Origin of the sequence: Streptococcus sp. sy004, assembly GCF_007859205.1 — a bacterium.
In the GTDB taxonomy this organism is placed as follows: Bacteria; Bacillota; Bacilli; order Lactobacillales; family Streptococcaceae; genus Streptococcus.
The window spans coordinates 1-57,671 of record NZ_VOHP01000005.1 but is presented as its reverse complement, the minus strand read 5'-3'; the positions used below and the strand labels follow the sequence as shown (position 1 = coordinate 57,671).

52 protein-coding genes, 1 tRNA gene, 1 rRNA gene, 1 other RNA gene and 2 pseudogenes (1 of these 57 running past the window's edge) are annotated in these 57,671 nt (G+C 40.0%); 9 read left to right on the top strand and 48 right to left on the bottom strand.

Features of this window, described 5'->3' with window-relative positions:
- The 8 genes from pknB to FRX54_RS05250 all read right to left on the bottom strand — a co-directional run.
- A protein-coding gene (gene pknB, locus FRX54_RS05285; RefSeq protein ID WP_146461790.1) for a Stk1 family PASTA domain-containing Ser/Thr kinase crosses the window boundary here: on the bottom strand, positions 1 to 385 show its start. It extends 1,565 nt beyond the left edge of the window; only the first 385 of its 1,950 coding nucleotides appear in the window; the start codon lies at positions 383 to 385; the stop codon falls past the left edge of the window.
- Positions 385 to 1,122, bottom strand: a complete 738-nt coding sequence (locus FRX54_RS05280) for a Stp1/IreP family PP2C-type Ser/Thr phosphatase (RefSeq protein WP_146461788.1) — start codon at positions 1,120 to 1,122, stop codon at positions 385 to 387. Before FRX54_RS05280 ends, pknB begins: the two co-directional genes overlap by 1 nt.
- 35 nt (positions 1,123 to 1,157) lie before the next feature.
- Positions 1,158 to 2,480: a 16S rRNA (cytosine(967)-C(5))-methyltransferase RsmB gene (gene rsmB / locus FRX54_RS05275; protein ID WP_146461786.1), complete on the bottom strand. Its 1,323-nt coding sequence runs from the start codon at positions 2,478 to 2,480 to the stop codon at positions 1,158 to 1,160.
- Positions 2,470 to 3,405, bottom strand: a complete 936-nt coding sequence (gene fmt / locus FRX54_RS05270; protein WP_146461784.1) for a methionyl-tRNA formyltransferase — start codon at positions 3,403 to 3,405, stop codon at positions 2,470 to 2,472. Before fmt ends, rsmB begins: the two co-directional genes overlap by 11 nt.
- Before the next feature lie 84 nt (positions 3,406 to 3,489).
- On the bottom strand, positions 3,490 to 5,874 hold the full coding sequence (locus FRX54_RS05265) for a primosomal protein N' (protein WP_146461782.1): 2,385 nt from the start codon (positions 5,872 to 5,874) through the stop codon (positions 3,490 to 3,492).
- Positions 5,875 to 5,913: 39 nt separating this feature from the next.
- Entirely contained in the window at positions 5,914 to 6,234 is a 321-nt protein-coding gene (rpoZ, locus tag FRX54_RS05260) for a DNA-directed RNA polymerase subunit omega (RefSeq protein ID WP_146461781.1), read from the bottom strand.
- A 20-nt stretch (positions 6,235 to 6,254) separates the two neighbouring features.
- On the bottom strand, positions 6,255 to 6,881 hold the full coding sequence (gmk, locus tag FRX54_RS05255; RefSeq protein ID WP_146461779.1) for a guanylate kinase: 627 nt from the start codon (positions 6,879 to 6,881) through the stop codon (positions 6,255 to 6,257).
- Between the two features lie 134 nt (positions 6,882 to 7,015).
- Positions 7,016 to 8,623 (bottom strand): ribonuclease Y, encoded by a 1,608-nt coding sequence (locus FRX54_RS05250; protein WP_146461777.1) that lies wholly within the window; start codon positions 8,621 to 8,623, stop codon positions 7,016 to 7,018.
- 134 nt (positions 8,624 to 8,757) lie between these two features.
- Between FRX54_RS05250 and FRX54_RS05245 the strand changes: the two genes are divergently transcribed.
- Entirely contained in the window at positions 8,758 to 9,240 is a 483-nt protein-coding gene (locus FRX54_RS05245) for an S-ribosylhomocysteine lyase (protein WP_146461775.1), read from the top strand.
- 25 nt (positions 9,241 to 9,265) lie between these two features.
- Here FRX54_RS05245 and FRX54_RS05240 read toward each other — a convergent pair whose 3' ends face one another.
- The 6 genes and pseudogenes from FRX54_RS05240 to FRX54_RS05220 form a co-directional block, all read right to left on the bottom strand.
- The gene (locus FRX54_RS05240) at positions 9,266 to 10,807 is read right to left on the bottom strand and encodes a cell division site-positioning protein MapZ family protein (protein ID WP_146461773.1); all 1,542 of its coding nucleotides are present in this window, start codon (positions 10,805 to 10,807) and stop codon (positions 9,266 to 9,268) included.
- Positions 10,808 to 10,820: 13 nt separating this feature from the next.
- Complete coding sequence (locus FRX54_RS05235) at positions 10,821 to 11,981, bottom strand: class I SAM-dependent RNA methyltransferase (protein ID WP_146461771.1); 1,161 nt, start codon at positions 11,979 to 11,981, stop codon at positions 10,821 to 10,823.
- A gap of 59 nt (positions 11,982 to 12,040) precedes the next feature.
- An RNA gene (gene rnpB, locus FRX54_RS05230) (RNase P RNA component class B) lies at positions 12,041 to 12,421 on the bottom strand.
- 11 nt (positions 12,422 to 12,432) lie between these two features.
- Positions 12,433 to 12,513, bottom strand: a pseudogene (locus FRX54_RS06475) (cell division regulator GpsB); the annotation flags it as partial.
- A pseudogene (locus FRX54_RS06470) lies at positions 12,496 to 12,708 on the bottom strand (DivIVA domain-containing protein); the annotation flags it as partial. The pseudogenes FRX54_RS06475 and FRX54_RS06470, both read right to left, overlap by 18 nt.
- A gap of 158 nt (positions 12,709 to 12,866) precedes the next feature.
- Positions 12,867 to 13,391 (bottom strand): DUF1273 domain-containing protein, encoded by a 525-nt coding sequence (locus tag FRX54_RS05220; RefSeq protein WP_146461767.1) that lies wholly within the window; start codon positions 13,389 to 13,391, stop codon positions 12,867 to 12,869.
- 74 nt (positions 13,392 to 13,465) lie between these two features.
- Between FRX54_RS05220 and recU the strand changes: the two genes are divergently transcribed.
- A complete protein-coding gene (recU, locus tag FRX54_RS05215) occupies positions 13,466 to 14,053 on the top strand; it encodes a Holliday junction resolvase RecU (RefSeq protein ID WP_146461765.1) in 588 nt (195 codons plus the stop codon).
- Positions 14,054 to 14,056: 3 nt separating this feature from the next.
- Positions 14,057 to 16,348, top strand: coding sequence for a penicillin-binding protein PBP1A (gene pbp1a / locus FRX54_RS05210; protein ID WP_146461763.1), 2,292 nt, complete (start codon positions 14,057 to 14,059; stop codon positions 16,346 to 16,348).
- Positions 16,349 to 16,392: 44 nt separating this feature from the next.
- Here the strand turns inward: pbp1a and FRX54_RS05205 are convergent, their stop codons facing one another.
- From FRX54_RS05205 to treP, 13 genes are all read right to left on the bottom strand, one after another.
- Complete coding sequence (locus tag FRX54_RS05205; protein WP_146461761.1) at positions 16,393 to 17,448, bottom strand: zinc-dependent alcohol dehydrogenase family protein; 1,056 nt, start codon at positions 17,446 to 17,448, stop codon at positions 16,393 to 16,395.
- A gap of 126 nt (positions 17,449 to 17,574) precedes the next feature.
- The gene (gene nadE, locus FRX54_RS05200) at positions 17,575 to 18,399 is read right to left on the bottom strand and encodes an ammonia-dependent NAD(+) synthetase (protein ID WP_146461759.1); all 825 of its coding nucleotides are present in this window, start codon (positions 18,397 to 18,399) and stop codon (positions 17,575 to 17,577) included.
- Complete coding sequence (locus FRX54_RS05195; RefSeq protein WP_146461830.1) at positions 18,399 to 19,859, bottom strand: nicotinate phosphoribosyltransferase; 1,461 nt, start codon at positions 19,857 to 19,859, stop codon at positions 18,399 to 18,401. The genes nadE and FRX54_RS05195 overlap by 1 nt, the downstream gene beginning before the upstream one ends.
- Before the next feature lie 60 nt (positions 19,860 to 19,919).
- Positions 19,920 to 20,597, bottom strand: a complete 678-nt coding sequence (locus FRX54_RS05190) for a hypothetical protein (RefSeq protein WP_146461756.1) — start codon at positions 20,595 to 20,597, stop codon at positions 19,920 to 19,922.
- Positions 20,598 to 20,722: 125 nt separating this feature from the next.
- Complete coding sequence (gene trxB / locus FRX54_RS05185) at positions 20,723 to 21,637, bottom strand: thioredoxin-disulfide reductase (protein WP_146461754.1); 915 nt, start codon at positions 21,635 to 21,637, stop codon at positions 20,723 to 20,725.
- Positions 21,638 to 21,662: 25 nt separating this feature from the next.
- Entirely contained in the window at positions 21,663 to 21,887 is a 225-nt protein-coding gene (locus FRX54_RS05180) for a DUF4059 family protein (protein ID WP_146461751.1), read from the bottom strand.
- Between the two features lie 7 nt (positions 21,888 to 21,894).
- Positions 21,895 to 22,638 carry an amino acid ABC transporter ATP-binding protein gene (locus FRX54_RS05175; RefSeq protein ID WP_146461748.1) on the bottom strand — a complete coding sequence of 248 codons (744 nt, stop codon included), beginning with the start codon at positions 22,636 to 22,638 and terminating at the stop codon, positions 21,895 to 21,897.
- Complete coding sequence (locus tag FRX54_RS05170) at positions 22,631 to 23,419, bottom strand: amino acid ABC transporter permease (protein WP_146461746.1); 789 nt, start codon at positions 23,417 to 23,419, stop codon at positions 22,631 to 22,633. Before FRX54_RS05170 ends, FRX54_RS05175 begins: the two co-directional genes overlap by 8 nt.
- Before the next feature lie 9 nt (positions 23,420 to 23,428).
- Positions 23,429 to 24,241 carry a transporter substrate-binding domain-containing protein gene (locus FRX54_RS05165; RefSeq protein WP_146461744.1) on the bottom strand — a complete coding sequence of 271 codons (813 nt, stop codon included), beginning with the start codon at positions 24,239 to 24,241 and terminating at the stop codon, positions 23,429 to 23,431.
- A gap of 112 nt (positions 24,242 to 24,353) precedes the next feature.
- Positions 24,354 to 25,697: a DEAD/DEAH box helicase gene (locus tag FRX54_RS05160; protein WP_146461743.1), complete on the bottom strand. Its 1,344-nt coding sequence runs from the start codon at positions 25,695 to 25,697 to the stop codon at positions 24,354 to 24,356.
- Between the two features lie 528 nt (positions 25,698 to 26,225).
- Positions 26,226 to 28,124 (bottom strand): M13 family metallopeptidase, encoded by a 1,899-nt coding sequence (locus tag FRX54_RS05155; protein WP_146461741.1) that lies wholly within the window; start codon positions 28,122 to 28,124, stop codon positions 26,226 to 26,228.
- A 61-nt stretch (positions 28,125 to 28,185) separates the two neighbouring features.
- Entirely contained in the window at positions 28,186 to 29,808 is a 1,623-nt protein-coding gene (gene treC, locus FRX54_RS05150; RefSeq protein ID WP_146461738.1) for an alpha,alpha-phosphotrehalase, read from the bottom strand.
- A 102-nt stretch (positions 29,809 to 29,910) separates the two neighbouring features.
- Complete coding sequence (treP, locus tag FRX54_RS05145; RefSeq protein WP_146461736.1) at positions 29,911 to 31,872, bottom strand: PTS system trehalose-specific EIIBC component; 1,962 nt, start codon at positions 31,870 to 31,872, stop codon at positions 29,911 to 29,913.
- A 176-nt stretch (positions 31,873 to 32,048) separates the two neighbouring features.
- Between treP and treR the strand changes: the two genes are divergently transcribed.
- Entirely contained in the window at positions 32,049 to 32,759 is a 711-nt protein-coding gene (gene treR / locus FRX54_RS05140) for a trehalose operon repressor (protein ID WP_146461734.1), read from the top strand.
- A gap of 15 nt (positions 32,760 to 32,774) precedes the next feature.
- Here the strand turns inward: treR and dtd are convergent, their stop codons facing one another.
- Both dtd and FRX54_RS05130 read right to left on the bottom strand, forming a co-directional pair.
- Positions 32,775 to 33,218, bottom strand: coding sequence for a D-aminoacyl-tRNA deacylase (gene dtd, locus FRX54_RS05135; RefSeq protein WP_146461732.1), 444 nt, complete (start codon positions 33,216 to 33,218; stop codon positions 32,775 to 32,777).
- 5 nt (positions 33,219 to 33,223) lie between these two features.
- Complete coding sequence (locus FRX54_RS05130) at positions 33,224 to 35,443, bottom strand: bifunctional (p)ppGpp synthetase/guanosine-3',5'-bis(diphosphate) 3'-pyrophosphohydrolase (RefSeq protein ID WP_146461729.1); 2,220 nt, start codon at positions 35,441 to 35,443, stop codon at positions 33,224 to 33,226.
- 184 nt (positions 35,444 to 35,627) lie between these two features.
- On the opposite strand from FRX54_RS05130, the gene FRX54_RS05125 reads away from it, so the two are divergent.
- Both FRX54_RS05125 and FRX54_RS05120 read left to right on the top strand, forming a co-directional pair.
- Positions 35,628 to 38,150: a bifunctional 2',3'-cyclic-nucleotide 2'-phosphodiesterase/3'-nucleotidase gene (locus tag FRX54_RS05125; protein WP_146461727.1), complete on the top strand. Its 2,523-nt coding sequence runs from the start codon at positions 35,628 to 35,630 to the stop codon at positions 38,148 to 38,150.
- A complete protein-coding gene (locus FRX54_RS05120; RefSeq protein WP_146461725.1) occupies positions 38,147 to 39,181 on the top strand; it encodes a M42 family metallopeptidase in 1,035 nt (344 codons plus the stop codon). The genes FRX54_RS05125 and FRX54_RS05120 overlap by 4 nt, the downstream gene beginning before the upstream one ends.
- 74 nt (positions 39,182 to 39,255) lie before the next feature.
- Here FRX54_RS05120 and traF read toward each other — a convergent pair whose 3' ends face one another.
- The 9 genes from traF to FRX54_RS05075 form a co-directional block, all read right to left on the bottom strand.
- Positions 39,256 to 39,600: a conjugal transfer protein TraF gene (gene traF, locus FRX54_RS05115; RefSeq protein ID WP_146461723.1), complete on the bottom strand. Its 345-nt coding sequence runs from the start codon at positions 39,598 to 39,600 to the stop codon at positions 39,256 to 39,258.
- Positions 39,601 to 39,615: 15 nt separating this feature from the next.
- Entirely contained in the window at positions 39,616 to 40,617 is a 1,002-nt protein-coding gene (gene galE / locus FRX54_RS05110) for a UDP-glucose 4-epimerase GalE (protein ID WP_146461721.1), read from the bottom strand.
- Between the two features lie 75 nt (positions 40,618 to 40,692).
- Entirely contained in the window at positions 40,693 to 41,502 is an 810-nt protein-coding gene (locus FRX54_RS05105; protein WP_146461720.1) for a metal ABC transporter permease, read from the bottom strand.
- An 11-nt stretch (positions 41,503 to 41,513) separates the two neighbouring features.
- Positions 41,514 to 42,200, bottom strand: coding sequence for a metal ABC transporter ATP-binding protein (locus FRX54_RS05100; protein WP_146461718.1), 687 nt, complete (start codon positions 42,198 to 42,200; stop codon positions 41,514 to 41,516).
- Positions 42,197 to 42,643: a zinc-dependent MarR family transcriptional regulator gene (locus FRX54_RS05095; RefSeq protein WP_146461716.1), complete on the bottom strand. Its 447-nt coding sequence runs from the start codon at positions 42,641 to 42,643 to the stop codon at positions 42,197 to 42,199. Before FRX54_RS05095 ends, FRX54_RS05100 begins: the two co-directional genes overlap by 4 nt.
- Positions 42,644 to 42,745: 102 nt before the next feature.
- Positions 42,746 to 43,180, bottom strand: a complete 435-nt coding sequence (nusB, locus tag FRX54_RS05090) for a transcription antitermination factor NusB (protein WP_146461715.1) — start codon at positions 43,178 to 43,180, stop codon at positions 42,746 to 42,748.
- Entirely contained in the window at positions 43,173 to 43,562 is a 390-nt protein-coding gene (locus FRX54_RS05085) for an Asp23/Gls24 family envelope stress response protein (protein ID WP_146461713.1), read from the bottom strand. Before FRX54_RS05085 ends, nusB begins: the two co-directional genes overlap by 8 nt.
- Before the next feature lie 55 nt (positions 43,563 to 43,617).
- Complete coding sequence (efp, locus tag FRX54_RS05080) at positions 43,618 to 44,178, bottom strand: elongation factor P (protein WP_146461710.1); 561 nt, start codon at positions 44,176 to 44,178, stop codon at positions 43,618 to 43,620.
- Positions 44,179 to 44,269: 91 nt separating this feature from the next.
- Entirely contained in the window at positions 44,270 to 45,667 is a 1,398-nt protein-coding gene (locus tag FRX54_RS05075; protein ID WP_146461708.1) for a Cof-type HAD-IIB family hydrolase, read from the bottom strand.
- Between the two features lie 84 nt (positions 45,668 to 45,751).
- Here FRX54_RS05075 and FRX54_RS05070 point away from each other — a divergent pair, with 84 nt between their 5' ends.
- On the top strand, positions 45,752 to 46,711 hold the full coding sequence (locus FRX54_RS05070; protein ID WP_146461706.1) for an asparaginase: 960 nt from the start codon (positions 45,752 to 45,754) through the stop codon (positions 46,709 to 46,711).
- A gap of 55 nt (positions 46,712 to 46,766) precedes the next feature.
- On the opposite strand, the gene FRX54_RS05065 is transcribed toward FRX54_RS05070, so the two are convergent.
- The 6 genes from FRX54_RS05065 to secA all read right to left on the bottom strand — a co-directional run bounded on the left by FRX54_RS05065 (position 46,767) and on the right by secA (position 53,674).
- Complete coding sequence (locus FRX54_RS05065; RefSeq protein ID WP_146461704.1) at positions 46,767 to 46,976, bottom strand: helix-turn-helix transcriptional regulator; 210 nt, start codon at positions 46,974 to 46,976, stop codon at positions 46,767 to 46,769.
- Positions 46,977 to 46,984: 8 nt separating this feature from the next.
- Positions 46,985 to 47,446, bottom strand: coding sequence for a hypothetical protein (locus FRX54_RS05060; RefSeq protein ID WP_146461702.1), 462 nt, complete (start codon positions 47,444 to 47,446; stop codon positions 46,985 to 46,987).
- Positions 47,447 to 47,605: 159 nt separating this feature from the next.
- On the bottom strand, positions 47,606 to 49,621 hold the full coding sequence (gene recG / locus FRX54_RS05055; protein WP_146461700.1) for an ATP-dependent DNA helicase RecG: 2,016 nt from the start codon (positions 49,619 to 49,621) through the stop codon (positions 47,606 to 47,608).
- Positions 49,608 to 50,741, bottom strand: coding sequence for an alanine racemase (alr, locus tag FRX54_RS05050; protein ID WP_146461698.1), 1,134 nt, complete (start codon positions 50,739 to 50,741; stop codon positions 49,608 to 49,610). Before alr ends, recG begins: the two co-directional genes overlap by 14 nt.
- Positions 50,728 to 51,093, bottom strand: coding sequence for a holo-ACP synthase (gene acpS / locus FRX54_RS05045; protein WP_146461828.1), 366 nt, complete (start codon positions 51,091 to 51,093; stop codon positions 50,728 to 50,730). Before acpS ends, alr begins: the two co-directional genes overlap by 14 nt.
- Positions 51,094 to 51,145: 52 nt before the next feature.
- Entirely contained in the window at positions 51,146 to 53,674 is a 2,529-nt protein-coding gene (gene secA, locus FRX54_RS05040; RefSeq protein ID WP_146461696.1) for a preprotein translocase subunit SecA, read from the bottom strand.
- A 184-nt stretch (positions 53,675 to 53,858) separates the two neighbouring features.
- On the opposite strand from secA, the gene FRX54_RS05035 reads away from it, so the two are divergent.
- Together FRX54_RS05035 and FRX54_RS05030 are read left to right on the top strand one after the other, a co-directional pair.
- Positions 53,859 to 55,019 (top strand): MFS transporter, encoded by a 1,161-nt coding sequence (locus FRX54_RS05035; RefSeq protein WP_146461694.1) that lies wholly within the window; start codon positions 53,859 to 53,861, stop codon positions 55,017 to 55,019.
- Between the two features lies 1 nt (position 55,020).
- The gene (locus tag FRX54_RS05030) at positions 55,021 to 55,749 is read left to right on the top strand and encodes a pseudouridine synthase (protein WP_146461692.1); all 729 of its coding nucleotides are present in this window, start codon (positions 55,021 to 55,023) and stop codon (positions 55,747 to 55,749) included.
- Positions 55,750 to 55,783: 34 nt separating this feature from the next.
- Here FRX54_RS05030 and manA read toward each other — a convergent pair whose 3' ends face one another.
- The 4 genes from manA to rrf form a co-directional block, all read right to left on the bottom strand.
- Positions 55,784 to 56,731 (bottom strand): mannose-6-phosphate isomerase, class I, encoded by a 948-nt coding sequence (manA, locus tag FRX54_RS05025; RefSeq protein WP_146461690.1) that lies wholly within the window; start codon positions 56,729 to 56,731, stop codon positions 55,784 to 55,786.
- A gap of 116 nt (positions 56,732 to 56,847) precedes the next feature.
- Entirely contained in the window at positions 56,848 to 57,330 is a 483-nt protein-coding gene (locus FRX54_RS05020; protein WP_261379640.1) for a sigma-70 family RNA polymerase sigma factor, read from the bottom strand.
- 131 nt (positions 57,331 to 57,461) lie between these two features.
- Positions 57,462 to 57,535 (bottom strand) — tRNA-Asn (locus FRX54_RS05015).
- 9 nt (positions 57,536 to 57,544) lie between these two features.
- Positions 57,545 to 57,660 (bottom strand): 5S ribosomal RNA (rrf, locus tag FRX54_RS05010).
- Positions 57,661 to 57,671: the final 11 nt, after the last annotated feature.

The following is a 57,671-nucleotide window of genomic DNA, read 5'->3' as shown; positions in this document are numbered from 1 at the left end:
CATGTGCCCTAGTCATCGCTGATAGGACTTCTTTCATTATCCGTACTACTTCTTGATTAGAAAGGGGAGCATACTCGGAAATATATTTTTTCAAGTCTGCACCGTCAACATATTCCATAGCTAGGAACTGCTGACCGTCCTCTTCTCCAATATCTCGAATCGCAACAATATTAGGATGGCTTAACTCTGCCATGGCACGCGCCTCACGTTGAAAGCGTGCAATAGCGACTTGATCGGTTTGATAATTGGTTCTAAGTACCTTAATAGCTACTCTTTCATTATCTAAAATCAAGTCCTTGGCAAGATAAACATCTGCCATACCACCATGTCCGATTGATTTTAGGATACGATAACGACCAGCAAATAATTTGCCAATCTGTATCATTACCCTTCCTCACTTTCTAGGTGCAGCAAGGCTACGGTAATGTTGTCAAGTCCACCTGCTTCATTGGCTAAAGAAACCAGTAATTTTGCCTTGTTTTGTAAATCCATCTCTTGAGCAAGAACATCAACAATATTTTGCTCTGAAATCATGTTGGTTAGGCCATCACTATTGACAACTAAGTAATCACCTGGCTCTAAGGTCTGCATGCCAATTTCTAACTCAACTGGTTTTGATTGACCGATAGATTGAGTGATAATGTTTTTTTGTGGGTGGTTAGCCGCTTCTTCAGGAGTGATTTGACCTGCTTTGACCAATTCATTTACCAAAGAATGGTCGTTGGTCAAAAGAGTATAGTTCTGTTGACGCACCAAGCTAATTCGTGAATCTCCTAGATGGGCATAGACGATAGTCTGATCAACAATGGCAAGGGCTTCAATCGTTGTTCCCATACCTTTATAGTCTTCGTTTTGACCCAAATCATAAATTTTTTGATTTTCTTGTTCGATAACATCACTCAACCAAGCACGAATTTTATCAACTTCTGTCAAGTCTGTATTAACCCATGTTCTACCTAGGTCAGTCACTGTCATCTCACTGGCAATATTTCCAGCACGATGACCACCCATACCATCAGCTAACAGTAAAAGAGTAATGCCTGCTTTATTATCGTATTTATTGACATAATCTTGGTTACTTGACCGTTTCTGGCCAATATCTGTTAAAAGTGCTAATTTCATTTATTTTGTCCTGACCGAGTCAGTCTCCTTTCATTCTATGACTTTCGTCTTAGCTGACCTATAAAAAATCCATCTGTTTGGTATAGTTCAGGTGTGATAACCAAACAACCATCCTGTTCAATATTTGTTTGGGGATGGCTTAATACCACCTGTTCAAAATTAGGATGGCTAGCCAAAAACTGTCTTAAAACGTCTTGGTTTTCTTCCTTAAAAATCGTACAAGTACTATAAGTCAATAAGCCACCTTTTTTTAATACCTGACTAACACTATCTAAAATGGCGAGCTGAATTTCTTGTAAACTTGCAAAATCTTGTAGCGATTTATTATATTTAATATCTGGCTTACGACGCAACAGACCAATCCCTGAACAAGGGGCATCCACTAAAATTTTATCAAAAGTATCTGGCGCAAACACCTGATGCACCTGAGTGGCGTCTAAGCGTTTGGTGACTATCTTATCTGAAAGCCCTAGACGCTTGGCATTGTCTTTTACTAGAGCTAGTTTGTGGTCGTACAAATCCAGTGCTGTCACCTGTCCTGTTGTAAGATAGCTCGCTAAATGTGTGGTCTTACCACCTGGGGCACTGCAAGCATCAAGAACTTTTTCGTGACCTTGTATAGCTAAGGTTGGAGCAACCAATTGACTCGACTCATCTTGAATCGTCAACTCCCCCTTTTGAAACGCTTCTGTCCCTGCAAAATAACTACTGGTTTTGACCAAACCCACATCAGATAAAGAAGAATAGTCTGCACCAAAGGTTTGAGCGAATTGTACTAACTTATCTGAATTGATTACTCGTACACTTGCCTTACTTCTAAGCAATAAACTCTCAAAAATAGCTTCTGCTCTAATTTGACCAAATTGTTCAATTAGCTTAGATACCAACCAAACTGGCAAGGAATAGACAATTGAATAACGTTTATTGACGCGTTTTATCGCCTTGGGATTGGGTAATTCTTCTTGACTCATTCGCCGTAAAACCGCATTGATAAGTTTGTCTGCACCTTGATGGCTTGACTTCGCTTTAGCCAACTCAACAGCTTCATTGACAATAGCATGAGCTGGCAATTTATCTAAATAAATCAACTGATAGCTGCTCAGCAAAAGCAAGTCATAAACCCAATCTTCTAGTTGATTACGGTCTGTCAAATAATGCGACAAATACCATTCTAAAGTGATTTTACGAGCCACTGTCCCATAAACGAGTTCCGTAACTAGACTCTTATCCTGTGAGGATAGCTGGCTATTAGCTAAATGCTTGTTAAGAGCGAGATTCGTGTAAGCATCCTGTCTTAAAATCTCTTGTAAAATAATCAGAGCTAGCCCACGCGCACTGGTTCGCCACTTATTTACCAAAGTAATCTCCTACCTTCAAATCTCGACCAAGCCCATTGAGAAAATCACTAATCAACATCTTAGGCTTGCCTGCTGGTTGAACTGTCACTAAGGAAATTGCCCCTTGACCAGTTGCTACCACTAAACTCTTTTTGGTTTTTTCAATAATTTGCCCAGGCTGACCTTGACCGTCAACTACTGTTACTTGATGAATTTTGAAGCGTTGACCGGCCAAGAAAGTATGGGCGACTGGCCAAGGATTCATCCCTCGTACTTGATTAAACAAGTTCCTTGCGGGCTTATTCCAGTCCAAGATTTCTTCTTCAGGTTTGATATTAGGAGCAAAGGACACTTGACTCTCATCTTGAGGTTCTGGCTTTAAGTCACCAGAAAGGTATGCGGGTAAGGTTTTCAAGAGTAAGTCACGACCAACCACAGCTAGCTTGTCAAAAAGGGTGCCCACATTATCCTCATCTAAGATGGGAATACTAGCTTTAGAAATCATGTCACCTGCATCCATCTTTTTGACCATTTCCATAATGGTGATCCCAACTTCTTTCTCACCATTGATAAGGGCATAATGAATCGGTGCACCACCACGGTACTTGGGTAGCAGCGACGCATGGACATTGACAGAGAAACTCACCGACTGTAACAATTTTTCAGGTAAAAACTGACCAAAAGCAGCCGTTATAATCCCATCTGCTCCCAAATTCATCAAATCAGCCATCTCTTTACTACCCGATAATTTTTCAGGCTGATAGCACGGCAAATCATAACGACGTGCCACTTCTTTAACTGGCGTTTCTTTTAATTCCTTTTTACGCCCGACTAGGCGATCCGGCTGCGTTACAACAGCAAGCACTTGGTAACGGTCATCAGCTAAAAGACCTTCTAAAACCGTGGCCGAAAATGTTGGGGTTCCCATAAAGATTAGTTTGGTCATTCCTACTCCTTATCTTGCTAAATTAGCTATTATAATATCTACTCATTTTAGCATAATTTTTAAAAATTAGCACCTAAAAGATGATTATAGTAACTGTTGGGGTTCACTATCAATCACTAGACGCAACTCGCGATTTTCTGGTAATTGCGTTAAGGCTAAAATATGATTCAGGGCTTCTTCCAACTTAGATTCAAAACGATATTTGATCAAAATTTGATAATGGTAAAGATTGTGGGTTCGAGCCACTGCTTTTGGGGTCGGCCCTAAAAATCGAACCTGATCAGATAGAACATTTTTAAGATAGCTTAGAACCTCGTAAGACTTTTCAATAGCAACTTCTTCTGTTTTATGAGAAATATTTAGCACCACTGTATAGTAATAAGGAGGATAGCCTAGCTGTTTTCTGTTTTGCATCTCATAGGCGTAGAACCCTTCATAATCTTGATTTTTTGCAAATTGAATAGCAAAATTCTTAGGATTATAGGTCTGAATAAGGACCTCTCCTTTTTTCTCTGCCCGACCAGCTCGACCAGCTACTTGGGTCAAGAGTTGAAAGGTGCGCTCAGCCGCTCGAAAATCTGGTAAATGAATCGCCGTATCCGCATTGAGCACACCAACTAGAGTCACATTAGCAAAATCTAACCCCTTGGCAATCATTTGTGTTCCCAAAAGAATATCTGCCTTATGTTCTCCAAATGCCTGTAAAATACGTTGATGATCTCCTTTTTTCTTAGTTGTATCAACATCCATGCGTAAAATCTTGGCTGTCGGCAGCAACTGTTGCAATTCATCGTAGGCTTTTTGAGTGCCGCTGCCGTAATAACGAATATGGCTACTGCCACAATGACGACAGGTTTTAGGAATGCCTTTCTGCCAGCCACAATAATGGCATTTTAAAGATCTCGTGTCCATATGTAAGGTAAGCGATAAATCGCAATTAGAACAATTTTCTACTTGACCACATTCACGACACATGACAAAACTAGAATAGCCTCGACGGTTGAGTAGTAAAACCACCTGTTCATTTTTAGCTAGCCGCTCTTTAATCTTATCTAACAAAAGAGGGGTGACATTAGCCATTTTTTGTTGACCAAGATAGTCACGAAAGTCCACGATTTGAACGGCAGGCAAACTAGACTTAGGATTGGCTCGTTCTTTAAGATAGACCAAATCATAGACATCACGACTGGCTCTAGCTCGACTTTCTAAACTAGGCGTTGCCGAACCCAAAACCAATACAGCTTGATGATATTTGGCTCGCAAAAGAGCCACATCTCTCGCATGATAACGAGGATTGGATTCTTGTTTATAGCTAGCGTCATGTTCTTCATCAATAATAATCGCACCAATATTATCCAAAGGGGCAAAAATGGCTGAACGAGCCCCCACAACCACTTTGGCTTGACCTGTTTTTATCTTTCGCCATTCGTCAAATTTTTCGCCATCTGATAAGGCTGAATGTAAAATAGCGACCTGCTGACCAAATCGTGAAATGAACCGACTGGTCATTTGAGGAGTCAAGGAAATCTCAGGAACCAAAACAATCGCTGTTTTAGATGCTTTTAAGATCTCCGCAATCACCTGCAAATATACTTCTGTTTTACCACTGCCAGTAATGCCTTGTAATAAAACTGGCGTCTGCACGGTTTGACCTATTTTAGCGACAATTCGTTCAAAAGCCTTCTGTTGTTCCACATTCAGTTGAAGGGGACTTGACGATTCAACTTGCTCAAAATAGAATTGACTACGACTAACTTCTTTTTCTGAAATCTCCAAGACACCCTTATCAATAAAATAGCCCACCTGATCTCGAGAAAAATCATGATAAAGAGATTTAAGTAAACCATCTGAATGAGTTGTTAAATAATCACGCAATTCCAAGCGTTTCTTAGCCCGTTTAGAGATTTCCAAATCAAGTAGATGGTCTAATTTAACTCGATAATAACGTTCTATTTTCAAGGTTTTTCTATCTTTTGCCTGATAGGAAGTGATGATTTGACCTTGCTTAACCAATTGATTGACCTTAGTCTGTAAAACAGGATTTACCTTGGACCAGGGTATCTCAGTCTTATCACCAAAAATAGCCTGCCTATCTTCTGGTAGTAACTGGTCTGTCGGTTGCAACAATCGGTCATAATTAGAATTCAAAAGATTGGGCAGCATGGCTTTCAAAATCGAAATTTTATAAGAAAAGACTGAATGACGCAGCTGATTAGCCAAATACAGCTGTTCACTTGTCAATACTGGCCAAAAATCAAGTACAGCCACAATTGCTTTTAAGTCTTGAGATGACTGATTTTCTGTAATATCAACCACAAACCCCTGCAGCAAACGATTGCCTCGACCAAATGGAACATGCACTCGGCTCCCCAACTCAATATTGGACAAAAGCTCATCTGGAATCAAATAAGAATAGGGCCTATCCGTCTGCATCAAGGGAATATCCACAATAACTTGGGCAACTTTCATTTATCCTCCCTATATAATGAAAAATCTAAGATTAAAATCTTAGATTTTTCCACCTTCTTCTTCTTCTTTTTCTTTAGCAATTTGCTCTTTAATCCGTTGCTCTTCAGCTTCACGGAAAAGACGTTCTTGTTCTTTTTTCAAAAGTGCTTGTGCACGTTTTTCTTCTGGATTGGGGTGCACAGTGACCAAACCTGCCTCAATTTCTTCCAAGGCTTGCAAGGTTGACTTAACTGAGGTGAATGTCATTGTTGCCTCAGCTCCAGCTTCTAATTCATGAGCTCGTTTAGCTTGCAACATGACTAATGAATACTTTGACGGCACCTTATCCAATAAGGTATCGATCGACGGTTTTAACATCATAAGATTTACTCTTTCTAACTTTATCTCTTGGCTGCTGTCGCTTTAATGATTTGATCGTAATGACCAATCACACGCTCGACACGAAAATGCTCCGTTTCAATAATACGTTTGACTCTTTCAGCAGCTAGTGACACTTCATCATTAACAACCACATAATCATATTCTCGCATCAAGGCGATTTCTTCCTTAGCTCGCTCGATTCGTTGAGCAATCACTTCTTGACTGTCTGTCCCTCGACCAACCAAACGGTTTTGCAACTCCTCTAAGTCTGGTGGCGTTAGGAAAATAAAGACACCATCTGGAACTTTCTTTTTGACCTGCAAGGCACCTTGTACCTCGATTTCTAAAAAAACATCAATTCCTTTGTCCAAGGTTTCATTAACATAGGTCAATGGCGTTCCATAGTAGTTACCGACATACTCTGCATATTCCAGCATTTGCCCCTGACGAATTAGCTCTTCAAATTCTTCACGACTACGGAAAAAATAATCAACGCCATCAACCTCACCTGGACGTTGCGGACGGGTGGTCATTGATACCGAATACTCAAATTTATGATCTGGGGTTGAAAAAATTTCTTGCCTCACTGTCCCTTTACCGACACCCGAAGGTCCCGAGAAAACAACTAACAGCCCACGTTCAGACATCTTACACTCCTTGTTTGTTCTCACTTAACAGTTTAACAAAATCTAAGTATTTTTTCAAGACAATATCAAGAAAAGTCTAGCTTTCACCAATCAGTTTTTTATTAAAAAAGAAACTGAGAAAATCTCAGCTTCTTTTATTTGGCATAATCTACTGCTCGCAATTCACGAATGACTGTTACCTTGATATTACCTGGGTAATTCAGTTCATTTTCAATCTTCTTACGCACCTGATGGGCTAAGATAGTGACTTGTTTATCCGATACACGTTCTGGTTCAACCATAATTCGAATCTCACGACCTGCCTGGAGGGCATAACTTTGCTTAACTCCCTTGAAGTTAGTCGCAATGTCTTCCAAATCACGCAGACGCTTGATGTAATTTTCAATGGATTCATTACGAGCACCTGGTCGAGCTGAACTTAGGGCATCTGCTGCCGCCACTAAGACCGCAATAACGCTTTCTGCTTCCACATCGCCATGATGACTCGCGATGGTATTGACAACCACAGGATGTTCCTTGTACTTACGTGCAAATTCCGTGCCAATCTCAACATGGCTACCTTCAACTTCCTTGTCAATGGCCTTGCCCATATCATGCAAGAAACCTGCACGACGAGCTAGGGCAACATTTTCACCTAACTCACCTGCTAAAATACCTGCTAGCTTACCAACTTCAACCGAGTGACGAAGAACATTTTGCCCATAACTTGTTCTGAAATGCAAACGACCCATAATCTTAATCAAATCTGGATGAAGATTAAGTGCGCCAATTTCATAAGCTGCTGCTTCACCATACTCACGAATACGTTGATCAAGTTCTAGACGATTTTTCTCCACCAACTCTTCAATACGAGCTGGATGGATACGACCGTCCTTAATCAAAGCTTCTAAAGTTAGCCGAGCAATTTCACGGCGAATCGGATCAAATCCAGATAACATGACCACTTCTGGTGTGTCATCAATGATAATATCAATTCCCGTCAAACTCTCCAAAGTACGAATATTACGGCCTTCTCGACCAATAATACGTCCTTTCATGCTATCATCAGGCAGATGAACCGTCGTAATCGTCTGTTCAGTCACATAATCCCCCGCCAAACGTTGCATGGCTTGAGAGAGTAATTCCTTAGCTGTCTTATCAGCTCGATCCTTAACTTCCTGTTCAGCCGCCTTAATACGACTGGCAATGTCCTGAGTGAGATTATTTTCTGTTTCCGTCAAAATAATCTCTCGTGCTTCAGCGATAGACATGTGGGCCACACGTTGCAATTCTTCTGATTTTTGCGACTCCAGTTGAGCAACTTCTTCTTCACGCTCATCAATATGCCTAGACCTATCAAACAGACTTTGTTCCTTTTGTTCCAAAAGTCTTTCTTTATTGGCCAAGTTTTCATCCTTACGGTCAAGTGAGCTGGCACGTTGTGTCAAACGGTTATCCATCTGCTTCAACTCCTGTCGCTCAGTCTTAAATTCTTGGTCAATGGCTTCACGATAACGTCTAGCCTCTTCTCGTGCTTCGATGAGTAATTCTTTTCGTTGAGCATTACCATCACGCTGGGCAGCTTGTCTAATCTGGTCAGCCTCTGCTTCTGCTAAACCTCTTAGATTCACTGCATCTTGTTCTGCATTCAAAAGAGTCAGTTCTGCAGTTTCTTTGGCCGTTTTCATCTTAGCCGAAATCACTACATAACCAATCAACAAACCAATGAGGGAAGAAACAAGGCCTAAAATTAGTTGTAACATGTTTTTTACCTCAATTTATTTTTTGGCATAAGCCAAATTACATTCTAACACAATTTAACTTTTTTCTCAATCTAAAACTAGATTGACTGACCAACTTTATGGTATGATAAGGTAAAATAAAATAAGGAGTTCTCATGACAAAAGAAGTTATTGTAGAAAGTTTTGAATTAGATCACACGGCTGTTAAAGCCCCTTATGTTCGCTTGATTTCTGAAGAAAGTGGCCCTGTTGGAGATGTCATCACCAACTTTGATATTCGCTTAGTTCAACCCAACCAAGATGCCATGCCAACCAGTGGCCTTCATACCATTGAACATCTGCTTGCTAAGCTGATTCGTCAACGTATTGGTGGCATGATCGACTGTTCACCTTTTGGATGCCGTACTGGATTCCACTTAATTATGTGGGGACGTCATAGTTCAGACACCATCGCCAAAGTCATTAAAGACTCTCTGGAAGAAATTGCTCAAGTGACTAGTTGGGAAGATGTCCCTGGTACAACCATTGAATCTTGTGGTAACTACAAAGACCATAGCCTTTTTTCCGCAAAAGAATGGGCGAAATTGATTCTTGAACAAGGCATCTCGACTGATCCATTTAAACGTCAAGTCATTTAAAAAAAGAAGCCAATAGGCTTCTTTTTTAATAGTCTAAATTGTCAGCATTACCTGGGGCATTTCCAACAAAGTAACCTGTTTTCGCATTGATCGAGAAGAGATACGTTCCGTCAGATTTGAACATGTTGTAATAGCCATTACCGTTAATAATATTAACCGGCTCAACATAGTAGTTGTTGTCTGTAAAGTAACCACGAGCTCGTGAAATGTTGATGATATTTTCCAAAACACCTGGATTAAACGCCCATGCTGGATTGTTAGTATCCGCAATAGCTGTATCATTATACGGCACACGAGTCAAGTTACGTTGAAGTACAGACGAATCTGACCCAATCACGCTCGTTGTCGCTGCACTGGTTGCTGCGTCTGTTGTCACACCAGCTTGAGCTGTTGTGGTTTGCTCTGAAGTTGTTGCTGTATTTTCTGTTGCAGGAGTTTGCGTTGTCGCAACTTGGTCTGCAGCAACAGTAGTTTGTTCAGTTGTCGCTTGATCAGTCATTGCCGTATCACCACTTGTAGCCGTTTCTGTATCTGTGTTAACAGAGGCTGACACAATTCCTGCATTGGTTCTTGCTTCTGAAATGACTGATTGCAACAGTGTATCAAGCGAAGCGTTACCTGTATTTAAAACATCACTTGATAAATCATCAAGATTAACATCTGCTTTCAAGCTAGTTGCCACTTTTTCACCATCTACAATCGCATCTGTTTCAAATTTACTGTTAATAGCTTGAACTGCTGCGATTGATTTGCTCAATTTATCATAATCTGCCTTAGCCTTGTCATAATAGCTAGTTCCTTTGAGTTTATTAAGAGCTGTTTCTAAGTTGGGTAAATTAGCAAATTCGCTATTTTTCAACTTGGTCTTTTCGCTATCTGCGAAAAATGTACCATAAAGCTCCGTAAAGCTATTATAATCAGCTTTGGCAGTCGCCGTATCTGTACTGCTTTGGGTAGATGACGACGAAGAACTAGTTGAACTACTGCTTGTCGAGGTAACCGAAGTGGCTTGTTTACTTAATTGATTAAGACCATAACCTGCCCCAAAAATACCAAGTACCAAAGCTGCTAGACCACCAATAATCCATTTTTTGTTTTTGTAAACTGGTTGCACATCATCTGCATCACCTAAAACAAAATCATCAACATCCTTAGTCATAGGAACAGATGTCTCGGTCAATTCCACTTCATCAAAAATTGAGCTTTTTGTTGAAACTGGTGTTGGGGTAACAGAATCAGTCAAAGTCACTTCCTCAACCGTATCTACTGTATCAGCGACAACAGCTTTATCAAGCAAACCAGATTGAGCCAATTCTTCACGTTGTTGTTTGATAAAATTATCTAAAACACCTGTATCCAATGACTCTAAATCAATCTTATCAAATTTCTTTGATTCAACTTTTTCACGGTTTTGTTTAATATATTTGTCTAAAATACCATCAGTATCTGTAATACCTGCCTTGATTTCAGATTCCTTACGAATCGTTTCTTCTACCGTTAAATCTTTTACACGATTTAAATCCAAACCGTCCTTATTTTTAAACATATTTTTCTTATTTTTTGTCATCATACTTCCTTTCTTACTGCTTCATTTCTGATCGTTTAACACGTTGACCAAAGTATTGATACAAATCAACTTTTAAAGTACCGTTATAGAGTTTTCGCTTCTTATCAGCTAGTATCCCATATTTTTGTTCAAAAGCCTCATCACTGGTCAAAATAAACTTACTCCATGTTTTCAGCGGAGCAAACACACGTCCCATATCAGCATAGAGGTTATCAACTCCCTCACTCTTGAGCAAACGTTCACCATAAGGGGGATTAGAGATAATGACCCCATTGATTTTCTCTGTTCGTAAATCCTGCAATCGCATTTGCTTAAAGGTAATGGCATCTACCAAACCCACTTCTTCTGCATTTCTTTTTGCGATTTCAATCATTCTGGCATCAATATCAAAACCAGAAATATCTAAAACAAGATCATATTTAGCTTCATTCTCAGCCTGATCACGAACCTCTTGTACCAGTTTCTTATCTACCCAGTCCCATTTTTCAAAAGCAAACTGGCGATTAAAGCCTGGTGCAATATTCATGGCCATCATCGCTGCCTCAATACAGAAAGTACCAGAACCACAAGTCGGATCAATCAAAGGCTTATCTGGAAACCAATTAGATAGTTGTAAGATTGCCGCCGCCATATTTTCCTTGATAGGCGCACCACCTTTTTCCGTTCGATAGCCCCGTTTGAACAAACTATCACCACTAGTGTCAATCATTACGGTTGCCTGGTCTTTCAGAATCGACACTTCAATCTTAAACTCTGCACCAATCTCCTGTAAAGGTACTCCTTCAGGACGATGGTAGTGTTTTTGTAATTTTTTAACCACTGCTTTTTTGGTAATGGCTTGAACACTTGGCTCATTGTGCAATTTAGAACGCACACACTTGGCCTTACTAATCGGAAACTTCGCTCCCAAAGGCAAATAATTTTCCCAATCTAATGCCAAAACCCCTTGAAACAGTTCCTCAAAGGTACGCGCTGGGAATTGACCAACGATAATCTTGATACGATCAGCTGCTCTTAACCATAAATTTGTTTTGATAATCGTTTCCAAATCACCTTGGAACAAGACTTTCCCATTTTCTACCTGACAATCAATGTCTAACGCTCGAATTTCACGGCCAACAACAGCCTCTAAACCTGCTGCAGCTGTGGCCACTAATTTAAATGATGTTTTCATATCTTCTTTCATAATCTACAATAAAAGCTAGCAAGTGCTAGCTCACCTATTATGCAATTTTCTATAAGCCATGTTTTGTTCAGGAGGCAACTAGGCCTTGCCTCCCTTGATAATCATCTGTCTACTACAAGGATAAACTTGCAGTCAAAATAGTCTGTTCGTATTCCAGCTATTTCATGCCCCGACCAAAGTTTGGGTTGCTAGCTTGAGGGGTTTACCGCGTTCCATTTTTCACGTTTCCATGAAAACTACGTCACTGTGGCACTTTCAGGATGACTCTGGCATATCAAAGACTTAGCCATTTTATCCGCCGTAACTTATCTCAAGGACAAGTCCCTAGGCTTATTGGTTCGCCTAGCACAAACACTACCGGCATCACAGCCAGTGCTAGCATGGACTTTCCTCATGGCAACTAATTTACCATGCGATTATCCAAAAATTGCACATTATTTTATTCTACAATCTGTTTGCCGAAAACTTCTTTTTCTAAACGGCTAATACGCTTGAGAATATCAAGATTTGTCGCCGTTTGATGACTGCTAAAATTGCTAGCTGGTACTGCTGCAACGGCAGGCTGAGTTTTAACCTCTGTACTACTTTCAGTCAATTTTTTCTTCAAGGCTTGATTTTCTTCACGAAGGGCTGCAATCTGAGCAGCAAAGGTTTCATAATCCTTGATGACCTCATCTAAAAACTCATCCACCTCTTTTTTATCAAAGCCACGCATCACTGTCTTAAATTCTTGTTCAAAAATGTCTTTTGGACTCAAAATAATACTTGCCATTCTAATTCTCCATACCGATCAATCTAAAAGAGTTATTGAACTCATTCACTTTCCAATTATACAAGAAGATAGGAGGAAAATCAAGAATTTTACTTAATTCCTTAGGACTCAATTTCTTGAGCCAAATCGTTGAGGCGGTCGAAGTCTAGGCGTTTTATGTCATAGTTTGGCAAACTTTTCATTTGCCTAAATAAATATTTCAAATTCGTTTCACGCTCCTCGTCATAAAAGAGATATGCCCCGTCAGTATGATTGAGAAGAAAATCTTGGTAATGTTTTAGTTGACTAGGATTTTGGTAACTCGGATAGCTATATTTGACAAAGTCCAATGCTTTGAATGCTGCCAAGATCATCTGATTGCTATCATTCCAACTTTGACCATGGTCTTCAAAGGGAAAAATGACCCCCATCTGAAACCTGTAGTCCTTCTGCATGTTTTTAGCAACCTCCAAAACCCAATATTCAAACCCCAAATTACCTGTGAAAATCAACCACTCTAAGCCTTGTTCACACAAATGCTCCAAATCTTTTTCAATAGCTTTTTTAATCACTTGTAGCCGTGGGTCTGTTTCTTGAAAAATACCCAAATCAAAATTTCGGTAACCTGAAACAAGAATTGTGGACATTTTTTGCTATCCTTTCTAAAAATATGCTATAATAGGTTGAAATATGTTATTTTAATTAAGCGATTAGGAGCGATATGGTTAACTACCCTCATCGATTAAAGCGACAAGCTGTTTCAAAACATTTGAAACAGAACCGTTCTCAAACTGACTTTGCCAATCGTGGTATGTCTTTTGAAGCCAGTATCAATGCGACTAATGCCTACTATTTGACACGAGAACTAGCAGTTATTCATAAAAAACCGACACCCGTTCAGATCGTCAAAGTCGATTACCCCAAACGCAGTCGGGCGAAAATTGTTGAAGCTTATTTTAGACAAGCCTCAACCACTGACTATTCTGGTGTCTATAAGGGACGTTACATTGATTTTGAAGCCAAGGAAACCCGGCAAAAAACTGCCATGCCCATGAAAAATTTTCACGAGCATCAGATTGAACACATGAAACAAGTGCTTCGACAAGATGGCATTTGCTTTGTTCTCTTGCATTTTTCTTCGTTGAAAGAAACCTATTTCTTACCAGCTCAAGCTTTAATTGACCACTACAAACGTGACCAAGGAAGCAAATCTATGCCACTTGATTATATCAAAAAACAAGGCTATCGCATAGCTGACTCTATTCTTCCTCAAGTCCCTTATCTTGATATTATTGAAAAATTCTTTTAGGCGGTGATTACTATCAAATCGAAATCTCTTTTAAACCTTATTAAATATGCAGTAGGAGCACTACTCAGTTTTATCATTTTCCTAGTTGTTATAGGTGCCTTAGTTTTTGGCTTTTTTGTCCTTACCGCTCCGTCTCTCTCTGAAGACAAATTGAGGGCTGTTAATTCCAGCTTGGTATTTGACAGCGAGGGAAATCAAATTGCTGATTTAGGAGCTGAACAACGTGAGAGCGTAACGGCTGATAGCATTCCAATTGATCTGGTCAATGCTGTGACAGCTATCGAAGATCGCCGTTTCTTTGAACATCGAGGAATTGATATTTTCCGTATCCTAGGTTCTGCTTGGCATAATTTAACCAGCAACACCACTCAAGGTGGATCAACCCTTGATCAGCAATTGATTAAGCTAGCATATTTCTCAACCACTGAACGCGACCAAAACCTTAAACGTAAGGCTCAAGAAGCTTGGTTATCACTACAAATGGAGAAAAAATATACCAAGCAAGAAATTCTAACCTTCTACATTAACAAGGTTTATATGGGAAATGGTTACTATGGTATGCGAACAGCGGCTAAAAACTATTATGGCAAAGATCTGCCAGAATTGTCTATCGCTCAATTAGCTTTACTTGCTGGTATTCCACAAGCTCCTAGCCAATATGACCCTTATACCAATGCCGAAACAGCTCAAGCTCGACGTGATACTGTGCTATCTCAAATGCTTAATTACGGTAAGATTAGTAAAGAGGTCTATGAGGAAGCCTTAGCCACTCCTGTTACTGATGGCCTTAAACCACTACAAAAGAAAGTTAGCTATGAAAAATATCTAGATAACTATCTCAAACAAGTCATTCAAGAAGTTGAAGAAAAAACAGGTAAAGACATCTTTACGTCTGGTTTAAAAGTTTATACGAATGTTAATTCAAACTTACAAAGCTACCTATGGGATGTTTATAACACCTATGACTACATCGCTTATCCAGATGATGAAATGCAAGTAGCTTCAACCATTATGGATGTCAATACTGGTCAAGTCATTGCCCAACTAGGCGCTAGAAATCAAAACGATGATATCTCATTTGGTACCAATCAAGCTGTTTTAACCGATCGTGACTGGGCGTCAACCATGAAACCAATCACAGACTATGGGCCTGCTCTTGATAGTGGGGTCTATACCTCTACCGCTCAATCAACTAACGATTCTATCTATTATTGGCCTGGTACTTATACCCAAGTCTATAACTGGGATCGTCAATACTATGGCTGGATGACCATTCAAACAGCTCTAATGCAATCGCGTAACATTCCAGCTATTCGAGCTTTGGAAGCGGCTGGATTAGAAACCTCTCTCAAATTCCTTAACAAATTAGGAATTGACTATCCTGAAATGCTCTATTCTAATGCCATCTCTAGTAACACAACCGTCAATGATTCTAAGTACGGTGCTAGTAGCGAGAAGATGGCTGCTGCCTATGCTGCTTTTGCAAATGGTGGTACCTACTATAAACCACAATACGTTAATAAGATTGAATTTAATGACGGATCAAGTCAATCTTACAAACCTGAAGGCTCTCGTGCGATGAAAGAAACCACAGCCTACATGATGACAGACATGCTGAAAACCGTTCTAACTTACGGAACAGGTACAGAAGCTGCAATTGGTTCAATGCCACAAGCTGGTAAAACAGGAACATCAAACTATAGTGATGACGAGTTAGATATTATTGCTGCAGAAACTGGACTTTACACACAAAATGTTGGAACAATTGCACCAGATTCTAACTTTGTCGGCTACACATCTCAATATTCAATGGCTGTTTGGACGGGTTATAAAAACCGTTTAACCCCACTTTATGGTAATGGGCTAAAAATCTCTGCTCAAATCTATCGAACAGTCATGTATTACCTCACTGGTGGTTATAGTGATGATTGGGAAATGCCTGAAGGACTATATCGTAGCAATGGCATGCTTTATTTAGATGGTTATAGTACTAATAATAGAGATTATTATTCTAACTCACGAGCAACTAATAATCGTAGCAATCACACAACAAGTTCTACAACTGTCACTACTAACGAAATCAGCAGTAGTAGTCAAAATGAAACAAGTAGCTCTTCAAAAGAAAGCAGCTCAACTTCTTCTAGTAAAGCCTCAGAAACAGATACCGAAACCGAAGATGAACTTGAAGCCGTTGCATCGACATCAATTGCTTCAAGCAATGCAACAACTAGAGAGAACACTTCTAGTTCAGCAACAGAAACTGTTCCATTCTATGAAGAAGAAATTGAAGAATAAAGAAAATCCCTCAGATAAGGGATTTTTTATTTGGTCAACTGTAACTAAACTGGTGTAATATCATTTTCAATGATAACTTTAAGTGCTTCGTTTTTACCAGCATTCTTAAAGACTTCATAGGCTTTTTCAATTTCAGATAGTTTGAAGTGGTGCGTTACTAACTGGCCTGCATCAATTTTTCCTGATTTCACAACGTTAAGCAACATTTCAGTGGTATTAGCATTAACCAAACCAGTTGATAAAGTCACATTCTTAATCCATAAATCTTGCAAAGCAAAGTCAACTGGCTTACCATGAACACCCAAGTTGGCAATGTGACCACCGATAGCCACAACATTTTGACAAACATCAAAGGTTTCTGGATAACCAACACACTCCATACTAACATCAACACCACGACCATCTGTCAATTCATCAATCTTAGCCTTGATTTCTTCCACATCAGATGAACAAATCGTATGTGTTGCACCAAACTTCTTAGCGGCTTCAAGACGAGATTCAGACAAATCAACCATAATAATCTTAGCTGGAGAATAGAATTGAACTGTCAACAAGGCTGCTAAACCAACTGGACCTGCACCGACAATACACACGCTATCTCCTGGTTTAACATGAGATGGTTGAACACCAATTTCATAGGAAGTTGGGAAAATATCAGACAACATTACAAGAGCATCATCTTCTACTGTCTTAGGTGCGTGATAAAGACTACCATCTGCATGAGGAATATGAACATACTCAGACTGTGTACCATTGATGAGATGTCCTAAAATCCATCCACCACTTTCACAGTGAGATGGCAATTGACGCTTACAATAGTAGCAAGTATTACAAGAAGTGATACAAGAAACAATAACTTTATCACCAACCTTGAAATTGCTAACTGCCTCTCCGACTTCTTCTACGATTCCAATTCCCTCATGACCCAAGATTGTTCCTGGTTTACAAGCTGGTACATCTCCACCTAAAATATGAAGATCCGTTCCACAAATCGTGGTTTTCACAATTCGTACAATAGCATCAGTTGGATTAACAATCGTTGGTTTAGGTTGTTCAACTAATTCTAATTGACCTTTATTGACATAAGTTGCTGCTTTCATAGTAAGCCTCCTTTATAGTTTGTTATCTTTTTAACAATCTTATTATAGCATTTTCGGAAAGCGTTTGCAATAGTTTTTTGTATTTTCTTCAAAAAAATTCTACTAAACCAGTTAGTAGAATTTACTTTATTTCCAAAAATCATCAAAAATCGTAATCGGCAGGTGACGTTTATGGGCTGTTTTTTGCCACCAATTTTCAATGATCTCTTGGGCTTGGGATGTAATTTTTTTTCCTTCCAAGTAATCATCGATAGCGTTATAGGTCACTCCTAAAGCCACTTCATCTGCCAAGCCTGGTTTATCTTCTTCCAAATCAGCAATAGGAATCTTGTTGTAAAGACTTGCTTCTGCTCCTAATTCCTTCAAGAGAGCTTTTCCTTGACGTTTATTTAGGCGAAATAGGGGCAAGATGTCTGCTCCACCATCACCGAATTTGGTAAAGAAACCAGTAATATTTTCTGCAGCATGATCAGTCCCAATAACAGCTCCCTGATACTGGCCTGCAATGGCATACTGGGTAATCATACGCTGACGAGCCTTGATATTTCCCTTATTAAAATCAGAAATGCTCACACCTGCCCTAGCTAGTTCTGCCACTTGGCCATCAACTGCCTCTTTAATGTTGACTGTCAACAGTTGATCTGGTTGAATAAAATCCAAGGCTTTTTGGGCATCTGCTTCGTCAGCCTGTACCCCATAAGGCAGACGAACTGCAATAAATTGATAACTGTCATCTTTAGTTTCAATTCGCATTTCTTCCATGGTTAGCTGGGCGAGTCGGCCAGCCAAGGTTGAATCTTGACCTCCTGAAATCCCTAAAACAAAGGTTTTCAAAAAGGGGTGTTTGTACAAGTAACTTTTCAGAAAATCAATAGACTTTCTAATTTCTTCTTTGGGGTCAATTTGCGCTTTTACGCCTAAGGCTTTAATGATTTCTCTTTGTAGTGACATCAGACCTCCACTCCTCTACTCAATGCTTCCTTACGCACTCGGTCAATCAGATCCATCTTATTTTTCCACACATCGCCTGCCAAGTCCACTGGATACTCCTGTGGATTAAGTACACGTTTGTATTCGTCCCATAAGGCATCGAGTTCTTTCTTGGCATAGGCCTTAATTTCCGTCAAATTTGGCAAGTCATAGACCAATTTTCCTTGGTCATAAATATCAACCAAAAGTGGCACGGCATCAAAGTCCTTGACCCACTTGTCAATATAGGTATAGGTTGGATGGAACATGTGGATTTCGTCTAGTCGGTTAACATCAACATCAGAAAAAGTTAAATAATCACCCTCTGACTTGCCTTTGGCACGACTGGTAATTCGCCAAACTTGTTTTTTACCAGGAGTAGAAACTTTTTCAGCGTTATTAGACAACTTAATGGTGTCTTGCATTTGCCCCCTGTCATCTTCGATGGACACAATCTTATAAACGGCTCCCAAGGCGGGTTGATCATAGGCTGTAATGAGCTTTGTTCCCACGCCCCAAACATCAATCTTAGCTTTTTGCATTTTAAGGTTGAGAATGGTGTTTTCATCTAGGTCATTAGACGCATAAATCTTAGCATCAGGATAGCCGGCATCATCTAGTTGCTTTCTGACTTTCTTAGATAGATAAGCCATATCACCTGAGTCAATTCGCACACCTTTGAAGTTGATCTTATCACCAAATTCCTTGGCAACCTTAATCGCAGCAGGTACACCTAGGCGAAGCGTGTCATAGGTATCAACCAAAAAGATACAGTCTTTATGAGTGCTGGCATAAGCCTTAAAGGCATCGTAATCATTGCCATAGACTTGAACAAGGGCGTGCGCGTGGGTTCCAGAAACTGGAATCCCAAAAATCTTACCCGCTCGAACATTACTGGTAGCGTCAGCACCACCAATCATGGCAGCTCTAGTTCCCCAAAGGGCTGCGTCCATTTCTTGAGCCCTACGAGTGCCAAATTCCAAAAGTGGCTCATCTTCAATCACTGACTTAATTCGTGCAGCCTTAGTGGCAATCAACGTTTGGAAGTTAACGATATTCAAAAGAGCTGTTTCTAGTAATTGCCCTTGAGCAAGCGGGCCTTCAACTTGAACCAAAGGTTCATTGGCAAAAACCAAATCTCCCTCTTGGGCTGACTTGATGGATAATTCCAGCTTGAAATTTTTAAGATAGGTCAAGAAATCTTCTTGGTAGCCTAGCTCACGCAAGTAGGCAAGGTCTGTTTCTGAAAACTTGAGATTTTCTAAATATCGGACAATTCGCTCCAGACCTGCAAAAACAGCATAGCCATTGGCAAAAGGTAATTTTCTAAAATAAAGCTCAAAAACGGCTTTTTTGTTGTGAATCCCCTGATTAAAATAAACCTGCATCATGTTAATCTGATACAAATCCGTATGTAGGGTCAAACTATCATCTGTATATATCATAAGTTGTCAATCTTCTCCTTATCCTTATTATAGCATAATTTAAGGGAAAAATAGACGCTAAGGGTTGATGAGATGGTGATATAAAAGTTTAGGTTGAGTTAACATCAACAGATGATCTTCTGGAAGAATCTTAATATGAGAAACGGTCAAAGTCTGCTCTGAAAAAACTGTTATTTGTTTAACTAGTTGACTCACTTGTTCCAAAAGATAGTTAGGATTAAGTCCAGCATAAATACTTAAGTAAGCATGGATATTATATTGACTAAGAATTAACTGGAAACTTTCTTCTTTTTTCTGTAAATTATACTCAAGAATCTGACAAAGAATACTGTCTTTTCGTTCTTCTCCTGTCAACATCACGTCCAAATACTCTGATACGTCGGTATAACTTTCGTCAACAACCTTTTGAAACATATCATCCAAATCTACTTGTGATGACACTTCTTCTAATCCTGAAATTAAAACCAAGCGAGCAATCGGCAACTTGGCTTTTGCCAAAACAGATAAGGTGACTAAACTGCCATAAGAAGAAGCAATCACTGTCCCACTAGAAGATAAGTTTTTCATTTTTGCCAATAAACTTGCTTCTACTTCTTCTTGAGTAATTGCTGAAAAAGATTCATCTAAAAAATTAACAAAATCGCATTTACCCTTAGCGAAAACTGGAAATTTTAACAACTTGTCCCAAACATGCTGACTCCAGCCAAGTGGAGAAACAAACAAATAATCAATCATTAACAACACCTCCCATTCTTTAAGGATAGCATATTTTCAGGTCGGTTAGAAAGGTTTATTAACATTCTACCGAATAATTCTTTTGTCAACTCTTTCACATCAAAAAAAGCAGAGTTTTCTCTGCTTTAGTTGTGTTCTGTTAGGTAGTGATAGGCTGAAATACCTGCGGTCGCTCCGTCACCGACAGCTGTCGTAATCTGACGTAGGTCTTTTTGGCGAACGTCACCAATGGCAAAGATACCTGGCACCTTGGTTGCCATTTTATCGTCTGTTGGAATCCAACCATTATCATCTGTCATTTGCAAGTCAGCTACCATCTGTGATACGGGATCAAGTCCGATGTAGATAAAGACACCTGCAAAGGCGTGATTGGTCACTTGACCTGTCTTGACATTTTCAATGTCGACGCTAGTCACTTTAACATCGTTCCCTTTGATTTCTTTGACCACACTATCCCAAATGAAGTTGATTTTTTCATTGGCAAGAGCTCGGTCTTGTAGGACTTTTTGGGCTCTGAGTTGATCACGGCGATGAACAATGGTCACTGATTTGGCAAAACGTGTCAAAAACAGAGCTTCTTCAACTGCCGAATCGCCTCCACCAACAACAAGAAGGTCTTGATCTCGGAAAAATGCACCGTCACAAACTGCACAGTAGGATACACCTCGACTGGCATAGGTGTCTTCACCTGCCACCTGAAGTAAACGATGTTTAGCACCTGTTGCAAGAATCACGGTCTTGGCTTCAAATTCACCATCCATGGTCTTGACCAATTTACTTTGACCCAAGTCTTGAATGGTCGTCACAATACCATAGAGGTGTTCTACGCCTAGTTTTTCTAAAGGCTCAAACATCTTCATCGATAACTCTGGTCCAGAAATCAAGTCAAAACCAGGATAATTTTCAATATCGGCCGTATTATTCATCTGCCCACCAGGTGCTCCCTGTTCCAACAGACCTACCTTGAGGTTACTTCTAGCTGCATAAAGGGCCGCAGTCATCCCAGCTGGACCTGCACCAATAACTAGCGTGTCGTACATGCTTTCTCCTTTTCTTAACCACTTTCTAAGCCTTAATCATCAAAATCAGGGCCATAAAGGCAAATGATAGAATGGGAATACTAATCAAAACCATCATCATGGTGTCATACAGGGCAGCCTGTCTTTCTTTTACTGTCGGATCTAACTTGCGATTGACCCGATAAAGTAGCCAAATAATCGCAACAACAAGCGTAAAGACAATCGCCCACAACAGACCTTGTAAATAAAAATTAAAAATATTGATGAGCATAAGTGTATTAAATGTATTGTTTGTTATAAGAAGCAAAAAACTCCTTGGTTCTAGCTTCTTTAGGGTTACGGAAAATGTCTTCTGGGCTACCTTGTTCCAAGATATGTCCCTTTTCTAAAAATAACACCTTATCTGCCACTTGATAGACAAAATTCATGTCATGACTAACCAAAACCATGGTTTGACCTGCCTTGGCTGCGTCAGCAATTGATTTTTCCACCTCACCGACTAACTCAGGGTCAAGGGCAGACGTAGGTTCGTCAAGTAAAAGCACATCTGGTTTCATGGCAAGGGCACGAGCTAGCGCCACCCGTTGCTTTTGCCCACCCGATAGGTGACGGGGGTAATGATTTTCACGATCAGACAGACCAACCTTTGCCAATTCTACTTTGGCAATTTGAGTTGCTTCTTCATCTGATAGTTTTTTGACAATCTTTAAGCCTTCCTTGACATTGTCTAAAGCTGTACGGCGTTCAAAGAGATTGAATTGTTGGAAAACCATAGCCAACTTACGACGCAAGGTAATGATGTCATCTTTGCTAATGTTGGTGAAATCTACCTTGAAATCTTCAATTTCAATGGTGCCAGAATCAGCTTGTTCCAAGTAGTTTAGGCTACGTAGAAAGGTTGATTTTCCAGCACCTGATGCCCCTACCAAAGCAATGACTTCACCCTTTTTAATCTCTAAGTTCAAGTCATTCAAGACCTTTTGACCTGAGAATTCCTTGGTCAAATGACTAATTTTAATCATGACGACCTCCTTGTTTGACCTGTTCTGGTGATGGAATAGCCATTTTCTTCTCCAAGAAACGACCCACCGATTCAATCACAATATTGACCAACCAATAAATCATAGCTACCGAGATAAAACGTTCAAAATAACGGTAATCTCGCCCACCAAGGATTTGAGCCTGAGCAAACATTTCCACGATTCCCGCATTAAATGCCAAAGACGTCCCCTTAGTCAAACCAATTAGGGTGTTAATCAAGGTTGGTGTTGCAATCACGGCTGCATTGGGAATGATCACACGACGATAGATCTGACTCGATGTCATCCCCAAACTTTTAGCCGCTTCAATCTCACCACTATTGACCGCTTGAATGGCTGCACGAATGGTTTCACTCGTATAGGCTGCTTCATTAAAGGCAAAAGCCGTAATGGCAAACACAGAAGCTGGAATACTGTTAACATTCCAATTCAAACCATAAGATTGATTAAGAGCTTTCAACAACAAGGGAATCCCATAATAACTCAACATGAGTTGCACCAAAATCGGCGTTCCACGTAAGAAACTAACCACAACTGCTTGAATCGGATAAAGCACTTTGGTCCGATTGATTTTAACAATGGCAAAAAGTAGGGCTAGAAGCAGACCAAAAACAGCTCCACCTAGAGTCAATCCCAAGGTAATGGGCAACTGCTCCAAAATACTTGGAATGGCATTAAAAACTGCTCGCCAACTAAATAATTTTCCATCAGGCAGACCGGCTACCAGATTGGCATACCAACCTGCTGCAACTAATTTATCCATATTTTTCCTTTATTTTTTCTTAATTGGTGTCACAAAATCATCGCCAAAATACTGCCGACTGAGTTTTTGTAAAACCCCATTTTTTTCTAAAATCGCCAAACGTTGATTGACAAAGGCTTGTAGGGTCTTGCCTTCTTTGTCTTTAGCAAAGAGAAAATATTCCAGACCATCCTTGTCTGTCCCAACTTGGTCTGTAACCGTCTTAATCGTCACATCAATCCCTTGATCTTGACTGAGGGTTTGGAGCGAAATGGCATCAAATAAGATAAAATCAATCTTACCCGATTCCACATCTTGTAAACGTTGTGCCAAAGGCACACTATTGGCAACATAATTGATCTCAATCGGTTCTTTATCAGGATTGGCTTGATTCCAATCTTCTAAGACCTTGGTGTAGTTGGCACCAGTATAAGCCGAGGTTGACTTACCAGACAACTCAGTCAAGCTAGCATAACCATCTTGACTAGCAATGGCGTAATTGGACTTAGAAATTGGTGTGGAATACAAGTACTTTGCTGCTCGTTCTGAACTATAATTAAAATTATTGGCAGCCAGTTGATAGAGACCTGCATCCAAGCCTGTCAAAATAGACGAGAAAGGGACTGTTTCAAAAGTCAGTTGATAATCCTTTTGATTTTGAAAAACAGCTCGTAAAACATCAATATCATAGCCAGTAAAACGACTCTCGTCCTTAAAAGTAAAAGGAGCCGTATCTGAATCGGTTGCTACGACAACTTCTGTCTTTGCAGCCACTGACACTTGACGACATAGACTAAGTCCCAACACACCTATCAGCAATGTTAACTTGAGTAACTTTTTCATTATCGACGACCCTCCTTTTATCAGTGTTCTTAGTATAGCACAAGAGTTTCTTCTTGCCCAATAAGATTTTTTTATGGAGGTGATAACAATTGATTATCAAGCTATGATTAGCTTAAAAAGTTTGTTTTTTCGCCTTACGTTCAGCACGACCCTTAGCTCGTAATTCTGCTCGTTTTTCCTTGCGTCTTTTCTCGTTAACTGCCCACTGAATTTTTTTCTTGTAGCCTGGCTTGATCTTTTTCTTCTTCTTTTTAACCAAACCAATCATTTCAGTATCGAGTTTTTGACGTGTTTTTTCACGGTTCAAACGACGGTCACGGTCATAGGTGTCTTGGAATTGCCCATCTTTTAGCATTTTAGGGACAAAACTAATGCCCAGTTTCTCCAACTCACGAATGTCCGAGTCATCACTTGGTTTATATAGGGTAATGGCTGTGCCACTTAAACCATTACGACCTGTACGTCCCACACGGTGAACAAAAAAACTCAAATCTTGTGGAATTTCATCATTGATGACATGGCTGACGCCTTCAATATCAATGCCTCGGGCTGCTAAATCAGTTGCCACAATATATTGATAATCCAGATTTTTGACTTGATTCATGATACGCTTACGTTCACGCGGTGGGACATCCCCATGAATCTTCGCCACTTTCAAACCATTGCTAATCAAGAACTGATGGAGTTCTTCTGCACGAGTTTTGGTGTTGACAAAAATCATCGCCAAATAGGGCTGCATTGACTGAATCACTTCAAGAATTTGACCATTCTTATCACGTCCCTTGGTTGACACCAACCAGTTGTCAATGGTATCTGCAATGACTGTTTGTGTCTTGATTTTTTCCATAATTGGATTGGTCAGATATTTTTTTAAGAAAGGCTGGAGTTTTTGTGGAATCGTCGCTGAAAAGACCAAAATCTGCACATCCTTAGCCAAACGAGCAGCAATACGATCTACGGTATCTAAAAAGCCCATATCTAAGGTCATATCAGCTTCATCAACCACAAAGGTCTTAGCACGATGAATATCAAGGTGACCTGATTGTACCAAATCATAGACGCGTCCAGGGGTACCAATAACAATATGCGGCTGATGGCTCTGCAAACGCTCAACCTGTCGAGCCTTATCGGTCCCACCAACATAGTTAGCCAAGCGAACATCAACTGATGAAAAAGCTGCTAACTGCTGACAAGCCTTGTAAATCTGTGTTGCCAACTCACGACTAGGTGCCGTGATGACTGCCTGCACCTCAGAACTATCTTCGTCTAAGGTCTGAAAAATCGGCAATAAAAAGGTATGGGTCTTACCTGACCCTGTCTTCGATTCGCCAACAATGTCACGACCTGATAGCGCCAAGGGAATCAATTTTTCCTGAACTGGCGTTGGTTCTTGGAAATTCAAGTCAGCCAAAGCCTCTTGAATATAGGATTTAAACTTAAAATCTGTAAACTTCATACCATTGATTATAACAAAAAAAGCTGATAAACCAAAAACTTTAGGCTTTATTCAGCTAGAAAATTGCTGATAAAAAAGCAAGTACCTGCTTTATTGATTTGATGATTAGACCTTTTGATGAAGAATCTTTACTATGACACCACTCATTACTTTTTCTAGCCACTATTTCTTAAAACACTTGATTGCAAAAATCAAATAAGTTCATGAATCTCTTTTGGAAATGAAGAAAAATATACGGCAAGCTAACTTGGCCATTGGGGGATAAATACAAAAAGCTTGTGAGGAGGACAACTTCCTTTGGAAATATGCTCATCACAGCTGTGAGGATGTCTGCCCTTTTTGGGAAAAGCACAAAAGTCTTGTGAGCAGCTCTGCCCAAAAGGGGCAGAACTAAAATAACTTGTGAGATGGATAACTTCCTTTGGAAATATGCTCATCACAACTGTGAGGAGATAAAACCCGTTTGGAAAAACAAGAATAAAAAGAGAGCTAGGAAAACTCTCTTTTTATTTTGTATCAATAAATAGCTTACCAAATAATCACACGATCTTTTTCTGCTCGCCACATGCCGTCTGTTTCCTTAATGTCAAAGGCTTGATGGAAGTCAGCAAAGTTTGGTAATTGAACATTGGTACGCAAATGACCAGGTGCGTGAACATCTACACTCGCTAGCATCTGCATATACTCTGGACGAGCTTTAAGTCGCCAAATCTTCGCAAAATTAGTAAAGTAGTCAACTGCTGAAAAATCCTTGTCTTGTTTGGCTGCCTCTAAAGACGCTGCCAAGCCACCCAAATCAGCAACATTCTCAGAAACCGTTAATTTACCATTAACCTTGGCACCATAAGAATCCAAACCATCAAACTGAGCGACCACTTGATCGGTTCTTTGAGTAAAGGCTTGGTAATCCTCATCTGTCCACCAGTTTCTCAAGCTACCATGTTCATCAAAGGATGCTCCATTGGTATCAAAAGCATGGGAAATTTCATGGGCAATCACCGCACCAATCCCACCATAATTGGCAGATGATGATTGATTTAGTGAATAAAAAGGTGCCTGCAAAATCGCTGCTGGAAAAACAATCTGATTTTGTTGTGGTGAATAATAAGCATTGACCACATGGGCTGACATGTGCCAGATATCACGGTCAACAGGTTGATTCCACTTGCTCCAACTATGCTGGATAGAGATTTGCGCCAATTTTTGAGCATTTTCTAAGAGTGACTGATTGTCATCAATCATTTTTTGAGCGTAGGTTTCTGGCAACTTTTCTGGATAGCCAATATGGGCTGTTATGCCATTCAGTTTAACGATGGCCTGCTCAATGGTTTCTCGAGCCAACCAGTCATTCTTAACTAGTCGTTCCTTGTACATCTCAATCATGGTCGCTACTTTTTTCTCGACATCAGCCTTGGCTTCCTTGGAGAATCTTTTATCCGCATACCAAAGCCCCAAGGCTTGACTATATGGTCCTTCTGCCAAATAATAGGCTGCTTTTTGCGGATTCATGGCCTCTGGTGTACCCGATAAGACCCTACGATAAGCTCCTGCTAGGACACGGATGTCATCTGTCAAATAACTAGTCCACTGGGTTGCTGCACTATAGATTAAAGACGCCTGTAAGGCTGGCCAATTTTCTTCTGAGAAATAATCCTTAGCAAACGCTAACCAAAAACGTTCTTCTGGCACAATCACCCGATCAGGCAGTTGCCCCAAAATCTTAGAGAAAATCTCATCCAATGGCAATTCTGGTACTAACTTGGTAAAGTCAGCCCAGTCATAAGGATGATAGAGTTTGGCATACTCAGAACTTTCTTCATTGGATAGGACATAGTTGGCTAACTTGGCATCTAGGGTAATAAGCTGATCTAAAATCTTAGCTATTTCTTCTTGTGAAAATGGAAATTGACTAAGTAAGTCTGTCGCCGCTTGACGCCACATGGCTAACAATTCCTGACCTTTTTCATGCCCTTCTTCATAGTAAGTCACGTCTGGCAGAATCAGACTTGGAGCTTCTGCCCAAAGGACATTTGTTGTGGCATCCATGAAGTCTGGTGCTACGCCAAAGGGAAAGAGATTGGGCTTACCGGCTAGTTCATATTCAGCAATCTTACTGGCAAAATCAGCAAAAGAAGTCAGTTCCTGCATTTCCTTAATCAAGGGCAGGACAGGTGTCACACCTAATTGTTCTCGAGTTTCAAAATCACTGATGAGTCGGTGGTATTTGATAAAGTTCTCTAAAATAGGATTATCTTTTGGCAAATCTTTACCGGCCAACCAATTCTCTGTTGTTTCTAGCATGAGTGCCTCAATCTCATTGTGCAGCTCAACAAATCCCCCTGTCGCTGGTTTGTCATCTGGAATCACTGCTGTTTCAGCCCAAGCTCCATTGACCGCTTGATAAAAATCATCTTGTAAACGTACCATAAATAGCCTCCTTGTTTTGTCTTAGACCTATTTTATCAAAAATTTCAATTACTGACCGTTTTTAATTTAAAATTGCCAGGGTTTGATAAGGTTTCAAGGTTATTTTTTCACCTAAAACCACATCTGAATAGTTGCTTAAAAGCACTTGACCACTTTGATAATCTGTCAAAAGATTTACTGTCACGTCATGACCAAAGAAATTATTCAACACCAGTAACTGTTCTTGCCCTAAATGACGTTCAAAGGCGTAGATTTCATTACTATCGACATAAGCAGCCCGATATTCTCCCTCAACAATTAAAGGCATGGTTTTACGCAAGCGAATCAACTCTTGGTAGAAAGGAAAAATTTTACCTTGTTTTTCTGTTTCCACATTGATGGTTTGATAGGTCTTACCGACCTTAAGCCATGGTGTCGTGGTTGAAAACCCTGCGTGCTTACTACTATCCCATTGCATTGGTGTGCGTGAATTATCACGGGACTTGGCCTTGATGATGGCAAAAGCCTCATCTTCTGATAAACCTTTCTCTAATAACATTTGATAGGCATTGATGCTTTCAACATCAACATAATCAGCCATGCTATCATAATCAGGGTCTAGCATACCAATCTCCTCGCCCATATAGATGTAGGGTGTCCCTCGTGAGAGATGAATTGACGCTGCCAGCATGGTTGCTCCTTCCTCACGGAAGTTCTTAACATCAACAAAGCGATTAAGGGCTCGTGGCTGGTCATGGTTGTTATAAAAGAGAGCATTCCAACCATTTCCCTCACTCATTTCTTGTCCCCAACTGTGGAAAAGTCCTTGCAGTTCCTTGAAATCAAAGGCTTTAATCGTCCATTTTTGACCTTGGTCATAATCCACCTTGAGATGATGGAAATTAAAGGCCATAGAGAGTTCTTCTCGTTCTGGGGCTGTATAAAGTAGGCAGTTTTCAATGGTTGTTGCTGACATCTCGCCTACTGTCATAAACCCTTCTTCTGTGCCAAAACTTGCCTGATTAAGTTCGTGAAGGTAATCATGAGTAATCGGACGATCAGTATAGGCTGGCTTGCCATCATTGATTGGGCAATCTTCTAAAACTTCATCTTTACCAATCAAGTTAATCACATCAAAACGAAACCCTTTGACCCCTTTTGCTTTCCAAAAATTAACAACATCAATCAGTTCTTGTCGCACATGGGGATTACGCCAGTTGAGATCAGCTTGGGTTTTATCAAATAGATGAAGATAATACTTGCCAGTATCACCAAAAGGTGCCCAAGCGTTGCCACCAAATTTTGACACCCAATCTGTTGGTTCATCTCGGAGAATGAAAAAATCTTGATAAAATTTATCGCCAGCTAAAGCCTTTTGAAACCATTCGTGCTCCGTTGAACAATGGTTGAGTACCATGTCTAACATAAAGTTAATGCCATATTCTCGACCTTTGGCAATCATCTCTTCAAAGTCAGCCATCGTGCCAAAAAGGGGGTTGACTGCTTTGTAATCTGAGATGTCATAACCATTATCCCGTTGTGGACTAGGATAAAACGGATTGAGCCAGACCATATCGATTCCTAATTCGGCGAGGTAGGGAAGTTTTTCAATGATGCCTAGTAAATCTCCGACGCCATTTCCAGTAGTATCTTTAAAAGATTTGGGATAAATTTGATAAACTACCTGACTTTTATCAAATGCCATGTTTGTATTTTTCTCCTTATTCATTTCAAAAGGGCCAAGGCGATATGGCGAAGCCACTATCGACATCTTGACCCTCTTTCTTTTTAAATGCTAGCTAATCACTTAAATACGACTAGCTGTTAGCAAGCTTTCGCCACGTTTAATTTGGCGAGGTAGTTGACCAACAACATCTGGTTGGAATTGTTCTTGATTGGTTACAATAATTGGTGTTTCACTAACTAGATTTGCAGCTTTAATCACATTCAAATCAAAGTTAATTAAGGTATCACCTGCTGCGACACGCTCACCTTGTTTGACATAAGCTTCAAAGCCTTTGCCATCCAAGCTAACGGTATCCATACCAATATGAATCAGCACTTCTACTCCTGCATCGGATACTAAACCAATCGCATGCTTGGTTGGGAATAAGACTGACACCGTTCCATCAAATGGCGCAACAACTTTACCATCACTTGGTTCAATAAGAACCCCTTGCCCCATCACACCTGAAGCAAAAACTGGATCTGTTGCTTGACTCAAAGGCTTGATTTCACCTGCCATTGGGCTAAACAAGTCAACGAGATGCCCCACTGAAGTAGATTCTTTTTTAGCTTCGGCAACTGCTTCTTCCTGACTTAGTTTCATTGCAGCATCTTCTACCTTAGTTAAGATACCAGCTTTACGGAAGAATACGGTTAGAATAAATGGTACGGCAATCGCCACCAACATAATACCTGCAAAAGCAAGCATGTATTTAGGCTGAATTGACAAGATACCAGGAATACCACCGATACCAATGGCATTAGCAGTCACATTGAACATGGTTGACAACAAACCTGCTAGACCTGAACCAATCATCCCGGCTACGAATGGGTAGATGTATTTGACATTGACCCCAAAAAGAGCTGGCTCAGTTACCCCAAGGTAGGCTGAAATGGTCGCTGGCAGCGAAATTTGTGCTTCACGTTCATTTTTACGATTCATCCAGTAGTAAGCTAGTACGGCTGAACCTTGAGCGATATTTGATAGGGCAATCATTGGCCAAAGTGCCGTACCACCTGCATCAGCAATCAACTGTGAGTCAATCGCGTTGGTCATGTGATGTAGGCCTGTGATAACAAACGGTGCATACAGAGCTCCAAAAATTGCGCCGAACAACCATTTCAAGGAACCTGTCAAACCTGCTAAAACAATCGCTGACAAACCTTTACCAACTGCCCAACCAAATGGTCCTAAGATCGTATGAGCCAAAATCAAGGCTGGAATCAAAGACAAGAATGGCACAAAAATCATCGATACCACTTCTGGAATGCGTTTACGCCAGAAGATTTCTAGATAAGATAGTGATAGACCTGCCAAAAGGGCTGGAATCACCTGAGCTTGATAACCAATACGGTTGATAGTAAACGAACCAAAGTTCCACACCCAGTTTTCTGCAATCTCTTTAGCTGGTGTGCCTGCTACGGCATAGGCATTTAGCAACTGTGGCGAAACCAAACAGATCCCAAGGACAATTCCCAAAATCTGAGTGGTTCCCATCTTACGTGCTACTGACCAAGTAATCCCAACTGGTAGGAAGTGGAAAATGGCCTCACCTGGCAACCAAAGGAAATGATTGACACCACTCCAAAATGGCGATACATCAACAATGGTTTTACCCCCTAGAGATGACCATTGTACACCTTCTAGGACGTTGCGGAAACCTAGAATCAAACCACCGACGATAATGGCTGGAATAATTGGCGTGAAAATCTCAGCCAACATGGTCATTACACGTTGAATAGCATTCTGATTACTCTTGGCTGCTGCCTTAGCTGCCTCTTTTGACACCCCTTCAATACCTGAAACGGCTGTAAAGTCATTGTAAAAAATTGGCACGTCATTACCAACAATGACTTGAAACTGTCCTGCATTTGTAAAGGTACCCTTAACGGCTGAAATTTTTTCAATCGCTGCTACATTAGCTTTACTATCGTCAAACAACACAAAACGCATCCGTGTGGCACAATGCGATACAGCAGAAATATTATCCTTGCCACCTACTGCATCAAGCAGTAATTTGGCTTCTTTTTCAAATTTTCCCATTTGATGACTCCTCATATTTTTTAACAACCAAAAATGGTCTATAAAGTTACTTCTAACCCTATTGTAAGCGATTTTATTTCTGTATGCAACTTGTATGCTTTATTTTTTATCATTTTTTTGGTAAAATAAAACTCTTGTCTGCTAAAAAACAGACAAGTAATCATTGAGAGAAACAAATGAAAAAATACGAAATCATTTTTAAGGACTTACAGGATAAGATTAAAAAACAACACTATCCTGTTGGTCAGTATTTACCTTCCGAATTGACCCTAACTAAAACCTATTCAGCCAGTCGTGACACCATCAGAAAGGCGCTTCGCCTGTTGAATGAGGCTGGCCTTGTTGAAAGCAAACAAGGTGTGGGCACTAAGGTCATTCACAGACAGCAGATTCAATTTCCAATTTCTGAATTGACCAGCTATCAAGAATTAGTCCAACATCTAGGCATGCCTTCAAAAACACGAGTCATCAGTTTGGACAAGGTTATCCTTGATGATAAGCAAGCTCAAACAACTGGTTTTACCAACAAGGCAATCATTTGGCGAATCACTCGTCAAAGACAGGTAGATGGGGTCGCTTCCGTATTAGATATTGATTACTTGGATAAGCAACTGGTACCAAATATCAATAAAGACATTGCCCAATATTCTATCTATGCCTACTTAGAACACATGTTAAAACTAGATATTGCTTACGCTCAAAAAGAAATCACCATTGAGCCAGTGACAGCTACCGATCAGATTTATCTTGATTTACATGGCGATCAGCATGTCGTTTCTGTCAAATCCAAAGTATTTCTCGCTGATGGTCAACAATTTCAATTTACTGAAAGCCGACATAAGCTCGACAAGTTCAAATTTGTTGATTTTGCTAAACGAAAAAAATAAAACAGGTAAATTAACTTACCTGTTTTTTGTATCTAAAATAATGGTCACTGGCCCATCATTAACCAGACTGACTTGCATATCAGCACCAAAGATACCAGCTTTAACTGGAACGTATTGGGAGAGTTGCTGATTAAACGTTTCATAAAATGTTTTGGCAAAGTCTGGACTGGCTGCTCCTGTAAATGCTGGGCGATTGCCTTTTTTAGTATCGGCAAAAAGCGTAAACTGGGACACCGATAAAATCTGACCGCCAATATCTTGAACGGATCGATTCATCTTATCTGCCTCATCAGTAAAAATTCGCATATTCACCAACTTACGAACAGCATAAGCCAAGTCATCTTGATTATCGTCAGGACCAATACCAACCAAAAGTAGTAAACCTTGGTCAATGCTTGATATTTCTTGTCCTGCCACATGAACGCTGGCAGCTTTGACACGTTGCACAATAATTTTCATCTTACTTACCCGTTCGTTCGTTTCACACTATAAACATCTGGCACAACCTTAATCTTATCCACAATAGCCATCAAGGTAGCTAGATTCGGGATGCTAAAACTCAAGTGAATATTGACAAATTTCATATCCTTAGTAGATTGAGCATTGACCGAAGAAATGCTCTTGGTTCTGGTCGATAGGATTTGGAGAACGTCATTGAGAAGCCCACTACGGTTAAGCCCATAAATATCGATGTTTGCCACATATTCCTTATGCGTATCCTGACCATCCCACTCGACCTCGATTAAACGTTCATTGTAGCCGTCTTGACTCTTGATATTGTTACAGTCACTACGGTGAATCGCTACCCCACGTCCTTTGGTAATGTAGCCGTCAATTCTATCACCTGGAACGGGATTACAACACTTGGCAATCCGCATTAACAAGCCACTTGCCCCTTGGATGATGACGCCATTTTCACTACGCACCTTTAAGACTTCACGATTGTCTTGTTTGATTTCGCCGCCATTGACCAACTCATCGGCTTCTGCCTTGGCCTTAGCTCGTTCAGCCTCTTGGCGCTCTTTCTCGGTCAATTTATTAAAGACGCTAATGGCACTTAGTTCGCCAAAACCAATGGCTGCATACAGAGCTTCCTCACTTTTGACACTCAAGCGAGGCAAGATCATGTCAATATGCTTTTTATCCAAAAATCGACTGGCCACATAGCCTTGCTCTTGAAAATAAGCAACTAGCAACTCTCGGCCTTTATTGATAGACAACTCACGGTCTTGATTTTTGAAAAACTGGCGAATCTTATTTCTGGCCTTATTGGTTTTAACAATTTTAATCCAATCACGACTCGGCCCAAAGGAATTACTATTCGTGATGATTTCCACCACATCGCCTGTTTTAAGCTTAGCTGTTAAAGGCACCATACGCCCATTGACCTTAGCTCCTGTTGCCTTTTCACCTACTTGGGTATGAATGGCATAAGCAAAGTCAATTGGCCCAGAATCTTTTGGCAATTCTTGGACAGCTCCAGTTGGTGTAAAAACGTAAATGCGTTCAGTAAAAATATCTTCCTTAACAGAATCTACAAATTCACGCGCATCACCACTTGAATCATCCTGTAATTCAACCAACTCTTTAATCCAGTTCATGCCAGCAGCTTGTTCAGCTTGATTGACCTTGCCAGTTATGCCCTTTTTATAAGCCCAATGGGCTGCCACACCATATTCAGCCACTTGGTGCATGTCCTTAGTCCGAATTTGAATCTCAATCGGGCCATTGGGGCCATAAACTGTGGTATGAATAGACTGGTAACCGTTGGCCTTAGGTACTGCGATGTAATCCTTAAACCGCCCTGGCATAGGACGCCAAAGTTCGTGAATATAACCGACCATGGCATAGACATCACTAGCCGTTTCCATGACACAACGAATGGCAATCAAATCATAAATTTGGTCAAAACGTTTTTTCTTATCGCGCATCTTACGATAGATGGAATAGATATGCTTGGGACGACCATAGATTTCGCCATAAAGCCCTTGTTCATTGGTATAAGAGGTAATCCGACCAACGATTTCTTCAACCAAGGCTTCACGCTCTCGTCTTTTTTTCTTCATCATATGGGAAATTTTGTAAAATTCCGTTTCATTCAAGTAACGAAACGACATATCCTCCAATTTCCATTTAATGCGACTAATCCCCAAGCGATGAGCTAAGGGAGCATAGATTTCCATGGTTTCACGCGAAATACGCTCTTGCTTGTCCTTACGCAAGTGTTTAAGGGTCTGCATATTGTGCAAACGGTCAGCTAGCTTTACCAAGATCACACGAATGTCCTTAGACATCGCCATCAGCATCTTACGATGATTTTCTGCCAACTGTTCCTCATGAGATTTATACTCGACTTTACCGAGCTTGGTCACACCATCAATAATCACACGAACATCTGGACCGAAATCAAACGCCAAATCATCCAGACTAATATCAGTATCTTCTACCACATCATGCAAAAAGCCACAGGCCACTGTTACCGCATCCAAATGCAAGTTTGCCAAAATACCCGCCACTTGAATTGGATGAATAATATATGGCTCACCTGACTTACGAAATTGACCTGTATGGGCAGCTACCGCATAATTCATGGCCTTTTCAACAAAAGCAACGTCTGTTTCACTCAAGTAAGTTGCTGTTAACGCAACAACCTCTTGTCCTGTTAAATTCTTTTCTTTTGCCATTGCCCTTGGCTCCTCCAAATTAATGATAATAGATTATTTTACCATTTTTGTGCTAAAAAATCATGTTATTCTTGCCAAAAATCAAGACCAGATAAAAAATGAAATCGTTTTCTAAAAAGTAGTTGCTAATTTCGTCATTTAGGATTAAAATAGAGGTGTTAAGAAAATTTTAAGGAGGCTTTATATGTCAAAACACTATCTATCTAAGAGTGCCTTACTCTTATCCTTGGTAGCTGCCAGTATGGGAGCAAGCCAGTTGGTTCAAGCTCAAGAAACAACGGATACAACGACACCACCTACATCTGTTACCAATGAAATGAGCACTACCGCTGAAACAGTTGATAACCTTAGTCCAGTAGTTGAAAGTTCAACGGCTAGTACAGACAGTGACACACCTGTGACAGAAGAAAATACATCAACAGAGCCTGTCGTTACTACAATGGCTGTTACCGAAGCTGAAACTGAAGATTTAGCACCTGTTGAAGGGCAAAATGTCAATGTTCGTGTTCTCTCGACAACTGACCTCCACACCAACCTCATCAACTACGACTACTACCAAGATAAAACCTCACAAAATATCGGTTTGGCAAAAACTTCTGTCCTAATTGACGAAGCCAAGGCTGAAAATAACAATACAATCCTAGTCGATAGTGGAGATACTATTCAAGGAACACCACTAGGAACTTATGCAGCGACAGTTGACCCTGTCAAAGAAGGGGAAAAACATCCTATGTATGCTGCTATGGAATTATTAAATTATGATGCTGCCAATATCGGTAACCATGAATTCAACTACGGTTTAGAATTTTTAAAGAGCGTAGTAGGAGCTTCTTCACTACCTATTCTCAATGCCAATGTCATTGATGCGAAAACCAACGAACCTCTTTTTAAAACCTATGATGTCATCACCAAAACTTTCACAGATGTTGACGGCAAAAAGGTTTCACTTAAAGTCGGCATTACAGGCATTGTACCACCACAAATCATGAACTGGGACAAGGCTAATCTTGAAGGTAAAGTTCTTGTTCGTGATGCTGTTGAAGCCGTTAAAGAATTGATTCCAACCATGCGTGAAGCTGGGGCAGATCTCGTTTTAGTCACTGCCCATTCAGGTATCGGTGATGAAAAATACACCGTTGGAGAAGAAAATGTCAGCTACCAACTAGCTAGCCTGGAAGGTGTTGATGCGCTTGTAACAGGACACTCTCACGCAGAATTTCCATCTAGTTATTATGGCCAATTTGCAGGTGTTGACCTAGAAAAGGGAACTATCAATGGAACACCTGTTGTCATGGCTGGTAAATACGGCGACCGTCTAGGAGTCATTGATCTTAATGTGACTTACACTGATGGTAAATGGCAAGTCAATAAAGAGTTGAGCCAAGGTAGCCTACGTAAAATTGATAACAAGTCAGAAGTCGTTGATGAAAGACTTGTTCAAATGGCTCAAGAAACACATGACAAAACAGTTGCTTATGTTCGTCAACAAGTCGGAACAACAACTGCTCCAATCACCAGCTACTTTGCCCTTGTTCAAGATGACCCATCTGTTCAAATCGTTAATAATGCTCAACTTTGGTATGTTAAACAAGAACTAGCTGGTACTCCTGAAGGAGAATTGCCACTCCTTTCTGCTGCTGCACCATTTAAGGCTGGAGCCCGTAATGATCCAACAGCCTACACAGACATCCCAGCTGGACCATTGGCAATCAAAAATGTTGCTGACCTTTATGTTTATGACAATGTCACTGCTATTCTTAAAGTAACAGGTGCTGACCTTCGTGAATGGTTAGAAATGTCTGCTGGTCAATTCAACCAAGTGGATCCAAACAAAACTGAACCACAAGATTTGGTTAATACTGACTACCGTACCTATAATTTTGACATCATTGACGGTTTGACTTATGAATATGACATCACTCAACCAAACAAATATGACCGTGATGGTAAATTGGTTAACGAAACAGCTAACCGTGTGAAAAATCTTCGTTACCAAGGTAAAGAAATTGACGACGCACAAGAATTTATTGTAGTCACTAACAACTACCGTGCCAGCGGTACTTTCCCTGGTGTGAAAAATGCGAGTCTAAACCGCATCCTTAACTTGGAAAATCGCCAAGCCATTATCAACTACATCGTTTCTGAGAAAATGATCAACCCAAGTGCTGACAATAACTGGCGTTTTGCTGACACTATCAAGGGACTTGATTTACGCTTTAGAACTGCTGATTATGCTAAGAGCTTACTTGGTACCGATCAAAGCATTAGCTATTTAGAACCAAACAGTTTAGAAGGTTTTGGTACTTTCCGATTCACTTATCTTGAGCCACAAGAAACTGTGACTGAAGAAGTGATTGAAAATACAGAAAACACACCGACCACTCCAAAACCAAGTGTGGAAGTCAAAACTCCAGAACAGGCTGTAGAAGTTAGCACGCCAAAACAAGACCAAACAACCGTAACAACTCCAGGAAAACCAACTAAGACACCTATGACAAACCTGGGGGTTGTTCTTGAAAAACAACCATTAGTTGCACATCAGACAAGTTCAAGTAAAGACGTTGCTAAACCTGTTAATTATTCACGAGCTGAAAAACACAGCCTACCAAATACAGGTACAAGTACATCCGCCCTTCTTCAAGTCATGGGATTAAGTTTGATTGGTCTAGCCACAAAATTTGGTTACAAAAAGAAAGACAATAAATGACAACCTTAGACTACTTAACCAAACTAACTAGTATTCCTTCACCAACAGGCTATACCAAATCCATTATGGATTATTTGGTTGAAGAGTTAATTCATCTTGGCTATAATCCTAAACGCACTGCCAAAGATGGGGTTCTCGTTAGCCTAGAAGGTCACAATCAAAAAGACCATCGCCTAGTCACTGCTCATCTGGATACCTTGGGAGCCATGGTTAGAGCCATTAAGCCAGATGGTCGCTTGAAAATCGCCTTAGTTGGTGGCTTTAATTACAATGCGATTGAGGGAGAAAATTGCACCGTTCATCTTGCCCAAAATGGTAAAGAAATCAGCGGTACCATTCTCCTACATCAAACCAGTGTCCATGTTTACCGAGATTCAGGCAAATTGGAACGCAACCAAGATAATATGGAAGTTCGTTTGGATGAAAAAGTAACATCTGCTGATGAAACCGCGGCTCTTGGGATTCGGGTTGGAGATTTTATCTCATTTGATCCCCGTACCCAAGTGACCACTAGTGGTTTTGTCAAATCACGTCACCTAGATGATAAGGTATCAGCTGCCATTTTACTTAATTTATTAAAAAATTATGCCAAGGAAAACACGCTTCTTCCCTACACCACTCATTTTTACTTTTCTAGTTTTGAAGAGGTTGGGCATGGAGCAAACTCTAGTCTCCCCAAGGAAGTAGTCGAATATTTGGCTGTTGATATGGGCGCTATTGGTGATGATCAAGCTACAGATGAATATTCTGTATCAATTTGCGTCAAAGATGCTTCTGGCCCATACCATTTTAGTTTGCGTCAGCATTTGGTTCAACTAGCAGACAAACACCAAATCCCTTATCAGTTAGACATCTATCCTTACTATGGAAGTGATGCGTCTGCTGCTATGGCTGCTGGTGCTGAGGTGCGACACGCTCTCTTAGGAGCTGGTATTGAATCAAGTCATGCTTACGAGCGAACACACTTAGACTCAATTCAAGCCACCGAACAATTGATTGACACCTATCTAAATAGCTCTCTCAGTCAATAAAAAAACTAGGACAGTTACCCTAGCCTTTCTATTAAAAACTGACTTGATTGTTTAATCAAGTCAGTTTTTCTATGTTATCCAATAAAAGTACGAATTTCGTCTTCTGATAAAGAAGAATCACAAACCACCTTAACTTGACCATTTTCTGCAACCAAAAGTGCTGGAACTGTCTTTATCTCGTACTGATGACGAAAGTTTTGAATGGACTCTAACTGAGTTGCCTCTTCACTATTGATAAAATCAATAGTCAGACCATCTGCTTCAACGACATTGGCCAATTTAGGAGCAAAACGTTGACAATAAGGGCAGGTCGCACGACCTAAGAAAAGCACTACTTTTTCACCCTGGACAAACTTTGATTGGAGAGTTTCCACAGTTGTAGGATTGAAGTTACTAACAATTTCTGCAAAAGTTTTCATGTCATCTCCTTTATTCTAATCACGATCATCATAACCTTTTGGATGACTAGAATGCCAAGCCCAAGCTGTTTCAATGATCTTCTTAATGTCATCAAATGCTGGTTTCCATCCTAAAATATCACGCGCTCGAGTTGACTCAGCAATCAAGGTATCTGGATCGCCAGGGCGACGATCTGCCATCTCAGCTGGAATCGGATGACCCGTCACTTGACGAGCTGCCTCAAGAATTTCTAAATTAGAAAATCCTGTTGACGATCCGAGATTGAAGGCTGACGAAGGATTCCCTGAACGCAAGTAATCCACAGCTAAAATATGAGCATCTGCCAAATCAAAAGGATGCACATAATCACGGACATTGGTACCATCTGGTGTATTATAATCATCACCATAAATCATAATTTTATCACGTGTTCCTTGAGCCACTTGTAAGACAATTGGCAATAGATGCGTTTCTGGACCATGATCTTCTCCAATGCTGCCATCTGGCTTAGCTCCTGCCACATTGAAATAGCGTAGGGCAACAAATTTTGTCCCATAAGCTTGATCTGCCCACTTCATCATGGTTTCCATCATGAGCTTGCTTTCACCATACGGATTGATTGGGCGTTGAGGCGTTGTTTCTTTGATTGGTAATTCTTCTGGAATACCATAGGTTGCAGCAGTCGATGAAAAGACAATATTTTTAATGCCAAACTCATTCATCACTTCTAATAGACTAACCATACCAGCCGTGTTATTATCAAAATACTTAAGCGGATTTTCCATAGATTCTGCCACTAAAGAATAGGCTGCAAAGTGAATCACCGCATCAATATCTGGATTTTCTGTCAAGACACGACGCATAAATATCTTATCAGCTAAATCTCCCTCATAAAACAGAGCATCTGGATGAATGGCTGCACGGTGACCTGTGACCAAGTTGTCAACGACAACAACCTTTTCTTTTCCAGTTTCAATTAAACGATCAACCATGTGTGAGCCGATATAGCCTGCTCCACCTAAAATCAATACTGTCATCTATTTCTCCTTTGAATACTTTTACTTTCATTATACTCATTTAAGCCTAATTCTTCAACTAAAAGAACTAATAGACTAAGCCTTAGCGCCTCTTTTAATACCACTAACTAAAAGAAATAAACTAACAAATACCATAGTAATGGTCGCACTAGCTGGTGTTTCCAAATGATACGACAATAAAAGACCACTAACCATTCCCGTAAAACTGGTTAATAAAGCTATCAGCAAGACTTGACGAAAACTATTTCCCAAACGCATGGCAATACTGGCTGGCAAGACCATGATGGTAGAAACAAGGAGTGCTCCTGCAGCTGGAATCATCAAAGCAATGGCAATACCTGTGATTATATTAAACAAAATAGACATCAATCTAACTGGTAAACCATCAACCAAGGCAGTGTCTTCATCAAAAGTTAGTAAATACATGGGACGAATAAACAAACCAGTTAAGAGTAAGATAAGAAAGGCTAGGGCAAAAAGAGCTAAAACCTGATGGTGACTAATGGTAATAATAGAACCAAAAAGATACTGGTCTAAACTCAGACTGGAAGCATTTGCCGCCTTACTCATAATCATTAAAGACAGGGCCAAACCAGCAGACATTAAAATAGCTGTCGCAATTTCCATATAATGCTGATAGACACTTCGCAGATATTCTAAAAAAATGGCTGCTAAACTAACAATTATTAGAGTTGTCCAAGTAGGTGATAGACCCATTGCCACGCCTATTGCTACACCTGCCAAGGACACATGGCTAAGGGTATCACTCATTAAACTCTGGCTACGCAAAATCAGAAAGACACCTAAAATAGGAGCAAACAAACTCATGGCAAGCACTGCTAAAAAAGCCCGCAACATAAAATCATAGGTTAATAAGTCAAACATTATCTCTCCTCTTACTCTTCCTTATGCACGTTAAAGCAACGCCAAGGCAAATTCTGATTACGCACCAGATGAATGTTACGGTCCGCATAGGGTGCCAAATCATCTGGGTCATGAGTAATCATCAACACAGACTTGCTATGATGTTTGACATTATGGTGTAAGAGGTCATAAAAACTCTGACTGGTTCCTGCATCCATTCCTGTTGTCGGCTCATCAAGGACAAAGACATCTGGATCAGAAGCAAACAGTCGAGCAATCACAACACGCTGCTTTTGACCACCTGATAATTGACCGATTCTTTTTTGACGACTCTCCCACATACCCACTGACTCCAAACTCGCTCGCACATGTTCTTCATCATGGGCATCTAGACGACTAAACCAACCTTTTCTTGGATAACGACCTGAACGAACAAATTCTTCTACTGTACTAGGAAATCCTGCATTAAAACTGGCAATTTGTTGTGGTAAATAGGCTAAACGTAGCTTTTTTCCTTTAATATTGGTATCAGATATAGTTACTTGTCCCTTTTGCAAATTAAGCAAACCAAGACTTGCCTTAATCAAGGTTGATTTAGCGGCTCCATTTTCTCCTGTCAAGGTCACAAATTCACCACTGTCTAAATGGTAATTGATCTCATCTAAAACAGGATTATGGTCATATTGAAAACTAAGTCCACTCACCGTCATATATCTCATGATGACTTCTCCAATCTAAGCACCAAGGCTTCCATAAATCGTGATAAAACTTTCTGTTCACTTTGAGAAAACTTGTCTATGATTTCTTGATAAGCTAAAAGCGTCTGGTGATGGTGGTTAGCATGTTCTTGAGCAATGAAAAGTGCTTGCTCTGTCAAAAGATACTGATTACTTCTCGCATCACCACTAGCTTTTTGACTTTCTAAAAGTCCTTGGGCAATGAGTCCTTTGACGGCCTTCGTGACTGCTGCTTGACTAATAGATAAACACTTGGCCAAGTCAGAATTTGTCAAACTTTCCTCAGTTAAAAGCATGAGAATATGCTCTTGTGTACTGGTCAATCTCCACTCACTTTGACAAGCACCAATAAGAAATTCATGCTGATTTTCTGCTTTGAGTAAAATACTATTAACCAAATGGTCAATAGAAGTTGCTAATTCCATATAACTTTCTCCTTTTACTTAACCAGTTAATTATATCATAATCAAAAACAGAACGGTATCTTCAAATACCAGTCAATAAAAAAAGACTGGTTTTACCAGCCTTTAGTTTTCATCTTCGACAAACTGACTCAATAGCCCATTGATAAAACGTGAAGACGTTTCATCGGAGTATTTTTTAGCTATTTCAATAATCTCATTAAGGGCCACACGCGTAGGCGTTTCGTCAAAATAAGTCATTTCATAAAGCCCCAAACGTAAGAGGGTTTTATCTGTCAAGGTTAAACGTTCCAAGGACCAATCTGACTTAAGATGTTGCGTAATCACCTGATCCAATGATTCCAAATGATCATAGACACCTGTCACCAAATTGAGAATGAAAGCAGGTGTATCCAGAACATCATCCTCAGCTAAATCCTTATCATAACTATAAGCAAACTGAGATTGGTCAAGAGTCTGACCACCAAACTCAAGAGCAAATAGGGTTTGAAAGGCACGCTCACGCAAATCTCGTCTTGAATTATCAAATAACTTAGTCATTCAAGAAATCCTCATCAAACAATGATTTCACATCTGGCTTAGGTGTTTTTTCTGGCACAATACCAACGACATGAACATTGACTTGATTAACCACTACTTCTGCCATATCATAGATAGCTGATTTGACAGCTTGTTGAATGGCAAGGCAGACGGTTGGCACTGTAACACCATATTGCAAATCAACATATAAATCAACCGTTAAACTACCATCTTCAGCGGTTTCAAGATAGACACCACGACCCAAACTTTTTTTGCTCAAACCATCTGCCATTTTTTTATTTTGCAGAGAATGAACCCCTTCTACCTTGCTTGTCGCAATACCTGTAATGACTTCTAGTACACGTGGAGAAATAATAATATCTCCAATTACTTCCTTTGTCATAGCATAATCCTTTCACTTCTGAATAAGGATTGGAATTGCTCCAATCCTTGACTAATTAAGCGCGTGAGACATAAGTCCCTTCAGCTGTATTGATGACCAATTTTTGACCAGCCTCGATGAAATCTGGTACGTTGACAACAAGACCTGTTTCCATAGTCGCTGGTTTACCTGAACCTGTCACGGTTGCCCCCTTGATTGATGGTTGAGTTTCAGCAACCGTCAATTCAACTGTTGTTGGAATCGTCACACCGATAACTTCTGTACCGTAGAATTGGATTTTCACATCTGAATTTTCTAGAATGTAAAGTAATTCATTTTCCACGTTAGCTACTGGAATTTCGTATTGTTCGTAGCTTTCAGTATCCATGAAGTAGGCTGTGTCATCCATCTTGTAAAGGTACTGAGCTGGACGTGTTTCAATAATCGCTTGCTCAAATTTTTCCTCTGGACGATAGCTCGTATCAAAAGTTGAACCACTACGGATATCACGCAATTTCATTCGCATGATGGTATTTCCCTTACCTGGTTTATGGTGGCTAGCTTCTAATACTTTAATCAACTTGCCATCTGTTGTTACAAAGGTCATTCCTGCCTTTAATTTACTTGCTTCAATCATAATGATACCTCTTTATTCAAATTATTATCACTTCATTTTACCACAAAAACCATCAAGACTCAAATGTTTTAATAAAATAAGACACCCTTAGTCAGTTCTTTAGTGACTTTTCTTTTTGGAGTTGTCGCGCCTGAGCCTTACGGATTTGGCGATCCAACTCTAACTTAATTGCAGGCTCTGGTTCTCGCCATTGGTCAGGTTTCAAAATCTTATGCGTTACTGGGTCAAAATGAGGCTTGCCATCTGGAAAAATTTTGCCAATATTGGCCTCATGAACCGTATCAAAGATGGGTTTAGGATCAATACCCATCAGCGTAAACGACCCATAAGTAAAATACAAAAGATCTGCTAGAGCATCTACTTGACCAACCATCTGATCATCTGTTGCTGGTTTTTGACTAACTTTAACGACAGCCTGATCAATCGCTTGATGTAGGGCTGCCACTTGCTCTTGAAAAGCATCTAGACTAGATTGACTAGCATATATAAACTCAACGAGCTCTTCTGCTTTGAAATTAACTCGACGACTAGCCTCATGACTATCAAATGCTTTTGGTAAATCACGCAAACTGCCATCCATCAGTTCATGGAAATCACGAACCTTGTTGAAATTGTCATCACTACTCATAAAGGTTGACTCATTTCCTAGATGAATCAATCCATAATGAGCCAAGGCCTTGGCAATACCGTCTTGATTGTTACTACTTGTCGTATAAGTGGCAGTTTGTTTGGCTTCTTCACTACCATTTCCCATAGCAACACCAATACCTACGCCTGACAACATTTCTAAATCATTGTCTGAATCGCCAAAAGCCATGACTTCGTTTATGTCAAACCCAAAAATTTGACCAACTTTTTTAATACCTTTTAGTTTCGACATGCCCTTTGTAATCAAATCGGCTGAGTAGGGACTACTTCTCGTGATGGTTACTTGTGGGAATTTCTTTTCAAGTTGATTAGTTTCATCTTTAGTGGCGACTAAAACAACTTGATAAATCGGCTCTTTCATGATGGTCAATAAATCAGCAGGACGTTGAGGTTTAAAGCGTCTAATCGCATGCTTAAACGTTTTTTGCACCATCTTAGCCCAGCTTTTAGGCACCACACGACTAATAACTTGGCCAAAACGACTGGTGCCTAGGTTAATAATGTTAGAACCAACCAAGCCAGTTGCTGTTCCCAAGGAAATTTCACGCTTTCTGCCAGAAGCATATTTAATGGTTCGATAAACAGCAGATTTGGGTAGAGGGTTAGTATAAAGTACTCGATCTCTTGTAAAAATATACTGACCATTATAAGCAACAGCAAAATCTAACTCTAGATTTTCCATAAAGCGATTGATAAAACCTGGTCCACGACCAGTTGCCACACCAACCAAAATACCTTGACGATGTAAGTCTTTAATGGCTGCTTGCGTGGATTTTTGCACGGATTTAACATCGTTTAGCAAAGTGCCGTCAATATCAAAAAATACTGCTTTTATTGCCATTTCAATCCCTCATCTCTTGCTTCACACTTTTTTTGCGATATGTTACAATAATAATAACATATTTTAGGAATTGAAAGAAGACTTATGAAAAAAATTCTTGTGCTCCATACTGGTGGCACCATTTCTATGCAAGCTGATGACACCGGTAAGGTCAGACCTGAAACCACCAATCCCATGACGCATGTTGGACTGACTCTTGATAATCTAGACTTGGAAGTTCTAGACCTGTTTAACTTACCCAGTCCACATGTTAGACCCAGTCACATGCTAAAACTTTATCAATTAATTAAAGAAAAGGCAAAACAGATTGATGGGGTGGTTATTACTCACGGGACAGATACCTTGGAAGAAACGGCTTATTTCTTGGATACCATGAATTTGCCTCAAATTCCGATTGTGATTACAGGAGCGATGCGTTCATCCAATGAACTGGGGAGTGATGGCATCTATAACTATCTTTCTGCCCTTCGTGTTGCCAGTCATGACAAGGCTTATGATAAGGGAGTCTTGGTTGTTATGAATGATGAAATTCACGCAGCTAAGTATGTGACCAAAACCCATACGACTAATGTATCTACCTTTCAAACACCCACTCATGGGCCCTTGGGTATTATCATGAAGCATGATGTTCTTTTCTTCCAAACAGCAGAACCTAGGGTTCGTTTTGACTTGGAAAAGATTGAAGGCACTGTCCCAATCATCAAGGCCTATGCTGGTATGGGAGATGGCATCATTAGCTTATTGACTCCTGATAAGATTGATGGGGTAGTGATTGAAGCACTTGGAGCTGGCAATATGCCACCTGATACGATCCCTGCTTTAAGCAAACTTCTAGAACAACAAATTCCTGTTGTCCTAGTGTCACGTTGCTTCAATGGTATTGCTGAACCTGTCTATGCCTATACAGGTGGTGGTGTCTTACTTGCAGAACAGGGCGTGATGTTTGTCAAAGAGTTAAACGCTCAAAAAGCAAGATTAAAATTACTCATTGCCCTGAATGCGGGACTTAGTGAACGGGCCTTGAAAGACTATATCGAAGGCTAGTATATATAAAAAAACCTTGATAGCTATCAAGGTTTTTTCTTAAGATAATAGATGACTACTTTTCGTCAGCGACATATTCCAAAATATCTCCTGGTTGACAATCTAGCTCACGACAAATAGCATCTAAGGTTGTAAAGCGAATTGCTTTAGCTTTTCCTGTCTTTAGAATTGACAAATTGGCATTTGTGATACCAATACGCTCAGCTAATTCACCTAGCTTCATTTTTTTCTTGGCTAGTTCAACATCAAGATTGACGATAATCATACCTACTCCTAAATAATAAATTTATTTTCTTCTGCAATCACATTGGCTTGTTCAATAACTTTAGACATGGCCCAAATCAAACCGGCAATCAAAAGATAAGTCAAGTTCATTGATACAACACCAACAACAGCTGTCAAAACTGTTAAGATACGCGCCAAACGGACATTTTGGAAAATGAAGATGTGGTTTGTTAAAATGTTTTTGAAAAATTGACGAATACAAATCAAAATCGCAATTGGTAATACCAAATTCCACAACATAAAAATAACACCAAAAATCGTCACTGATAAACCAGATAGCAAGACATTGGTTTTTTGGAAATTAGCCAACCAATCTGTCAAATAGCCATTGTTAACAACACCAATCATACTAAAAATGACTAAGCCAATCGCAATCATCAAGTGGATAGCAATCAAAATATTACATAACCACACACCGTATTTCAAATAAGACATATCCTTATTTTTCATCTTAAATATTTCCTCTCTCATCTTACAAATAAAGGGTTACCATTAAATGAGCTCTATTTAATAATTATCACATGATACTATTAGTATAACAGAAATATTTTGTTTTGCAACTATTTTTTATCGAAAAACGATAAATTTTGATGTTTGATATCTCTTTAACTAGTCAAATTCTTTCTCAACTGTCAAGTAAGGCAAGACAAACCTATAGCTGGGATTATCCTGCCAATTTGGATCTGAAACAATGGCTTGTGTGACTTTTCTGGCTTCTTCCAAAATTGGATAATCCTGCACCAAATCTGCTAACTTAAACTCTGGAATACCAGATTGCTTGGTTCCAAATATATCACCAGATCCCCTCATCTTCAGATCTGCCTCTGCCAAAACAAAGCCGTCTGTTGTTTCACACATGATTCGCATGCGTTCTTTACCTGTATCGGTTTTAGGATTAGCGACCAAAATGGCATAGGATTGTTTATTTCCTCGACCGACACGTCCGCGTAATTGGTGGAGTTGACTCAAACCAAAACGGTCAGCATCCATAATAATCATAATACTGGCATTAGGGACATTAACTCCAACCTCAATGACTGTGGTTGAAACCAAAATATCTAGTTCATGATTTTTGAAGGCTGTCATAATCTGCTCTTTGTCATCTGACTTCATACGACCGTGCATCAAGGCCACCCTAGCCTTTTCATCAAATAAAGCGACCAATTCTTGATGCAGTGTTTCTGCATTTTTCAAATCTAACACTTCGGATTCTTCAATCAAGGGAGAAATGATATAAATCTGGGATTGTTTAGCGACTTCTTCTAATAACCAATCCCAAACTTGAGCTAACTGTTCATGCTTAACCCATCGTGTGATAATAGGTTTTCGACCAGCAGGTAATTGATCGATGATCGAAACGTCCATATCACCAAAAGCTGTGATTGCCAAAGTCCGTGGAATTGGCGTTGCAGTCATCATTAAAACATCTGGGTTAACTCCTTTTTCCCTAAATAAACGACGTTGTTTCACACCAAAGCGATGTTGCTCATCTGTAATCACCAAACCTAAACGATGATACGATACCCCTTCTTGAATTAGCGCGTGAGTACCCACAACTAAATCAATCGAACCCTCAGCAATCCCTGTCAAAACCGTTCGACGAGCTGCCGCCTTCATGCCAGACGTTAAAAGTGCTATGGTCAAATCAGGAAAAAGGTCAGACAAAGTCATGTAATGCTGTTCTGCTAAAATCTCTGTTGGCACCATTAAAGCTGACTGATAGCCCGCCGTGTGGGCGGCATACATAACCAAACTAGCGATAATCGTCTTGCCTGAACCCACATCTCCTTGTAACAATCGGTTCATGTGCTTATTTGATTTCATGTCAGCTAAGATCTCAGATAAACTACGTTCTTGAGCCGAGGTTAAGGTAAAGGGCAAATTAGCCAGACGCTCTGCCAATCGACGCTCATCATAGGCTAACACCGTGCCTGAATTCTCCACTTGATGACTCGCTTTTAAGATTTGTAATTTCAATTGAAAATAGAAAAATTCTTCAAACTTTAATCGCCTTAAAGCCTGTTTATAATGGGTTAAATCTGTTGGAAAATGCATGACTAAAACGGCGGTTTGACGATCTAACAACCGGTATTTATCCAACAAGTATTGAGGAAGATTTTCTGGTAAAAGCTGCAAATATCCCATATCCAAAGCCGATTTAATGGCTTTCACCAAACTGGCTTGCGAGACCCCCTTAACAAGATGATACACTGGCTGCATCTCGTCGCTAACTTGGGCTAGGATTTTAATACCAGTTAAACTAGCCTTCTTACTGTCCCATTTTCCAAAAACAGCCACCTCTTGTCCTAGTTGAATCTTGTCTTGCCAATAAGGTTGGTTAAAAAAATTGACAGCCAAGACATCATCACCTTGCTTCATCTTAAAAGTCAACCGATTACGTTTAAAACCATAATATTGCACGACTGCTGGTGTCACAACCGTTCCTAAGACGAGCGCCTTTTCTCCATCCACCAGCTCAGCTACTGACCGACGCTGAAAATCCTCATAACGAAAGGGATAATAGCAGAGCAAATCTTCAATGGTTTCAATCCCAAGTTTGATAAAGTTTTCAGTCGTTTTAGGCCCAAAACCTTTCAAGCTCGCTATTTGATCATCCAATTTCATGAGCCGATCCTTGTTGATAAATTCTTGGCACTCGTTCACTAATCAAACATAGAATTTCATAATTGATGGTCTGAGAAAATTGTGCTAAGTCAGTTGCCGTAATAAGTTGGTCCCTATCTTGACCAATCAATGTCACTTTTGTTCCCAAAGGATATGCCTTGGGTAATCGGAGTGTTATCTGATCCATGGAAACACGACCAACAATTTCACAAAATTGACCATCCACTAAAACTTTTGCTCCTTGTAAACGCCGCAACCAGCCATCTGCATAACCAATTGGTACCGTTGCAATAATCTCATCTTCACGAGCCACATAGGTTGCACCATAACCAACTGACTGACCAGCTTTCAGTTGTTTGACTTGAACCAATTGGCTCTCCAAACGTAAGGCTGGTTTTAAGTCAAAAGGAAGTGGCAGCTCTAGTCCACTAGGATTTTGACCATAAATCGCCACACCTAAGCGAACGGCATTAAAAATACCGTCCTCATGCCAAAGGGTTGTGGCTGAATTACTGGCATGAACCAATTTAGGAACATCAGTCAAATTTGACAAGATGCTCTTAAATCGTGCTAATTGTTCTTGAAATTTGCTATCGTCTGTCTCATCAGCCGTTGCAAAATGCGTGAAAATCCCTACAACTCTAGCGCCGACCTTATCTAAGGCAGACATGACTTTGTTGATCTCATCAGCTTCACGAAAACCGACACGTCCCATACCTGAATCAATCTTGAGATGTACTTGCATGCCCTCTAAATCTTGTTGGTCTTGCGTTGACAAAAGACGATCTAACCATTCCTGACTCGTTACCGTTAGCATGAGATTGTGACGAATTGCTAGGCCCACATCTTCAGCTTCAATCACTCCCAAAATCAAAACAGCTTGTGTCAAACCTGCCTGTCGTAACTCCAAAGCCTCGTCCAAATTCGACACACAATAACCATCAACAAAAGATTGCAAGCTTTTAGCAACCTCTACTGCACCATGACCATAGGCATTAGCCTTGACCACTGCAAAGGTCTGTACCTTTTCTCTTAAACAACTTTTAATAACCTCAACATTGGCTTGAATTGCTGCCAAATCAACAATCGCTCTCGTTGGTCTATGCTTACTTGCTACCATTTTCTTCCTCCAAAATAACACTGGCTTGAGCCAATTGACCACTATGACTGATGGAAACAAAAACATGACCAGGAAACAGTGACTGGGTCACTACTGGTGCTCCCTTCTCATCAGATAGGATTTCAATAGCTAAAAAGTTTAGTTTTCCAATTCCTGTTCCCATTGCCTTAGCAAAGGCTTCCTTGGCTGCCCAGCGACCTGCTAGATAAGCCATTGCCCTTTTTTTAGGTAATTGTTCAAACCTAACTAATTCCTTAGGTGTCAGTACTTTTTTTACAAAATTGGGCCGCTTATCATAAGCTTTTTCAATTGCTGAAATCTCTTGCAAATCAATCCCATGCCCTACAATCATCTTTTTCTCCAAGAAAAGAGCTAAGACCATGCCCGCTCTCTTCTTTTCTATTTTAAAATTTTTGACGTCCGTGACAATTCTTAAATTTCTTACCAGATTGACATGGACAAGTATCATTACGACGCACACCAGTAAAGTCATACTCAGTTAGGCTATCAAAATCAAGTTTTTGAGCTGCGATATTACCTTGAGCAGTTGTTCTCGCATTTTGTGACACATGCTCACGCTCTTGTTCATGAATTTGTGTCTTCATCATCGTACGCGTCACATCAAACTCAATTGTGCTAATCATATCTTGGAACATGCGGAAACCTTCTGATTGGTACTCAACAATTGGATTGTTTTGAGCATAACCACGCAGACCAACCGCACTTCTCAATTGATCCAAAGCATCAATATGACTAGTCCAACGATTATCAACAACCATCAAGATTAAGACTTTTTGGAATTCAAGAATCTTATCTTCATCTTTCAATCTCGCCATTTGTCGTTGGTAAACTTCCATCGCTCGATCATATAATTCTTCTTTGATTTCCGTAAAGTTCAAGGATTGCAAATTAGCCACACTGATATCTTGCTCATCCAAGAGATTATTTTGAGCAAAGGTCACAATAGCTTCCAAAGCCTCATCCTTATCCATACGACTATGAGCATCAACTTGACGATCAATCGTGCGTTGAATCATGGCCTTAATTTCTGGTCCTAAGTCACGAATAGCTGTAATGACTTCATAACGGTTAGCGTAAATAATTTCCCGTTGCTCCCGCATGACATCATCATACTGCAAGACTTGTTTACGAGCGTCATAGTTATTACCCTCAACACGTTTTTGGGCACTCTCTACTTGCTTGGTCAACAAGCTAGACTTGATAACAGCATCTTCTTCGTCCAAATTCATACGATCAAGAAAGGCTTTAATACGCTCTGAACCAAAACGTTTCATCAAGTCATCTTCTAAAGACAGATAGAATTGAGATTCTCCCTTATCTCCTTGACGTCCAGCACGACCACGCAATTGATTATCAATACGGCGACTCTCATGACGCTCTGTTCCGATAACACAAAGACCACCAAGGTCTAGTACACCCTCTCCCAACTTGATGTCGGTACCACGACCAGCCATATTGGTGGCAATGGTAACTGCTCCACGCTGACCAGCATTCATAATGATTTGTGCTTCTTTAAAATGGTTCTTGGCATTCAAGACTTCGTGTGGAATACCTTCTTTAACCAACATTTTTGACAGCAAATCACTAGTATCTACAGAAGCTGTTCCGACTAGAATAGGTTGACCTGTCTGATAACGCTTTTTGACATCAGCTACAACCGCACGAAACTTCGCATCTAAGGTTGGATAAAGCAAATCTGGATGGTCAATACGTTGGACTGGACGGTTGGTTGGAATTGGAATGATTCGCATGTTGTAGATTTCGCGGAATTCTTCTTCCTCCGTCTTACCAGTACCTGTCATCCCTGACAATTTTTTATACATACGGAACATGTTTTGGTAGGTGATTGACGCGCTTGTCTTGGTTTCTTCTTGAACTTCTACACCTTCCTTGGCTTCAATGGCTTGGTGAAGACCATCAGAGAAACGACGACCTTCCATGGTACGACCTGTAAATTGGTCAACGATTAAAATCTCGCCTTCTTCACTGACCACATAATCCACGTCCAAGGTCATAATATAGTTGGCACGAAGAGCATTGTCAATATAGTGGGTCAAGGCCACATTTTCAAGGTCATAAAGGTTATCCAAATTGAAATACTGCTCAGCCTTGTCAATACCAGAATCTTTTAGACCAATGGTCTTAGTCGGTATATCAATGGCATAGTCTTCACGTTTAAGGGTCTTAACGAACATATCTGCTCGGATATAAAGCTGATCAATATCTGCTCCACCAGCACCTGAAACGATCAACGGTGTACGGGCCTCATCAATCAAGACTGAGTCAACTTCATCGACCAAGGCAAAGTTCAACGGGCGTTGCACCATATCTTCTCGACGTTGCACCATGTTATCACGAAGATAATCAAATCCAATTTCTGAGTTGGTTGAGTAAGTGATGTCACAGTTATAGGCTTCACGTTTTTCCAAAGACGATTTTGCAGCCAAGTTAATCCCAACTGACAAACCAAGCCAACTGTAAACCTCACCCATCTCCATGGCATCACGAGTTGCCAGATACTCATTGACCGTAACAACGTGGACACCCTCGCCAGAGATGGCATTCAGATAAACTGGCATTGTTGCCGTTAGAGTCTTACCTTCACCAGTACGCATTTCAGGCACATCACCATGATGAAGAACAATTCCCCCCATGATTTGAACTGTATAAGGAAACAACCCCAAAACACGTTTGGCAGCTTCACGTACAACAGCAAAAGCTTCGGGCAGTAAATCATCTAAGGTTTCACCATAATTATAACGTTTTTTAAATTCTTCCGTCTTAGCCTTCAATGCCTCATCAGACAGGCCTTCCATCTCATCGGCATAAGATTCAACTTTCTTTGCTATTTTTCTTAATTTTTTCACTTCACCCTTATCATTTTCAATAAGTGTGCGTAGCATATTTGCCATTTTAGTTCCTCTCAATTACGATACATTATCATATTATTATACCACGAAATAAACTGCTATTCAAGAGTGGGCTATAATGTCGCTAAGCAATCTCTTCTCTTTGAAACTTCTTGTCCCAAGTCCCTATCTCATCTCATTGAAATTTGTTATACTAATAATAACTATCAATTAAAAAGGAGATTCCATGAAACGAATTTTAGAAAAAATTAGCCTACTAGCACTCTCTACCATGCTAGTATCCACTTTTGCCGTTTCCCCTGCCTTGCCTCAAATGATTAGTCATTTTGCAAAGGAAGGGATTTCGTCTAGTCAAGTAGAAAACCTCATTACGATTACGTCTTTTGCCATTATGGTTAGCCTATTGTCTAATGGTCTTATCGTCCGATTTTTATCAGAGCGCTCTATCATCATTTTAGGTTTATTTTTAATAGCAATTGGTGGCTCGATGCCAGTTCTTTTTCCTAGCTTTACGCTAGTTCTTTTTGCCAGAATTTTACTTGGCTTGGGAATCGGACTCATCAATGCTCGTGCCATCAACATCATTGGACATTTTTTTACAGGTCAAGAAGGGGTGCAGATGATGGGCTTACGCAGCTCAGCCGAAGTATTAGGTAGCGCCAGCTTGACTACCCTTGTTGGTTATCTCTTAGGTTTTGGCTGGCAATTTGCTTTTGCAACCTATCTATTTGCCCTAGTTATTTTATTGTTCTTTGTTCTTTTTGTGCCTAAGGAAAATCTAGGTCAAGAACAAACTGATACGGATACCTCTTTCTCTAAACCTAAATTAACAAAACACTTATGGCAAACCAGTCTTTATCTCGCTTTTCTAGCCTTTTTTGTCATCAATGTTAATACCTTCCTCACCATGAGAATTCCTCAAATCGTTGTCACATCTGGAATCGGAACAGCTCAAGAAGCTAGTTATGTTCTCAGCTTAATGCAAATGATGGGAATCTTAGCTGGAACACTGTTTAGTTTATTGATTGGTCGCTTTAAACACTGGCTGTTAGGGATAGCCTATACCATTTTTGGACTATCTGTTGTTGGGATTACCTTTGCCCATAATCTTTGGTTACTGGGATTAGGAGCAATGATTTCAGGATTCTTCTATAGTACCATTTTAACCATTATTTTTAGTCGAGCAGCTGGTCTTGCTCCAAAACCACTTGATAATACTGTTATGACTATCGTTCTTATGGGTTGTAATATCGGTGGAGCAACTGCCGCCTTACTTCCCAACTTTTTAGAAAAAATCAACCCAAGTCTTGGTGCCTTTGGTATTTATACCATCGCTTGTGGAATAATCAGTGCTTTGCTATTAGTCAAAGAAATAAAGAGAGTCTAACATGCGACTAGATAAATTTTTAGTAGATTGTGGCATCGGTAGCCGAAATGAGATCAAAAAACTCTTAAAAACAAAACAAGTTCTAGTCAATGGAGAAATTTCAACTCTGGCTAAACAACAAATTGATGAACAAAATGACCACGTCACCATAAATGGACAGACCCTAACCCATGAAAAATTTGTTTATTATTTACTCAATAAACCCCAAGGAGTTATTTCAGCAACGCAAGATGAGCAACATACTACTGTTCTTGATTTACTTGATGAAACCGCTCGTCATAAAGACGTTTTCCCTGTTGGTCGCTTGGACATTGATACCCATGGTCTTCTTCTCTTAACCAATAACGGCCAGCTAGCTCATGCTATGCTATCGCCAAAAAAACATGTGGATAAATGTTATCAAGCCAAGATTGATGGGATCATGACCCAAGATGATGTCCAAGCATTTGCTCAAGGTATCGTACTTAAAGATTTCACCTGCCAACCTGCCCAATTGACTATTCTTTCAACCAACAAAAAAGAAAACACCAGCCTCGTTCAAATTACCATCAAAGAAGGTAAATTCCACCAAGTCAAACGCATGGTGAAAGCCTGTAGTAAAACTGTAACTGACTTACAACGTTTAAGCATAGGCCCCTTGCAACTGGATCCCAATTTAGCACTAGGTGACTATCGCCGTCTAACTCCAAAAGAAATAACTAGCTTGGACATTTTTAACGTGGCATTATAAAATAGCAGAAAGAGTTATCTCTCTGCTATTTTTTTTAATCATTACTATAGCTCACAATCAAGGTTAAATCCCCAGAAAACTCCCATGATGTGACATGATTTGGTAGAATAAAATGATCTCCCTTTTTCAAAGAATAAGTGTCATTGTCTATTAGTAAATCTCCCTCACCTTCAATTACACTCATCAAATAATAAGGTGCTGTTTGCGTAAAACTAGCTTGCCCTTTAACTTCCCATTTATATACTGTAAAGAACTCATTGCTAACCAAAAGCGTGGACATTAAATCTCCTACTTTAAGATCCACAGGTTGACTATTTTTTGGTTCAGCAAGTGTCAACACATCTATGGACTCTTTCAAATGCAGTTCTCTCAATTGCCCACTTTTATCAGGACGGTCAAAATCATAGACACGATAAGTCGTATCACTTGATTGTTGAGTTTCCAAAATTAAAATACCACGACCAATGGCATGCATCGTTCCACTTGGCACATAGAAAAAATCACCTGCCTTAACTGAAACTCGTGTCAATAACTCATCCCATTGACCTGTCATAATCATCTCTTTCAAATCCTCTTTAGTCTTAGCCGTATGCCCATAGATAATTTCGGCTCCTTCATCAGCTTCCAAAACATACCAACATTCAGTCTTACCCAATTCATCTTCATGGGCTAAAGCGTAAGCATCATCCGGATGTACTTGCACACTAAGCCAATCATTAGCATCTAAAATCTTAATTAACAAAGGAAAAACTTTACTTTTGGGATAACCAAAAAGAGCTGGTTCTAAGTGATATAGTTGATCCAAACCCATTCCTTCAAAGCGACCATTTAAGATCTGTGAAACACCGTTACCATGAGCTGAGATAGCCCAATATTCACCCGTCTTATCACTATTAAGTTCATAATTAAAAACTGTACCAAGTCGATTACCTCCCCAAATCTTCTCATGCAATGTCCCTTGTAAAAATAATGGTTGTTTCATCTTATTTCTCCTTATCTTAATTCAGTTTCATTATAACACCACAACACTCTCTTCTGCAATACTTAATCTTTTCTCTCTCTAATAGCTAAAAATAGATTAGTCACCTAATCTACTTTTTATTCTTCAACTAAATGTTCTTTAAGTTGTTTAAGCAAGGCTTTTCTCCCTGCAAAACGTTCTCCCCTAATTAACCTATCCAATTGCGCTTGTTCTTTGACACTTAAATTCTTTCTAACTACCTCCAACCAAGACTTAAACGCCACATAATCCTCCAACAACATTCCACCTTCTTTCAAAGCATGACCTACCTCACCAATTTCTTCATAAGGCATCAAATTAAACTGTCGCTTCACACTATACTGCTTACGTAAAACATCCTTAACATGATTAGAAAATTTCGTCTTAAAATAAATGCGTAAACAATGCTCATCCCACAAGACCTGAGGGCAAGATTGACACAAATGATACAGACTAATCATCGCCTCTTGCTCCCAATCATCATGGAGCCAAATTCTTATCTGATAAGTTCTCTCCAACTTAGTCACTATCGGTTTCACTTTATCATATAACTCTTCAAATTTTTCATTATCCATGTCCATCTCTTAAACTCCTTTATCATTTAACTAATTCAAGTATAAGTCAAATTTCTTTTATAAAACAGGACATCGATGTCACTTTTCTCACTCTGCTAAATAAAAAAGCATTGAGACTATTCTCAATGCTTCATCTACTCCGCCAGTAGGACTCGAACCTACGACATCATGATTAACAGTCATGCGCTACTACCAACTGAGCTATGGCGGAATATCAATAGCTAAGCGACTACCTTATCTCACAGGGGGCAACCCCCAACTACTTCAGGCGTGCTAGGGCTTAACTGCTGTGTTCGGCATGGGTACAGGTGTATCTCCTAGGCTATCATCACTTAACTACTCTGATT

Excerpts from the sequence above, each read along its gene's own strand:
- FRX54_RS05245 (WP_146461775.1), top strand. The coding sequence starts at position 8,758 with ATGACAAAAGAAGTTATTGTAGAAAGTTTTGAATTAGATCACACGGCT.
- FRX54_RS05095 (WP_146461716.1), bottom strand. The coding sequence starts at position 42,643 with ATGGAATTAGCAACTTCTATTGACCATTTGGTTAATAGTATTTTACTC.
- FRX54_RS05075 (WP_146461708.1), bottom strand. The coding sequence starts at position 45,667 with ATGGCAATAAAAGCAGTATTTTTTGATATTGACGGCACTTTGCTAAAC.
- FRX54_RS05205 (WP_146461761.1), bottom strand. The coding sequence starts at position 17,448 with ATGAAAGCAGCAACTTATGTCAATAAAGGTCAATTAGAATTAGTTGAA.
- trxB (WP_146461754.1), bottom strand. The coding sequence starts at position 21,637 with ATGTACGACACGCTAGTTATTGGTGCAGGTCCAGCTGGGATGACTGCG.
- FRX54_RS05065 (WP_146461704.1), bottom strand. The coding sequence starts at position 46,976 with ATGATTATCGTCAATCTTGATGTTGAACTAGCCAAGAAAAAAATGAAG.
- FRX54_RS05070 (WP_146461706.1), top strand. The coding sequence starts at position 45,752 with ATGAAAAAAATTCTTGTGCTCCATACTGGTGGCACCATTTCTATGCAA.
- FRX54_RS05100 (WP_146461718.1), bottom strand. The coding sequence starts at position 42,200 with ATGAGATATATGACGGTGAGTGGACTTAGTTTTCAATATGACCATAAT.
- treR (WP_146461734.1), top strand. The coding sequence starts at position 32,049 with ATGAAAAAATACGAAATCATTTTTAAGGACTTACAGGATAAGATTAAA.
- FRX54_RS05280 (WP_146461788.1), bottom strand. The coding sequence starts at position 1,122 with ATGAAATTAGCACTTTTAACAGATATTGGCCAGAAACGGTCAAGTAAC.
- FRX54_RS05190 (WP_146461756.1), bottom strand. The coding sequence starts at position 20,597 with ATGATTGATTATTTGTTTGTTTCTCCACTTGGCTGGAGTCAGCATGTT.
- nusB (WP_146461715.1), bottom strand. The coding sequence starts at position 43,180 with ATGACTAAGTTATTTGATAATTCAAGACGAGATTTGCGTGAGCGTGCC.
- FRX54_RS05030 (WP_146461692.1), top strand. The coding sequence starts at position 55,021 with ATGCGACTAGATAAATTTTTAGTAGATTGTGGCATCGGTAGCCGAAAT.
- galE (WP_146461721.1), bottom strand. The coding sequence starts at position 40,617 with ATGACAGTATTGATTTTAGGTGGAGCAGGCTATATCGGCTCACACATG.
- FRX54_RS05155 (WP_146461741.1), bottom strand. The coding sequence starts at position 28,124 with ATGGTACGTTTACAAGATGATTTTTATCAAGCGGTCAATGGAGCTTGG.
- FRX54_RS05020 (WP_261379640.1), bottom strand. The coding sequence starts at position 57,330 with ATGGACATGGATAATGAAAAATTTGAAGAGTTATATGATAAAGTGAAA.
- FRX54_RS05105 (WP_146461720.1), bottom strand. The coding sequence starts at position 41,502 with ATGTTTGACTTATTAACCTATGATTTTATGTTGCGGGCTTTTTTAGCA.
- FRX54_RS05160 (WP_146461743.1), bottom strand. The coding sequence starts at position 25,697 with ATGAAGTTTACAGATTTTAAGTTTAAATCCTATATTCAAGAGGCTTTG.
- rpoZ (WP_146461781.1), bottom strand. The coding sequence starts at position 6,234 with ATGATGTTAAAACCGTCGATCGATACCTTATTGGATAAGGTGCCGTCA.
- gmk (WP_146461779.1), bottom strand. The coding sequence starts at position 6,881 with ATGTCTGAACGTGGGCTGTTAGTTGTTTTCTCGGGACCTTCGGGTGTC.
- traF (WP_146461723.1), bottom strand. The coding sequence starts at position 39,600 with ATGAAAACTTTTGCAGAAATTGTTAGTAACTTCAATCCTACAACTGTG.
- recG (WP_146461700.1), bottom strand. The coding sequence starts at position 49,621 with ATGAAATTGGATGATCAAATAGCGAGCTTGAAAGGTTTTGGGCCTAAA.
- FRX54_RS05130 (WP_146461729.1), bottom strand. The coding sequence starts at position 35,443 with ATGGCAAAAGAAAAGAATTTAACAGGACAAGAGGTTGTTGCGTTAACA.
- FRX54_RS05060 (WP_146461702.1), bottom strand. The coding sequence starts at position 47,446 with ATGAAAAATAAGGATATGTCTTATTTGAAATACGGTGTGTGGTTATGT.
- nadE (WP_146461759.1), bottom strand. The coding sequence starts at position 18,399 with ATGTCACTACAAAGAGAAATCATTAAAGCCTTAGGCGTAAAAGCGCAA.
- FRX54_RS05120 (WP_146461725.1), top strand. The coding sequence starts at position 38,147 with ATGACAACCTTAGACTACTTAACCAAACTAACTAGTATTCCTTCACCA.
- FRX54_RS05265 (WP_146461782.1), bottom strand. The coding sequence starts at position 5,874 with ATGAAAGTTGCCCAAGTTATTGTGGATATTCCCTTGATGCAGACGGAT.
- secA (WP_146461696.1), bottom strand. The coding sequence starts at position 53,674 with ATGGCAAATATGCTACGCACACTTATTGAAAATGATAAGGGTGAAGTG.
- FRX54_RS05035 (WP_146461694.1), top strand. The coding sequence starts at position 53,859 with ATGAAACGAATTTTAGAAAAAATTAGCCTACTAGCACTCTCTACCATG.
- FRX54_RS05125 (WP_146461727.1), top strand. The coding sequence starts at position 35,628 with ATGTCAAAACACTATCTATCTAAGAGTGCCTTACTCTTATCCTTGGTA.
- FRX54_RS05175 (WP_146461748.1), bottom strand. The coding sequence starts at position 22,638 with ATGATTAAAATTAGTCATTTGACCAAGGAATTCTCAGGTCAAAAGGTC.
- FRX54_RS05220 (WP_146461767.1), bottom strand. The coding sequence starts at position 13,391 with ATGTCCACAATTCTTGTTTCAGGTTACCGAAATTTTGATTTGGGTATT.
- efp (WP_146461710.1), bottom strand. The coding sequence starts at position 44,178 with ATGATTGAAGCAAGTAAATTAAAGGCAGGAATGACCTTTGTAACAACA.
- FRX54_RS05235 (WP_146461771.1), bottom strand. The coding sequence starts at position 11,981 with ATGAAAACATCATTTAAATTAGTGGCCACAGCTGCAGCAGGTTTAGAG.
- treC (WP_146461738.1), bottom strand. The coding sequence starts at position 29,808 with ATGGCATTTGATAAAAGTCAGGTAGTTTATCAAATTTATCCCAAATCT.
- dtd (WP_146461732.1), bottom strand. The coding sequence starts at position 33,218 with ATGAAAATTATTGTGCAACGTGTCAAAGCTGCCAGCGTTCATGTGGCA.
- FRX54_RS05165 (WP_146461744.1), bottom strand. The coding sequence starts at position 24,241 with ATGAAAAAGTTACTCAAGTTAACATTGCTGATAGGTGTGTTGGGACTT.
- acpS (WP_146461828.1), bottom strand. The coding sequence starts at position 51,093 with ATGATTGTAGGGCATGGGATTGATTTGCAAGAGATTTCAGCAATTGAA.
- fmt (WP_146461784.1), bottom strand. The coding sequence starts at position 3,405 with ATGACCAAACTAATCTTTATGGGAACCCCAACATTTTCGGCCACGGTT.
- FRX54_RS05180 (WP_146461751.1), bottom strand. The coding sequence starts at position 21,887 with ATGCTCATCAATATTTTTAATTTTTATTTACAAGGTCTGTTGTGGGCG.
- manA (WP_146461690.1), bottom strand. The coding sequence starts at position 56,731 with ATGAAACAACCATTATTTTTACAAGGGACATTGCATGAGAAGATTTGG.
- FRX54_RS05170 (WP_146461746.1), bottom strand. The coding sequence starts at position 23,419 with ATGGATAAATTAGTTGCAGCAGGTTGGTATGCCAATCTGGTAGCCGGT.
- FRX54_RS05240 (WP_146461773.1), bottom strand. The coding sequence starts at position 10,807 with ATGACAAAAAATAAGAAAAATATGTTTAAAAATAAGGACGGTTTGGAT.
- treP (WP_146461736.1), bottom strand. The coding sequence starts at position 31,872 with ATGGGAAAATTTGAAAAAGAAGCCAAATTACTGCTTGATGCAGTAGGT.
- recU (WP_146461765.1), top strand. The coding sequence starts at position 13,466 with ATGGTTAACTACCCTCATCGATTAAAGCGACAAGCTGTTTCAAAACAT.
- FRX54_RS05085 (WP_146461713.1), bottom strand. The coding sequence starts at position 43,562 with ATGACAAAGGAAGTAATTGGAGATATTATTATTTCTCCACGTGTACTA.
- alr (WP_146461698.1), bottom strand. The coding sequence starts at position 50,741 with ATGGTAGCAAGTAAGCATAGACCAACGAGAGCGATTGTTGATTTGGCA.
- FRX54_RS05250 (WP_146461777.1), bottom strand. The coding sequence starts at position 8,623 with ATGTTACAACTAATTTTAGGCCTTGTTTCTTCCCTCATTGGTTTGTTG.